The following is a 57,671-nucleotide window of genomic DNA, read 5'->3' as shown; positions in this document are numbered from 1 at the left end:
AAATGCCGAATAATCCTGACCCTCATCCACGAAGACATGGCGGATCTCCTTGTTCGTTCTGACGCCTTCGACCAGTTCTTTTACGAACAGATAAGGAGTCGCATCCTCATGGAATAATTCGTTCCGGCTCAGCTTATCTTTGGTCTGTCTGCAGATTTCCGGCCAGAGCGGAGGAATGACACCCGTATTGGTTTTGTCCCGATACGAGGTTTCGTCGTCGAATAGTTGAGCGTATATACCGATGAAATCGACAAACGAAAATTGCTTCACGCTTTTTCGAAGCGGCTTAAAACTCTCCTTCACGATGGCACGAAGAATCAGCTCTTCCTCCCGCTGGGCAAAATCAATGTCGCCTTCATCGCCCCGCCGCTGCTTGTTCATTAGCTCGTGGATTGTAGCGTAATGTTCCGAGAGATCGAATAAATCACGCTCTTTGTGCAGCTTGCCGAATACTTCTGCGTACTGTTCGTTATCGAGATAATTTAACTCATCCTGGACCCAGGATGCGTGACGCTCCTTGCGTTCGAGTGAAGCCAGTCGATCCAAGAGCCATTCCTGCAAAAGAGCGACGCGACTATATAATGGCAAGGAACTGTCGTACTCGTACATTTTCTCGCTCATACGCTCGGAGGTTATCAACACGCGATCACGAAACCGGATATCTGTGAACAACATCCCTTGTCGGCCCAGCCACTGTCCGTAGTTCTGCAGGGCTTTCAGATAAGCTTCAGAGGTTTTATAAGCGATCCCTTGAAGTCGAGCCGGATATCCCGGTACCCCTTGTTCAGTCAGCGTGTATTCAATCTGATCAAAGATATCCTCTGACCGCAGGGATCCACTGAGCCAATAGTCAATGTACTCCTGAAACGTGGCCTGTTGCATATTTTCTTCGCCGAGTTCTGGAAGCACGGAAGAAATATAACTGCCAAACATCGAATTGGGTGAGAACAACACGATCTGATCGGCCCGAATCGTTTGGCGGTGTTTGTACAGTAAATACGCCACCCTCTGTAGAGCCGCGGAAGTTTTCCCACTGCCCGCTGCACCTTGAACAATCAGCATCCTGCTGTTATCATTGCGAATGATGGTGTTCTGCTCCTTCTGGATGGTGGCTACGATACTCTTCATTTGCGAATCTGCGTCCTTACCGAGTACCTGCTGCAGCAATTCGTCGCCAATCGTTTCGCTCGCATCAAACATATTGCGAATGTGTCCATGTTGAATTTGAAACTGTCGTTTGAGTGTCATCACCCCTTCAATTCGACCTGCCGGTGTATCGTAAGAAGCTTCACCGGGTGGATAGTCGTAATAGAGGCTTGCGATCGGAGAACGCCAATCATAAATCAGAAAACTCAATCCGTCATCGTCAATGAATGAAGATACCCCGATGTAGACCTGCTCGCTTGCGCTCAAACCATGCTCGTGAAAGTCAACCCGTCCAAAATATGGCGACGGCAGCAGCCGCTTTAGGCCATTCCATTGATGTACCAACCGTCTGTGACTGCGCTCCCGTTCGGCCAGCATCACGGACTGCTGCTGCACAGAGTAAAAGCTGTCCTCGAAATCTTCGGTCGTGCTCGTGTTGATCGTCAATTCTTCCCAAAACCGCTTGCGAATATCCGCGGCCTGATCACGTAATCCTGCAACCTCCGGCTCCAGTTCGCTTACTCTGGCCTGCAATTTGTTCCTGACTTGCTCCAGCCGTTCCTGTTCCTTATGGAACCTCTTCTCTTTCATCTTCTAGAACGCACTCCTTTACCTTTTTATGGAAATTAAAAGTGCATTGACAAATCAAAGTTTCGGATGTAAAATTAAATTAGGAGTAATAATTAATACATCTTTTTTGAATTTGTCAGTAGCGCTAATGATTATATCATAGCGTTATTTTGCGTTCAATTGTTTTATTTTCTTCCATTAAGTATAATGTCATATTGCGACCAAGATGAACCCACGACTTGTGCATGGGTCATTTTTTATGGCTATTCCGCAGTCAGTCATAGATATGACGAAGACGCAGCCTAAATGGGCTGCGTCTTCCACCAACACAATATATCAAACATACGGGGGTCCCTGTCCTAAGTTGATGCCAACCGCATGAGTCTCCAGGTTACTTCACCCATTTATCCAGTAGCGGCCCTTCCTTCCCATACACCGGGTCCGTGGGCGGAACAGGCACGTTACGAATTTCAGCGATTGCCTGCGTTCGATCGGTCGGATTCCGCTCTCTCAGATTGGGTGTGCTGCCACCCGGATACGCCCCTACGACCGCAAAATCGGGGCTGGCGTCTATCTTCATATGCGCCGTTCCAGCAGGTAACACCATCACGTCGCCCACGCCGAGCGTGAGCCGTTCTCCGGCGTCACCGCCGATGAGGACGGTTGCGCTGCCAGACTTCACGCCGAGCACCTCATGGGTGTTGCTGTGGTAATGGTGGTAGTCGTATACGCCGCCCGTCCAGCTACCTGTCCATTGATGACGGTTGAAGGCTCCCTCTAGGCTGTCCGGGCGTTCGGCAAATATGCCTTCGTATACGATGACCGGCAAGTCCGGATTGTTAGGAACTTCGCCATCGTCCTTTACAAAGAATGATCTGACCTGTGCTTTCACATTCATCAGCTCCTTTGGGGAATGATTTCATACAGTACCAGTACCCGAAGCTTGAGTGATCCAATCATTCGAGATCATTTTGACGAATTAATTCAAGCGTACCCGTTGCATTAGAACAACAATCTAACAACAGCCATACATACGATGCCAACCAGAACCGTAATGGATAAGCTCTTGCTCCATAAGGCCGCCGCAATCGTAGGAACTATAGCGGCAAGCACTCTCCAATCGATTGCCAGCAAAGATTCATCTTCAACGATCAAGCTATCAACGATCAGTGCAGCAAAAATACAGACTGGAATATAAGATAGCCACTTAACCGCAACTTCAGGCAGCGCAATCTTTCTTATCACGATAAATGGAATAATTCTTGGAACAAAGGTTACGAATGCGCAGCCTAATATGATGAATAAAATCGATAAGTTAACATTCATTTGTCTTTGGCCACCCCAATCGTTGCCGTAATTACTGTGGATAGGATGATGGCGATATGAGAAGGAACAAACATACTGAGAACCAGCATCAATATGACAACATAAGCAATTAAGGTTAGATAAAATTTCAGTCTTTCATTGTCGATATTCTGTAGTTGCAACACAAGCAAAGCCACAAACATAGCCGTCAATGAAAAATCCAACCCGAATACTTCAGGATTTGAAATCCATTTGCCGAAAATAGCGCCCAGCGTACAAGACAAAATCCAGCATGTATAAGCTGTTACATTCAATCCGTTCATCCAAGCCGCATTGATCTTTTGCTTTTGGGCTATTTTGTTAACGGCAACACCAAACGATTCATCTGTTACGAGAGTTCCGATCCCGATATTTTTCATTAGTGAATATTTTGCGAAATGAGGAGCCAGTGTCATGCTCAATAAAAAGTGGCGTAAATTCACAATGAAAGTCGTAAATAGAATAACGGATATGGGACTTCCTGATACAATCAACGCGCAGATAATAAATTGCGCTGCGCCAGCATACACAAGCGCGGATAACAAAGCAATTTCTAGGATGCTAAGACCAGAGGAAGCTCCTACAATTCCAGCAGCAATTCCAATGCTGACATACCCAATGAGGGTTGGGATACAATCTTTTACCCCTTGATAAAAGGTGGCGGATTTTCTTTCGCTTTCGCTTGCCATTTTGTGAGACCATTCATTCATCATATTTCCATCCTATTGTCTGTTATAATGTTCATATGTATGCTATAATAAACAAACAATAAGAGTCAAGGAGTTTTTTATGGAATTCATTCAACTGGTTATAGCAAACAATCTTGCAAAAATGAGAAAAATGCGCGGTTTGAGTTTGGACGGTTTGGCGGAACTGACCGGAGTCAGTAAGGCCATGTTAGCTCAAATCGAAAACGGTAAATCCAATCCATCCGTAACTACACTGTGGAAAATTGCCAATGGGATGCAAGTATCATTTTCTGCTTTTTTGAAAGATACGGATCAGCCGCAAATCGAAAAAATCAATATCGATCAGTTGACCCCCTTGGTTGATGACGATGAGAATTATTTTGTCTATTCCGTATTCCCGTTTCATCCGGACAAGAAATTCGAGATATATACGGTAGACCTGAAACCTGGGTGCAGGCATGTCTCCGAAAAGCATTTAGGCGAGGAATATTTGCTGGTACAGCGCGGCAAGCTTACGCTCGATATACAAGGGCAAAACTTTGAATTGGGTACGAATGAAGCTTTGAAATTTAACGCCAACACGGAACACATGTATATTAATGCTACTGAGGAACTGACTAGGTTCTATTTAGTTATTGCTTATCCCGACTAATCGTCAAATTTTACAATGCCTGCTACGGCCTGTCCGGATCAATTATTACAGGGAATCTCAGCACCGTTTTCAACTTTGACGCTTCTGTCTTGCGAGGATCCGACAAATAAATTTCCCGATGGATTTTACTTGCACGATGATACCCCTGTTCTGTACAAAATGCTTCCATGCGTGCAAAGCTTTCCGGTTCATCGTCAAAACTTCCAATATGCATCATTTGGCAACTCAATCCATCTTCGACACAGGCAAACTGAATGTTCTCAAGGTACGGATTTAACTTCTTCCTTCTCAACTGTTCCAAAAATCGTACGAAAAGTTCTTCCGTCAAAAAATCGGGTTGGCGGATCATCATCGTGTATTTCAAATTGCTTTTGTCTGTCGCTGGCTTTGATCGATCAAGCAAGTCCCATTCGCCCTCTAGTGGAAATACCGTATATTCATAGTATCCAGCCGGCACGATCTCACGTTTGTGAGACATCCTCACCGCATAACTCATACTGTACAAAGCTTCTGTTACCATGGCGAATTCTTCGCCGTTAGGGTCCCCGGAACCGCTGATCATAAAAAATGGCATCCGCGGTACTTCCACAATCTCCGGCAACGTTTTTGGTATATAGAGTTGTTTATAGTCTTTCTTATAATCTACCTTCTTGCCCACAGCCCAACATCTCCTTTGGATTCTTAATCATGCCTTTATTACATGGATGGATCGGGATCTGCCACCTATTATATACCTTATATATGTCATCTTCTGTCGTATTAGATAATGAACTTTGTCTTTAAAACAAAAAAAGCCGCGGGTTTCGCGACTTCATATACGTGCATATGCACGCTCTATCATTATAGATCGCTTCGTACCGTAGATAACGACACGAGCACCGGTCCGGCAAAATCGGAAGCGGCCTCGCCCTTAGGATTATGAAGTCTGAAGAGAAAGGCGTCCCCGGTTTCCGACTGCCACACGATATAATCGCGGATTCCTTCGCCGCTCGAGGCCTGGAGGTAGAGCTCGGCGGAACCCAGCGGATGCTCGATTAACTCGCCGCTATGATTGGATACCTCGCCGAAGGCTTCCAGTTCTTCTTGGCCTTTCGTTTCAAGCTCTGTCAGATCGTAATCGGCAGGCAGCGGTTCAATGACGACCTCGTATTCCGGGTCGCTGCTGAGAAACAACCGTCCTTCGCCAGCATCGAATTCAAATTTCTCGAATACGTATAAGGAGAAACCCTCACCTTGATGCAAGGTCGCTGTGTGTGACTGGTTGCCCTCGGCGGTCATCAAATCAAACGTTTCGCTTTGTGGCCGCGCCGTTTCAGGCGTCGGTTCGCTCTCCGACTCAGGTGCAGGTACCTCTTCGTTCATCGGTGGTGACATTTCAGGGGGAGCGGAAGGTTCCGTTCCTCCCGCACATGCCGTAAGCGATAACGCCATGACGAATATCGCAATCTTCATTATAGCAGAACCTTTTGAATTCAAGATGAATCACGCCTTTCTGAGTTTAGTCCATGTTGATGTTTATGTGTTATTACCCACATAGGAGCATCAACACGCAAATCAACAAATCTATTTAAAATGAGGTACATATCATGAAAAAGATCAACTGGCCCGGACGAAGCAGGTTGGACAATTCATCTGGTTACGCCACGCTGGTTCTGGATGTTATCCTCTATATCCCTCGTTGGATCATGAGACTGTTGTAGAGGAGGAGGATAAACATATGCCGATACGTCCGCCGATCTTGCAGTTGGGCGATACCGTTGGAATTGTTACCTTGGGCAGCCCGCTCGCTGCAAACATAATAAATGCACGGGTCGAATATTTGAGGGCAATGGGGTTCAATACGGTATTGGGTCAATACGTATATGCGCAAAACGGGTTTCTTGCAGGCACAGATGAGCAGCGCGCATCCGATTTGATGATGATGTTTCAAGACGAGCAAGTCAAATGGATACTGCCGACAAGAGGCGGTACAGGAGTTGCCGGGATCCTTCCGTACCTAGATTATAATGTGATCCGAAATAATCCCAAAATCGTCTCAGGTTACAGTGATATCACGGTACTATTAAATGTGCTGCATCAATATGTGGAACTCATAACATTCCATAGCATGCTGCTGATTGACTTCAAACCCGAAACGCCCGCTTATAATTTCGAACAGTTTTTTGCCGCGACATCCGTATATTCATTAAACCAAACCATCTTGAATCCAACGGGGATGCCGTTGATAAGCCGTGTTCCAGGCAACGTGACGGGGCAGCTTGTGGGCGGTAATCTGACATCATTTGTCGATACGCTCGGAACGCCTTTCGAAATCGATACGCGGGGTAAAATTCTTTTTCTTGAAGAGACACATGAACCTACCAATACCGTCTACAGGTACTTGAATGATTTGAAGCTTGCCGGAAAATTTCGTGACTGCATCGGTATTATTATGGGTGAATGCACTGGCTGCCAGGCGGCTTATGGAAAATCCTACGAGGATATAATCAACGAATTTGTTGTACCTCTTGGTAAGCCGATCATAACGAATCTTGCCACAGGCCATGGTTTTTATAAAGCGGCTTTGCCGATTGGCGCAACAGTCAATCTCGATTCCGTCCGGAATTCAATAACAATCGTTGAACCAATTGTAAGTGTTTAACAATCGCTTCGACTCCTCCCCCTCCGCGAAGACGAGGCTATCATTCTCCTATCGATTAACCTTATATTAACATGGTATAATCGTTAAGCTATTCAAGGAGGGATAACACGCCATGCATTATGACGTAATTGTAGTTGGAGCAGGTTCGATGGGGATGGCGGCAGGTTATTTTTTAGCAAAGAGTGGAAAAAAGACGTTGTTGTTAGATTCCTTTAACCCACCCCATAACAAAGGGAGTCATCACGGAGACACGAGAATCATTCGGCATGCTTATGGTGAAGGCGAAGAATACGTTCCGCTCGCGCTCAAGGCTCAAGAATTATGGAACGAGTTAGAGCAGATGACGGGAAAACCATTATTTCTCCCAACCGGGGTTCTGAACGTGGGCGACGAGAACAAGAGTTTTATCCAGAATATCATCTCAAGTTCACAAACCTATTCATTGCCAATTGAAATTTTAAGTTCAAATGAAGTGAATGAACGTTGGCCTGGCATCACTTTACCGAGTAAGTATACGGGGTGCTTCGAACCAACATCAGGAGTGCTGAAATGTGAGGAGTGCCTCGAAGCATATCGGGACCTTGCAGAGCGGCACGGAGCCACCATCTTAACCAATAGCAAAGTGAAAGAATTATTGGTTCATGATCAAAGCGTTACCGTCAAAACGCAGGACCAAACTTTTAGCGCTCATGGGCTAGTGGTTTCAGCAGGAGCGTGGTCAGGAAGCCTACTTTCCATGTTGGATTTAGAGCTGCCATTAAATCCAGTAAGAAAAACAGTTGCTTGGTTTGACGTCAATGAAGATTTATATAATCATCGGGATTTTCCAGCCTTTTCGTTTGAGACAACTCAAGGACAATATTATGGTTTTCCAAGCATCCATGGTTCCGGACTCAAATTGGGCCGACATGATGGAGGAGAAACAATCAATCCCGATGAAGCCATCCTCGAATTTGGTGAACTAGAGAAAGACGCAACAGATTTAAATCAATTTTTACATCGCTTTATGCCTTCTACACGACAATTGAAATACGGAAAAACCTGCATGTATACACTGACTCCTGACGAAGATTTCATTATCGATTTGCATCCGGCTTATCCTAACGTTGCCATTGCATCAGGTTTCTCAGGACATGGCTTTAAATTCAGCAGTGTCGTTGGACAGATATTAAGCGAATTGATTACTTCAGGGAAGACCGAGCACAATATTTCTTCTTTTTCAATCAATCGATTTAGGTGAAATCGTTCAAAAACCAGCTAATCATGATATTAGCTGGTTTTTGGTAACCGATCATATTTAACTGGTTGGCCGGACCCCTTATAGACCTTCCATGTATCGTACGATATCATTGACCAACAGATTAGCGGCTTTTATTCCACCTGCCAAGTTCCATACAACCTCATCAACTTGGAAGGCCGTATCATTCTTGGCAATGTCTAGATTGGCATACAGTGGATCATTCATCCATTCCTGCTGATTGAGCGTTCCACCTTTCTCTTCATCGTAGTCGGCATTAAAGTAGAACATCACGTCGCCGTCCATATCCGCGATTCGCTCTTTATCGATCACTTCCATGAAATTATCGACATCCTGCGAGGCCGGGCGAGCGAAGCCCAGGTCCTGCAGAATCACGCCAGCAAACGTATCCTTCTGGTATATACGAACCGCTTGCGGCAAGAACCGGACAATGGATACTTCTTTGGTCAGTTGACTTTCCAGTTTACGCTTGGCATCTGCAATATGCGCATCGTAGCTGGCCATGACTGCTTCCCCATCCGCTACCTTGCCCAGCGCCTCGGAATAGAGCTTGAAGTTGTTCTTCCACTGCCCGGCCAGGTCCTCAGAGAACACAGTCGGTGCAATTTCCTTCAATTGATCGTAGATGAGCTCGTGGCGGATTTTGTTGCCGATGATCAGATCTGGCTGAAGCTCAAGAATAAGCTCAACATTGGGCTGCGATTCATCACCCAATTCTTTCACCCCTTGCATTTCATCCGCAATATGAGAAAACCAACTATCGCCAAGTCCTGAATTGACCGCACCAACCGGGATAATGCCCAATTCCAATACAGCCTCTGTTCCCTCTTGGGTCAGAACGACGACGCGCTCCGGCGTACCTGTCAGTACAGTTTCACCCATCGCATGTTGGACCGTGCGCGGCTCATCTATGGGTGCTTCAGGCGTTGCCTCTTTGTCCGTGTCCTCCGTTTTTACCCCAACTGCCGAGGTTGAAGTAGTTTCCTGCTCCGTCGTCTTATTATCTGCATTTCCGCAAGCAGACAGCAACAGTACGCACGCCATCATGATGGCGATCATGGTTAATAATCCCTTTTTCATTGCAAACATGGTTATTCTCCTCCATAGTAAATCCGGTCAGCGTTTGTGATCTCTGCCAGATTGTTCTCATAAATCAATTGCCGAACTGGCGTTTCGTGTATAACAGATAAAAGAAGAACGGTGCGCCAATGGCCGCGGTGAAGATACCCGCTGGCAGATCGTACGGCATGAACATGAGCCTCCCAGCCATATCTGAACCAACAAGTATAATGGCACCGACCAACGCCGAGACAGGAATGAGTATCCCGTGGCGGATACCGACCAACATACGGGCCATGTGTGGCGCCATTAGTCCGACAAAGCCAATGCCTCCGGCGATGCCGACTGCGCCTCCAGCAAGTGCAACGCTAATTAGAAGCAGTATCAAACGGGTGCGCTGCACCGAACTGCCCAAACCCGCAGCGGTCGCATCGCCGAGCGACAGCACGTCGAGATGCCGCGACATCATCCACCCAACCGGAAGAAACACAGCAACCCATGGAAGCAGGGCAAGCAAATGGGGCGTGGACAAGCCGTAAATCGTACCGCTTAGCCAATTCAACACCTGAGCAGCCTTGAATGCAGGACCGCTGATCAACAGAAACGTCGTTAGTGCGGACATCGCTGTAGCGATGCCTACACCGATCAGGACCAGCCGAATCGGCGATGCCCCTCGTTTCCAGCCGAGTAAATAGATGAGTACAGCAGCGATGAATGCGCCGGCGATTGCAGCTACAGGCAACCAATAAATGCTGAAGCGGCTGCCTGTCAACGTCAAGAATGCTACAGCAGCCACCGAAGCGCCTCCGTTGACGCCCATAATATCAGGCGAGGCCAGCGGATTGCGGAACACCCCCTGCATGATCGCTCCCGCTGCGCCCAGTGCCGATCCGACAAGCGCGGCAACGAGTACGCGCGGCAGACGCAGCTTATGAATGAGCATACTTGTCTGAGTGTCGCCCGCACCGAACAAAGCAGCAATGACTTCACGAAATGGCAAGCGGGATGCGCCAAAAGATATGCTAAGGATAATTAACAATCCCAGGATGAGCGCGAGCGTCACAATGACTGCAAGACGTACTCCATAACCTTGCATCCATTGCCTACCTTCCGGTGCACCGACACGGCGAGTGTTGCCGCGCCATGCACCGCCGCCGCTCATTCCATCCTCCTTCTGGCCAGATAGATCAAGAATGGGACGCCAAGCAGCGCCGTCGTAACCCCGACAGGAATCGTCTTGGGCATCAGCACAAATCGCGACACGATATCCGCTGCTACGAGCAGCAACGCTCCGCCAAACATACAGAACGGAATAAGCCAAAAGTGATTAGCTCCGAATAGGAAGCGCCCGATATGAGGCACCATCAATCCGATGAAAGCGATCGGTCCGGCCAGCGCTACCGAGCCTCCCGCAAGCAATACAATAGCCAGCAACGTCAACCCCCGAATGAGCCAAATCCGTTGACCGAGTCCCTTCGCAATGTCATCGTCCATAGCCATAACATTGAACGATCTACTCAGAACCAGCGCGATGAACCAACCAATCGCCAGGTAAGGAACAATCGCCGCCAATTGCTCTAACTTGCGGCCGGACACTGAGCCGACGGTCCAGAATAACAGCTCGTCCATTGATCGATCGTTCAGCAACATAATGCCAGACGTAATCGATGAAGCGAACGCCGCGAAGGCGGCGCCGGCTAACGTCAGCTTAACGGTACGGAATCCGCCCCTCCCTGATGAGCCTAATGAGATGACGCAGACCGCAGTAACCGCTGCGCCCGCAAACGCGATCCAAATCATCTGGCCGAATGAGAATTGAAATCCGGCCGCGGTTACGACGACCACGACCGCCAGCACGGCTCCGGCATTAATGCCTAGCACGGAAGGCGAAGCGAGCGGATTTTTTGTCAGCACCTGCATCAACGCTCCCGCCACGGCCAGACTCGCACCCACAGCTGCACCGATTAATGCAGCAGGGATGCGAACCGTTCGGATAAGCAAGTGCTCATTGGACCCGTCAAACCGATACCATGCTTCCCACAACTGCCGCAAGCTGAAACTGTGATAACCAAACAAAATACTTATGCTTACGCAAACAACCAGCAAGAGGGTTGTTGCTGCGAGTGCCCCCCATTTCATGCGACGGGTTGTAAACAAACTTCCCACGTTTCCCCTCTTTCCAAGATGCTATTTGATAATAATTCTCACTTATCAATAGTACTGAACTCTCTTCCCCATGAACATGGACGTCATTGTTCTTTTTCCATGGACCGTATTTACTAGAATCTTGCTGCGTGAAGGAACATCGGCATTGGTAATTGCTTTTGAGCGACAACTTCAACTATAATAATGATAATCATTCTCATTATTATGAGAATGAATTTATTTATGGCTAAAGGATGAACTATGATGAATGCTGGTGAGGAATTCACGCCTTATGCGCTGAACCGGATCCGCCGTTTGCGTCTCAAGAAAGGCGCAACACTCCGCTCGCTGGAATTAAACTCAGAAGCGCTATGTTATATTACCAGTGGTGAAGGACAACTGCTGATCAATGGAACCGCGCATCGAATGCAAGTCGGAAATTGCTGCCTTCTTCAGTCAGGCACACGGATTACCGTCCATGTTGGAACTAAGCAGGCTCTTGTTTGTTATATTGTGCAGTATGATAGTCGCAACACCATGACCGGATCCAACAGGTATTCATTCGAGAACCAGGTTGTGCCCGTTCCGAATCCTACAACCTGGGAAACTTTGCTTGAACAACTGCTCCAATTGAATAGATCTCCCCTTCTATCTTCTGTTCTTAGACGGCATGCCTTGTTCTATGAGCTTCTTCACACCGTTGTGCTGCAGGTTGAGCAACAGGCACGGCGTGGTGATGATACGATAAGCAAGACCGTAGATTATTTGAACAGCCACTATATGAACCCAATCGAAATCGGGGCGCTCCCGAGGCTTGCAGGATTGACGCCAAGCGCCTACTGCCGCTCTTTTAAAAAGTTGACGGGACTATCACCCAGCGGTTATCTTACTCGGCTGCGACTCAGCAAGGCGAAGGAGCTGCTTCTCACGTCAGACCGTCCGACTCTGAAAGAAATTGCATCGAGTATCGGCTACAGCGATGAATTGTATTTCAGTCGGGTATTTAAAAAGACGGAAGGCATATCGCCCACCGGCTACGCTTCCCGTAAGCATCATACCCGCGTTGCAGTGGTCAGTCACCTGTTCCTGCAGGACCATCTGCTTTCGCTTGGCATCCAGCCTGTTGCCGCCCCCGCTTATCCTAGCGTATATAATACGCCAAGCGGCTTTCCGGAATATCTTCAGCATCGTCTGGAAGGCACCGTCCCGCTCAATGCAGAACGTTATATCCCGCTTGAGGATGTGCAACATGCCTCCCCGGATCTGATTATTAAAATGGATTTCCGCGGTAATCCAAATGATGATTCATGGCAAGCGGCTGGGAATACGGTGCATTTTGACGGGTGCAACGACTGGGACGATTATTTGCGGGAGCTTTCACGTTTACTGGAGACCGAGTCGCTCGCCGAGCGAATTATCCGGCGCGTAGCGTTAACGGAAACAGCGCAGCGCGACAAGCTGCGGCATTTCAGTAAAGGGGGAGCATGGACCATCGTCCGGATCCTGCCAGGTGATCTACGCATTTACGGCGTGTCGGGACATGCCTTCAGCGATATGTTTTATCGTGGACTCGGTTTTCAGCCTAATGCACAGGTAGGGCATTCGTTCTACAAACAAATCAATCTCGAGGAGCTACTGCAACTGAATCCGGAACGTATGCTCCTTCTATGGAGTGACCATGCCGAAGTTGGACGCCTCAAGCACCACCCGCTCTGGAATGAGCTTCGAGCAGTGCAGCACGATCAGGTCTATCACCCGGACAGCAGCCAATGGGATCCGTGGGGTCCTGTCGGACGTTCATGGACATTGAAGGCTTGTACAGCCTATTTCGAGCAGTTTGATTAGAGCTAACCAGATAATAGACCATGAGCCCAAATCTAAGCAGAACAACAAAGGCAGCCGAGCTCATATGAGCGGCTGCCTTCTTCTTATTTATTGTCAGGATAACGTATTTCCCACTACCATGTTCAAGTATTTTCCAAAAGGTTCAATATACCGAACTGCGTCTATCAATCAATTGCTCCAAAAACTCCGCAAAAGACGGGGCATACTCCTCCACGATTCCGTTCATCAGATCGTAACGTATAACCGTAAACTCTCCCTGCTCATTCGACGAACTCGTGTCGAAATAATAAAGTTCATCCTCATCGGGGACGAACAGATCAAGCCGGTGCGGATACATCGCCCGCCATTCCTCATCTTCTTGATTCAGGCGGTGTATGTACAGAATATCCATATCGTCGATATCCCTCGTTTCCGAAGGACCCAACTTGAGAATTCCCGTGCCGCTTAACAGTGCGATGCCGTAATTCTTGAGCCACCAGCGATAAGAAGGTGGCAGGTTGAATCCAAGCTCTGCTTCCGCTTCCACGATCCATTCTTCTTTTGCACCCCGTCCGGGGAACCACTTTACGGCTGTCGTACTTTCCAGTTTTTTTGCCAAACTTTCGTACATCAATGTAACCTCCTCTTTCAACCTTATCCGGATTTGCCATACAATGAATAGTAGATATCGGACGAAATGTAATCTAATTTTGCAGAGCCTTCTCCACCTGCTCTTTGATCGGTGTCTCAAATCCAATCAGTCTATGTAAATCATCCGTATGTTTCTCCATTCCGCCCTCTGCAATGGTATTATAAATCCCAGCGGTCATAGCGGCATATGTTTCCGACATCCCAACTTGGACGAGTGCATTCTTCACTTCATGGAAGGTCACCGATTGATGAATAACAGGAGTTCCCGAAACCTCGGATATAACTTGAGCCAGATCATCAAAACTCCAAGGATTGTTTGAAACGAGGTTATAGCCCCTATTCTCGTGACCGCCTTCTGTGAGGACCGTTGCTGCAGCAAGCGCCAAATCATCACGGCCTAACCGAATTGACTTTCCCGTTGTTGCTGTTTGTCATGATTTTTCCGGACTTGACATTGGCCTGGAGCAAGGGATTAATGAAGAACTCTGAATAGCCGCCGTTCCGCAAAAAGGTGTAAGGGATTTTAGCCGCACGAATAGCATACTCCGCAGCCATATGAACAACGGCAAACGGATTGTTTTCCGCAAAGGCGAAGCTCGTATAGGCAATGTGTTCAATGCCTGCATCTCGGGCAGCTTTTATGACATTGGCATGCTGAACCACACGTAAAGCATCATCGGAGTCAGGACTTGAGATGAACAGAAGCTTGGTTGCATCCTGAAGAGCGTTACGTATGGTCTCGGGTTCATTATAATCTCCTTTACGAACATCAATCCCGTTCTTCATCAGATCAGTAGCCTTATCAAGATTACGAACGAACGCAATAATATGACTTGGAGGCATCCGTTTCAATAAATGCTGAATGACAAGGCTCCCGAGCTTCCCTGTTGCTCCTGTAACAACAATCTTCATGGTCTGATCTTCCCTTTCTGAATGAAATTCCGAGCCTTTCATTTGCCTGCTTCATTCCTTCTTTAGATAAGACGCGATATCCTTAAATTGGTTGCGTTCTAACCAGCACAAAAAATAGCCGTAATAATACGGCTATCAAGTGGTCGAATATGAAATCTTTGCCGCGCCGGCCATGTGCGCAGATCGTTGAGGCCCGGAGCATGCTCGCTAGGCATATCTGGAAACATCGGTACTGGATAGCCCATCGGAGGATCAACAATCTCGAGCTCTCCTCCAATAGGGCTAGGCGTGGTTCCCTTACATATTTTATATATCTTTCCGATTAAACAGAAATACCGTTAAATAATAAGAACCGATCAGCAGCACGACGAGAACGGCTGGGATTAGCAGCAATGTCAGACCTTCTACGTTGACTTGATTCATCAGGAAAGCCGCCGGCTGGGCCAGGACAATGAGTGCGATCATGAATACCACATTAATGATGCCAGCCCCTTTCTTGCTTAGCGCATAAAAAAGCGGCATATAAATCGAAATTAGAACAAACACGATGCCTATAGATAACAGAATAGCTGCAATGGGAACATCCGGCTTGTTGAACTCTGGGTACGCAAGTCTAAAGATCCAGTGAATTCCATAGGAAGCCAGGACTCCAAACAGCGTGTGCGCGATGACAGTCAAGTATTTGGCTTTCACGATATGCTTTCGGCTGATCGGCAGCGTGATCAGAAAATGGTGATGATTGCTCTTGATATCGATCATGGTGGATATAATAATGGCACCAAACGCCGTATAGATCCCTACGAAGTAAAACGACGTTTCGGTAGTGGGTATAAAGGCGATGCTGAACACCACTAAATAAACAAGGATCATCCATAGCGAGCTCTTGACTGCGATGAAATCTTTACGAAACAGATTAAGCATGAACTCGCCCTCCCTTGGCAGTAAAATACATAATGTCTTCCAAGGATGGCTTCTCCAACAGAGCATAACCGTCAAACAATCGCTCGGCCTCCTGTCTCTCGTCAACTAAACCCTCAAAGCCAACCCCGGTCTCACGGATTCCGATAAAATGATTGCGAATATCTTTATCCAGCAGCTGCCGGTCACCCTTCACGAGGACATATCTCTCCATGATATCATCTTTAGCCTCGTTAAAGACAAGTCTGCCGCGATCAATGAATGTAATATAGTCGGCAATACGATCCAAATCCGTCGTAATATGAGTCGAGAAGATAATCGTGTTTTTTTCGTCCTGCATCATATCCGCGAGCAGATCCAGTAGTTCCCTTCTGAAAATAGGGTCCAAGCCAGAGGTCGGTTCATCCATAATAAGCAGCTCTGCCTCATGCGATAAAGCAATAGCGAGCGCAAACTTGATCTTCATCCCCTTCGATAAGTCAACAATCTTCTTCTTGGGCGACAACTCGAACTGTTCCAGATAGTTGTTGAATTTCTTCTCATCCCACTTCTTATAGAAGGGTGCGATCATCTTCTTCGTGTCGGATATCGTGAGATGCTCATAATAGAAGCAGTCATCCGAGACTATGGCGATACGCTGCTTGATAGCGACTTCATCCCTAGGCATGTCGCAACCGAGTATCTTTACGCTGCCGGAATCCGGACGCACCATGCCGAGTATCATCTTGATTAAGGTGCTTTTACCCACGCCATTCGGACCGATGATACCGGTAATGTAGCCTTGTTTGACGTCAAGTGATACCTGATCGACGGTAAATAAAGGGTATTTCTTTGTTAGCTTGCGTACTTCGATTGCGTTCATAGCGTGTGGTCCTCCTCGAACAATAGTGTCAAATGATCGATGAGATCGTGTTGACTCATATTTAATTCCTTGCTTTCGCGAATGATCTCCATCATCTTCTCTTCCAGTCGCTTCATGCGCTGTTCCCTGATGAAATCTTTATTGGCCCCCGATACGAAACAACCTTTGCCTACAACGGAGTCGATGAGCTCCTCTTTCTCCAGCTCTTCATAGGCCCGCTTCGTTGTGATGACACTGACTTGCAGATCTTTAGCCAGCTGCCTGATCGAAGGGAGGCTGTCCCCTGCTCGCAATTCTCCGCTCAGAATGCTCCTTCGAATCTGATTGATAATCTGTATGTAAATCGGATCGCTGGATGCATTGGATAAAATGATGTTGATGTTCATTCAGTCACCTCTCAGCTGAGATTGAGTATATACCGTATATATATAATATACACACTATATACACGTGCGTCAACTCATGAGCATTTTGCATTCGCTTGGGCATGATGGCATCCATTCGAGAGAAAGCGAACAACACCAAAAAGAGCAGGATTACCCTGCTCTTTTTGGTGTTGTCCGATTCCTTGAGATCAATCAAACTGCGACGAACCTATGGTTTCAGTTACCCATATTACTTTACTCCATTATATACGAACGCCTTGATTATGGAACGTTGTGCGAAGAAGAACACGATCAAGATGGGCACGACAAGAATAAGATTCGCCGCCATCAGAATATTCCATGTCGCAACGCCTTCCGTTTCGCGGATTTTCGCGATCCCGAGCGGCAAGGTTCTTGCCGTTTCGTTTGTCGTCATGACCAGTGGCCAGAAATAATCGTTCCAATGGCTGATGAAGCTGAATAATGCAATCGTGATTAGTGCAGGACGTGCCATCGGAATCATCAACTTCCACATGATCTTCCACTCCTTGGCCTTATCCAGTCTTGCCGCTTCAATAAGCTCCTCGGGAACCTGCTTAAAGGATTGTCGGAGCAGGAAAATGCCGAAAGCGCTGGAGGCAAACGGCAGAATCAGCCCCAAGTGGGTGTTCAGCAAATGCCATGAGCTAAGCTGCAGATAGACCGGGAGAAAAATAAGCTGGGATGGAATCATCAAGGTTACCATGACGAATCCGAACAGAATGCCGGAACCCCGGAATTGAAATCTGGCAAAAGCATACGCTGCGGGAATCATCGTCAGCATTTGCAAGATGAGAATGCCGCCCGCGATCAGGACACTATTGAAGAAGTAATGAAGGAACGGTCCAGAGTTCCAGGCCCGGATAAAGTTTTGCCATTGCGGATCGTTTGGAATCCATTCCGGCGGAAAGATCATCGTTTCCGGCAGTGTTTTCAGCGATGTCGAGATCATCCATGCAAATGGCATCGCGAAGATCAGGACAAGGCCCAGCATCCCGATGATATTCAAGACTTTCAGTATGACGTTCATCGTCTTGAGTCCGCTCCAAGGCTCCGGCCTTACGTTTTTTTCAGAAGATTCTCTCACTTGAACGGCCTTCTCTATTGCACTCACTTGAAATCGTCCTCTCCTTCCGTTGCTCATATATGCCCTAACTTCGGCTTATCTGTAGTGAACGCGCTTGGACAACATACGGAAATATATGATCGTCAGCACACCAACGATGATGAGCAGCATCACACCTGCTGCCGAGGCATAACCGATCTTGAAGAAGCGGAAGCCGTATTCGTAGATGTAATACACAAGCGTATTGGTCGAATTAATCGGTCCGCCTTGAGTCATGATCGCAATCGTCTCGAACACCTGGAATGAGCCGATCATGCTCATGATCGCCAAGAAGAACAGCGTTGGCGACAACATCGGCAGCGTCAGTTTACGGAACGTCCGCCACCGTTTCGAACGGTCAAGTGCGGCTGCTTCGTATATGCTTGGCGGAATGCTCTGAAGTCCGGCAATAAACACCAACGTATTGAACCCGATTCCCTTCCACACGGCGACCAGTATCAACGACAGAAGCGAGGTGTCCGGATGAGACAGCCACTGCAGCGGCGATAAGCCGAACAAGCCGATTACCCAATTAAGCAATCCGTACTCGGGATCCATAAGCCAGCTCCACAACAAGGAGATGGACACCAGGGAGATAATGTGCGGACTAAAGATCGCTCCCTGCACGAATCCGTAAAACAAACCCGAGCGATTGAGCCAGAGGGCGATCACTAGCGAGATACTGAGCGTCAGCGACACCGTGGCAAAGGTGTATATGGTCGTATTCAGGAGCACCTGCACGAACTCATTGTCCGTCAGCAAGTCCTTGAAATTTTGCAAGCCTACATAATTCTTCGTCGGACTGACGAAGTTCCAATCGAAGAAGCTCAGATAGATCATGTAGAAGATCGGATAAATGAAGAAGATGCCGAATACAGCAAGCGAAGGAGTTATCATGCCATAAGGCTTCAGTCGTTCCCAGAAACGAGACTTCATGCTAGATCCCCCCGCCTGCCGATACCAATTCAGGAGTCTGCCCTATGCCGAGCTCCTCCCCTCGCCGGACCTCAAGCTGCCTCAACCTTTGCCCTTCGCTATTGAAATAGTACATCCGTTCATAAGGAACCGTCACCGTAACCAGGGTATCCGATGCGAGCGGTTCAAGAAACGTCTTGACCGAGAACAGGCCAAGCGGAGATTGAACTTGATAAATATTTTCTGCGCCCAGGCTTTCGCGGGTCAGAACCATCCCATTCAGCTGAAGTCCTTCGAGTGCACCCTGCGCATTGAAGAGCGCATGTTCTGGGCGAAACCCGAAGTTGGTTATGTCGTGTCTCTTCCCATGTGCCGAGGGGAGGATGAGCTCTTGATTCGGCAGAATGTTCATGGCCGGCGTTCCGATGAATTGGGCTGCAAACACATTGGCCGGATCGTTGTACAGGGTCATCGGAGAAGCAGCTTGCTGAATGTCGCCCTTGTTCATAATGACGATTTCATCTCCCATGGACATCGCTTCAACCTGATCATGAGTCACATAGACAAAGGTGGTGCCGAGCCGCTCATGCAACTGAATCAATTCAGTCCGCATTTGATGGCGCAGTTTAGCATCGAGGTTCGAAAGCGGTTCGTCCAGAATAAATACCTGCGGCTTCTTGACCATGGCGCGCGCAAGCGCCACCCGCTGTCTTTGTCCGCCGGACAGCATTTCCGGCTTTTTCTTCAAATAATCGCTAAGGCCTACGATTTCCGTGATATCCTTGATCAGCTTCTCCCGTTCCTTTTTGGGCACCTTGCGATTAATGAGTCCAAACTCGATGTTGTCGTAGACATTCATCGTCGGATATAGGGCGTAGTTCTGAAATACCATGGCTACGTCACGATCTCCCGGAGGCACTCCATTCACGCATTTGTCGTCGATCCAGATCTCACCCTTCGTCTGTTCGTCGAGTCCCGCAATCATGCGCAGCGTCGTCGATTTGCCGCAGCCTGATGGTCCGACGAGGACGGTGAAAGAGCCGTCCCGAATCGTCAGATCCAAATGGCGAATGACTTCCTCTTCTTTGAAAAACTTGCTGATTCCTTTAAGCTCGATTCTGCCCATCCCACAGACCTCCCGATTTATTTGCTGAGCAGCGAATTCGCCTTTGTATTCGCTTCGTCCATCACTTCCTGAGGCGTTACTTTCGGATTAAGCAGCGTCTTCTCAATCGCGCTCTTTACAAGTTTGGCCACTTCCGGATATGCCGTTTCCATCGGGCGTGGTCTAGCATATTCCAACTGATCCACGGCCACTTTGTATTGCGGATATTCCTTATACAAGGACTGCATTTCTTCAGTCTCCAAAGCGGACAGGCGAGTTGGCAAATAACCAACATGTTTGCTCTGATAAATCGTGCTTTCCGTTGTCGTCATAAATTTAATGAACTCCCAAGCCGCTGCCTGCTGCTCCTCGCTAAGCTTGGATGTCATAACAAGCTGGCACCCACCTGTAGGTACCCCGTAAGACTTGTTCGCCGGCATAAAGGCCGTATCGAATTCAAAATTATTTCCTTTCGAAATTTCGATCGCGCCTGCCACTCCGGCCGTTGAACCGAATTTGAAGGCCGAAGTCTGGTTAGCCCAATCCTTATCCGCCGTTGCGCCCGCTTCATCCCCGACCGGAATTTTAATCAATCCCTCTCCGGCTAGCTTCTTCCAGAACTCTACCGGCTCAACCGCTTCAGGCGTATTAAATAGACCGGATTTGCCGTCATCGGCCAGCACTTGACCGCCGGATTGAGCAACAAGTCCTTCGTAGAACCAGATATCAACCGGCATGGTCATGGTCGTGATCCCTTGTTCCTTCAGCACGCGGCCGTATTCCTCGAATTCGGCCCATGTCTTGGGTCCCGCCGGATCCAGGCCGGCCTTGTCAAGCAGTGATACGTTCATGTACATAATCGGTGTACTGCGCATGAATGGAAGTCCGTACAGCTTCTCGTCTACATAGCATTCCCCATCAACCTGGATTGAAATCATCGATCTGGAGCTGATCCTTATCCTGTTCGGCAAAAGGGGCCAATTCCTGCAACATGCCATATCTTGCAAACGTGCCAGTTGAGGCAATCTCAAGGTCCGTAACGGCCGGAGCATCACCCGCTGCAAATGCAGCCTGTACTTTAGCGTGAAGATCATCATAATTGCCCTGGTATTCTGCAACGACTTCGATTTGATCCTGGGATGCGTTAAATCGTTTGACCAGTTCCTGCTTGGCTTCCTCGATTTTGTCTCCAAATGCGTACCAATACTTAATCTGGATCTTCTCGCCGGATGGTTTGCTTGTGTTCGCCGATCCTGCACCCGCGTTCGTTGCTGCACCTCCGCCGGACTCGCCGCCGCATGCGGACACCATCATGCTAGGCCCAGCACGAGTGTTAGGAAACTGCGTCTTTGTCTTCTTGTCATTTGATTTCCTCCCTGGTTTTATTTCTTAAGCCGTTCTGGGCTTGCTGTCAGAACCTATGGGTATAAAAAAGAAACCTGAACCAACCATGTAAAAGTCTCAAACAAGAGGACTTTCTGGTCTGTTCAGGTTTCTCCTTCACTCCAACCCATCGGCTATTTACTTGTCTGGTTAGAAAAGCTGGTTTGTCTCTTCAACCTGCCTTCATCTTAACGTCCATATATTAACGGTATATGTGTTGAATGTTAAACTTGAGTTAAGTCGAAACTTTCCTTCCATAGCGCAGGGCTCGAGGAGGAAATGGCGGTTGCCCCGTTAGCAAGGCATTCCTCCGCCTGCTTACGCTGCGTCAGCAGGCCGCCGGATATGATGGGAAGCTTAATCATATCCCTTACTTTTCCCAACACCTCCGGAATTCGGGCAGGCATAATCTCGATAACGTCGGGCTGCACCTGTTCCAATGATTGCGTGATGTTGGCCAATCCCTCCGAATCGATCAGAAAGAATCGCTGAATCGTTGTCAGCCCGAGCTTCTGAGCTTTCCGCACCACTTGCGTCTTCGTCGTAATGATGCCGTCCGGTTTGATTGCGTTCGCGAAATATTCCAATCCGGGCTGATCGAAAGACAAGCCGCCGATCTTCTCGACGTGAACGAACACTGGAATACCATGTTGTTTGAACAAATCCACATAAGATTTAATAACGCCGATATTTCCGGTAAGAATGAACACACAGCTTAATGTATCACTGAATGTAAGTGCAGCTTCCAGTTGTCTCGCATCCCGGATGGAGGCTACGTTCCTGCGCAGTTCAAGTAGCTCCCGCAGACCAGCGGCCGAGGCTGAACTTGCAATCTTCCCCGGCTTTTTCGAATAATCACGATTGGCTTTTGGTTGTTCCTCGTTAAGCTTCATGGCTGCTACCCGTTGAGACCGCAGTTGTATGCGCAAGTTCCGCGTGCCCTTTCGTTAGCAAGATGCTGCATGCCCGCTCGAGCTCCGTCCCTCTCGCATTGGCAGTCGGGCTGAAATACTTCATATGGGGATGAATGTCGGAAAGAAGTCTCGAGAGCTCCACGTCATCGATGTCGACAGCATGGATATGGATATATTCGTCTTCTATTTCAACGATCCGATAAGCGTGTTGATCCAAACAAGCGGATAGCTGCACAAAGGTCCAGTTGTTCTGTTTCGTAATGGAATCGACATGGGTATGTCCGTTGAAATATAAGGCCGATCCCTGTTTCTTACTTAAAATCTGCCACATATCGATGGATGGATCGATAGAGCCTTTATCCCGGTCCGATCCTCTCGTGGTCAGGTGCACCGGATGATGGGCGAACACGAGCATCGGCTTCGTGCCGGAACTGACCATGATATGCTCAAGCCAATTCAGCTGATCTTCGTCGAGCCAACCTCCCCAGTTCGTTAAATCCATCTCTCTTGTCGTGTCCAGAAATACGAGGATAGCCTGTTCCATATCGAGCACCTGATAGCCGGCTTGGCCCGTTCGTTGAAGCAAGTCTTTCTTGGTTTGGGAATACGTATCATGATTCCCGAGCACATGGACAAAGTCACGATCATAACGCTCCATGATGCTATAGACTTCGTCGATTTCACTCACCGTACCGAAGTTCGTGAGATCACCGAGCGAAATGTGCATGTCCGCTTCGGCGCTCATGAAATGGTGCAGGATTGTTGTATAAAACGCATCTCTTGCCATCACCCACGCGCCATTCCGTTCGTCTGCTTCGTGATAATGCAAATCTCCAAGGATCGCCAGCTTCATCTTCACACTCTCCTTTTGCGTTTTGATCAGGTCTATTATAGTAGGAGAATGTTATCCGAATGCTCCATCCATTACATATTTTTGTAAAATCCAATCTATCTCCCTGGCCGTCCCTTGCTCGCCAATTCTTTTATATAAATGAAAAAGGAGGTGTCTCTAACAACCATAGCCTATTGGCCAGAGTTGTTAGAGACATCCCCTTGTTTATAGTCTTTGCTCTGGAGCAAACGATGGATATGCATAGGTGTAGACCTCAGAGCAGGAATCTGTAATTTACGGTACGAGGTACGCTTTCCAACTCGACCAATTTCCGAACTATTGCATGCTTTGTCTGTGTAACGTAAAAGGATGCATATGTGCAAGTATTTTCATCCGAATCTATCCCTTCAGCAGAAAAAGATGCATAAGTGCAGTTTTATACCACTCATCCGCCCGGGTTAGCCCTGATTAGAGTTAAAAGCCTGCACATTTGCAGGCTTTTTGAGAATATCGTCTCTTCGGTTCACTAATTCCTGCATATATGCAGGAATTTCTTTCTCCGGAACTTACTCGTGATGTTTACCCCGTAACCCGGTTCACGATTTTCAGAACGGCATCCCGTGTTAATTTACTGCCGCCTGTCGAAATGAGGTTGACCGTGGCATGGGCTAGTGCGAGTGGTATTTTGCAAAACTTCAAGGCCGGCCCTTTCTTCAAGTCCGCGATGTACGAGTCCGCGGTTTGCAGATTGCGGCGCGTATACTGCTCCATCTCTTGCAATCCCCAGCCGTCCGGGAAAAAGTCAACGCCCCGCTCCAGATCTTCCTCACGATTTCGAAGAATATTTACCGCTTGCAACCCTCTTCCGAACGCAATCGCTTTCGCTCGATCCGACTCCGTTCCGTCATGCCATAACCAAAGTTCGGATAACATTTCGCCGACCATCCCGGCCACGCTGTAAGTATACTCGTCCAAATCTTCTTCCGTGTGAATGTTCCATCCATACTGAACCCATCCCGCCATATGTAACGACATTTTTGCAATGTAATGATTGATGATCGGGGCTGCGGAAGCAGGACACAGCAATGCCCATTCCGTGATCTTCATCGAAACTGCCGGTAGTACTTCCCGGTAAGGTGATAGTATGTGTGTGGCTTCCACCATCTTCTCGGAAGAAAACGCCTCATGAATGCCATGAAGCAATTTCACTTTCAATTCGTCGGGGAGTTCAGGATGGTCCTCAATTTCGTCAATGGCCCGCATACATAGATAGGCGGATGCAACTGCCTCCTTTATGCCTGAATCCAAATAACTGATGGGTATATAAAAGGTACGACTCGTCTTCTTTAACATGATCATGGCTTCATTCAGGGCGACGTTATTAATGGGTATTCCCTCCAAGTATAGTTCAGCTTAAAGTTATTTATTGTTCTATTATGATACCATACTTTGTTATGTATAATCCAAATCTCATAAGCACTACCCATTACAGTCGGCCTACTGTTGGCCTCTTCACGACTTCCGAATGCTTCCTCCATGAATTAAGAGTATATATGATCGCTTCATCTTCCATATATAGGTCAACCGCCCCTTCCTTCTAGAATACAGGTCGAGGCGGTTTAATGTACTGTTATGACCTTTTCGTGAAAATCTGGAAGGTGACGCCGAATTTATCGGTTACCATCGTATAAGGGGCTGAAATGAATTGCTTGCAGTTCAAGATCCACTCGCCCTCCTTCTCTCAGCGAATCGTAATATCTTCGGGCTTGTTCCTGATCTGAGACGGTTATACAGATATTCACCTGCTTGCTATGCGGGAAGGAGACTCCCGGCTCGGAATCGGCGACGAACAGATCCGCGCCCCCGATCTTGAGCACGGAATGGGCCACACGATCTCGTCCCGACTCGGGCACTGCTTGACCGGCTTCACCGGGCGCCTCACCATACGTCTGCTGGAATACCACCTGCGCGTCCAATGCTTGTTCATAAAAAGCAATTGCCTCCTTCGCATGTCCATCCAGCATGATAAACGGGGTTAATTGTACTTCCATGGCTATACAACCCTTCTTTATTTGAATTTATGTCTCCCTGACAGCATAACTCTTAATAGTGACAACTTTTGTCGTAAATAAACAAAAGTCGCGATTACCGCGACTTTTATTCACAGAGCCTTAATATATGGTAGGTACCATTCCCCCATCCATGCGAATCGGAGATCCTCTAAATGCGGAAGCATAAGGACTGCATAGAAACGTCGTCAATCTACCGATCTCCAAAGGCTTGATAAATCGCCGTATTTCTGATTGCGGCAGATTTTTGGACATAAATGCCTTTTCTTTTTCCGCAAAGGTCATGCTCTCATCCGAATAGATTCCCTCAATGATGTGACGCACATGTTCGGAGAGCGTTGGGCCAGGCAGAATCGTATTGACCGTCACTTCCGTACCGGCTGTCAGTTTCGAAAGGCTCTTTGACAAAGAGAGCAGCATGGATTTGGTCATGGCATATACCGGCATCTTGCCCGAGGGCATTATGGCTTCTTCGCTTGCGATGAAGATCAAACGGCCAATATTGCGGTCTACCATGCTGGGCAAATAAAGTTTGGACAGACCGCTCGCTCCCAGCACGTTTGTGCGAAAATATCGTTCCCATGTTTCATCGTCTGTGTCTTCATATTGCATGATTTCATACATGCCCACATTATGGACGACAATGTCAACGTTGGGGAATTTCTCGAATAGCGTCTCTCTTTGGGCACGATCTGTGATGTCGGCTGCTGCATTTCGAGGGTGGGTATCCGGATAGTTGGTCTTTAATTCTTGTACCGTCTGTTCGACCTCATCGACATTCCGGCCATTGATGAGTACGTGAACGCCTTCCTTAGCCAGTTCTATGGCGATAGCTTTGCCGATGCCTCTTGTGGACCCCGTAACTAACGCCGTTTGTTGGTTTAATTTCATCTCCATTGTTGTATGCACCTCTCCTTTGCGTCTTGGACCATGTTCATATTACTGGTTTAGACGGGAGAGGTAACTAGCGCAACATGCCAAATGTCTTGCTAAATGCGCCAATCTGCAGGTAATAAACCTACATATGAGTGGGATGTTCTAGACGCCAATTGGCTGGAGTTTCCCCCTCCCATAAGCGGAAGGCGCGATAGAACGAGTTCGGGTCTTCATATCCCAGCAAAAAAGCCACTTCCTTGATATCTAGCAAGGGATCTGCCAAATACAATTTAGCCTGTTCATGCTTGGCTTGCGTCAATAGACGCTGGAAGCTTGTGTCTTCACCAGACAGCCGACGCTGCAAGGTCCGGTCGCTCATCCCCAGTTCTTTGGCGATGACCTGAATGTCCGGATTGCGGGTTAGGCTTCGTTTTATGATTCGTATGACTGTTTCAGTAACAGAACGGCTGTGTTGCTGTTCGTCAAGTGAATGATCCAAAGCAGGAGTCAGGATCTGCAACAATTCTTCATTATATGAGATAAACGGGCGATCCAAGTCTCGACGATGAAGCGTTAACTTATTAACCCCTGTACCGCTCCGGATGCGACAGCCGAAATAAGACTCCAGCATTTCCGTGTTCCCCATCGGCTGGGCGAACTCAACGCGCCGTGCCTTAAGGGGTTGCCCTGTGCCTCGGCGTCCGAGCTCCAATAGAAACGCGAGCGTAATGCCAACTAGCATGGGCGGTCCAGGTTGGGCGGGTTGCAGCCATTCGAGCTCGACAGAGCATTCCTCGCCTTGCTCACGGATTCGCATAATCTCCGGAGGGCATAATCGCTTATAACGTACCATCCGTTTCAATGCAGCACGATAGTCGGAAGCGTGATATGTCGCTAATACGGTCGGTGGGTACTGCGACGTCTGAAACGCGGTGGCAAGCTTGACGATGCCTTCGGCCGTGTCGCCCATGAGGTCGGAAAAAGCCGCCCAAATCGAAAAATAGCGGGCGGGACTGACCTCTGGTTCATTTATTATGGTACCTGGCATTCCTGCTGTTCGAGCCACGTCGAAGGGATCAATCCCTACCTGACGCAAGCCTTCCCAAAAACCCGGCGCAATTTTGATATGATCTGATAGTTGCGTGTTCATACGTTCGAGCCTCCATGCACAAAGATACAACTATATAGTACCTCTATGGAGCTATGCTGTAACTAGTAGAAAGTGACATTGACTGAAACGGGATATTACACTAAATCGCGATGTCCGTTTAGAACGAAAGCGCGGCAAATAAAATAGCCGCCAATGGCGGCTTAGATTCGTCGTTGCCTTGCAAGCAGCATAATGAAAAATGGTGCGCCGATAGCCGCTGTGAACACACCCGCAGGAACATCAAGCGGCTGAAACAGCGTACGTCCCGCCATATCGGCCAACAGCAGCAGCAAGGCACCAATAAGCGCCGATGCCGGTAGCAGCACGCCGTAGGAAGGTCCGACCAACCGCCGTGCGATATGTGGGCCAATCAGGCCGATAAATCCGACGGCACCGACCAGCGCTACCGAAGAACCGGCCAGACCTACGGAAATGAGCAGCAGCCATAGACGTTGCCGTTGCACGGCGGCGCCAATGCCGGTCGCAATCTGTTCGCCGAGCCCATGCACGTTAAGGTGTCTGGCATTCGTCCAGGCGATCCCCCCGCAGAGCACCGTCCACGGCAACAAGGTGAGTACTTGCTCCCAGGTGGCGCCGTATACGCTGCCGGTTAACCAAATATAAGCTTTACTAGCCGAAGTAATAGAGCTGAAGGCAAGAAGCAACATCGTCAGCGAGCTGGTGCCAGCGGACATGCCTACCCCGATCAGCACCAATCGTATCGGCGATACTCCCTTCTTCCAGGCCAGGACATAGACTAGTCCGGAGAACAGAAGTGCGCCCGTCATTGCCGCAACCGGCAGCCAGCCAATCCCGATCGCTCCACCTGTAAGCGCAATGAATGCAACCGCGGCAACGGAAGCGCCACCGGTCATTCCGAGCACATCCGGCGCGGCAAGCGGGTTGCGAATGAGGCCCTGCAGGATGGCGCCGGCCAGGCTGAGACCAGCACCGGCCAATCCCGCCAGCACTAAACGAGGCAATCGCAACATGCCGATGACGAATGCATAATCCCCGCCAGCACCGACTATAGTTCTAAGCACTCGCAGGGGTGATTCCCATGTATTGCCCAGGCAAGCTCCCAATATGAACGCGATCAGCAGCAAAGCCAATAGGGCCGATATTGTCAGCCATGGACGCTTGCCAGACAGTAAGGCATTGCCCTGCCTGGGGCTCTGGAACAGAGATAAACGATTCATCCGGCGGCCTCCTTCGTGTTAAGCCCGGCACGAGCGATGTATATGAAGAACGGCATGCCGATGAGGCCGGTTACGACGCCAAGCGGAAGCTCTCCTGGCTGTACCGGAAACCGGGCGGCGACATCGGCCAATAACAGAAGGATGGCCCCGAGCACAGCGCTATAAGGTATGACCCAACGGTAGTCCGTTCCGATCAAATAGCGTGCAATATGCGGCATGACCAAACCCACGAACCCGATCGCACCGGCGGCTGCGACCGCGCTTCCGGCCAGGAGAACAACGGAAGCGGCGGTTAGCGTTTTGACGATTCCCGTACGCTGACCAAGCCCCTTTGCCACGTCGTCCCCGGAAGCGAGAATGGTCAGTGGATAGGATAATGCCAATGCCACAATACCACCAACGACCATATAAGGTAGCACTTGCTGCAGCATCGGCATCTCTTTACCGGCGACTGAACCAGCGAGCCAGAACAGCACGTTTTGCAGTCCGGACTCGTCGAGAGCCAGGACGCCTTGAGTTAGAGCCCCGAAGAGTGCACTTAGCGCCGAACCAGCCAATACGAGTCGAATCGGTGTCATCCCGCCTCCGGCCAGTGATGCAAGCCAATATACCAGCAGTGCAGCCACCGCTGCGCCGGCAAAAGCCGCCCATACAAGCTGGGAAAGCGCCGTTAACGGCAGCAGCGTCAGAGCTAGCACAACCGCAAGCACAGCGCCCGCATTGATGCCGAACAAGCCCGGCGACGCCAACGGATTGCGGGTTAATGCCTGCATCAAGGCTCCGGCCACGGCCAGCGATGCGCCGACTGCGAGCGCATAAGCTGCCCGCGGCGCACGCGTAGTAAGGATGATGACATGCTCGTTGTCAGCGGGATCATAATGAAGTAATGCCTCAAGCGTAGTCGCCGGTTGGATCGGCGTCGTCCCGAACGCGATACTGGCCATGAAGGCTGCTGCTAATAGCAGCAGCGCAGCCGCCAGTCCCAGCAGCTTGCTGCCGTTTCGTTGAAAAAGTGACTTCAACCGGTACCCTCCCTCTTGTTGTCTGGTTATTCCAACTCGTAGATTTCTTTAAGATCAATCAGCATTTGTTCGGCTGCCAGCGGACCGGAGCCGTTATTCCAAACAGCGGTGTCCACCTCGTAAACCCGTTGGGTTTGGACTGCTCTCAGGTTCTTCCACAACGGATGCTCCGTCCACTCCTTACGCAGATCCAGTCGGCCATCGTCGCGTGAGGTGCTCGTCTGGTCAAACAGGATGTCCGCATCCATTTGCGGAATATTTTCCTTAGACACCAGCTTGACACCCCAGTCCTCCCCCTGCTGTTCCGTTGGCCGGGCAATACCAAGCTCGTCCAGCACCAAAGCCGAGAATCCCGTATGAACGATGCGCGCATGATCGGCACGGAAATCCAGGATACCAACTTCCAGGTTCAGTTTGTCTCCCATCTTCTCCTTGAATTCGGCAACTTCATGTTCCCAGCGCTGCAAAAACGCTGTTTCCTCATCTTGCTTATTCAAAGCCTGGGCTGTTAACGCTAAGGATTCCTTCCAGATATGAACTTCCTCGGTCATGACGGTCGGGGCGATGCCGCTGAGCTGGCTGTAGATCGCCTCGTGCCTCGTTTTGGAGCCGATAATGACGTCAGGCTTAAGCGCGGCAATCTCCTCCAAGTTGGGTTGATTCTCCGAGCCGAGATTAACGACCCCGTCCATTTGATCACGGATATAATGGTACCAAGGCTGTTCGATCCAAGCTTCGACAGCACCGATTGCTTAACGCCGAGCGCCAGCGACGCATCGGTCGCGCTTTGAAATAGCGTAACGACCTTCACTGGCGTTCCTGCAACGACCGTCTCGCCCATCGCGTGCTGAATTTTTCGCTCCGACTCAACCGTCCCTTCCTGGGACGCCTGTTCCCCCGTTGAAGCGGTCTGCGTGTTGGGGGACGATGAGACGCTCCCACCGCCGGTTTGACTGCACCCGCTCAGTATCGTGAGTGCAACCAACCAAGCAGACAGCATAATGATTCCGAAGCTTCTTCGAAACCTGATGTAAACATTGAACAACATGAACAAGACCCTCCTTATTTCTCTCAACAACTAATTGATATTGATTCTCATTATTACATGAAGAAGTTGGCATGAAAATGAACGTTTGCGTCAGGCGATCTGGACATTTACGACATCTTGATCGATTCGTTCCATTCCCTTCGTCACTCTGTGTACTGAACACCCGGCTCGACGGCAAGACCCAAATGATCACGCAGCGTCCTTCCGCTATACTCGGCGCGGTAAATGCCGCGATTTTGCAGTTCCGGTACGACCTTGCTCACGAAATCCTCGAGTCCGGCCGGCAGCAGCGGCGGCATCAGATTAAAACCGTCGGCGGCGCCCGCTTCCAGCCAGCGCTGCATGGCATCGGCGATCTGGATCGGCGTCCCGGTTATCGTGAAATGTCCGCGCCCGCCCGCCGTTCGGATTAAAAGCTGACGAATCGACAATTTCTCTTTGCGTGCCAACTCGGTGTACAAGCGAAAACGCGCCTGTTGGCCCTGGACTTGCTCTGGCGCAGGCAGGCGCTCGTAAGGTAACGGTCCGTCAAGCGAACAGTCGGACAAATCCGTTTGCAGCAGTGCTGACAAATTGTACAGTCCGTATTCGGATGCGCTTAGCGCATTCAGCTCATGCTCCTTCTCTTTCGCCTCCGCCTCGGAATCGCCGATGAAGGGGATGAGGCCGGGCAGGATCTTCATTTGATCCTGCTTGCGCCCCCATCGTTTTAGCCGGCTTTTCAAATCGGTGTAGAAGGCGGCCGCCTCTTCGATACCCGGCTGTGCCGTAAATACGACTTCCGCCCATCGTGCGGCGAATGACTTTCCATCCTCCGAGGAGCCAGCCTGTACAAGAACCGGCACCGTCTGGGGCGATCTCGGCAGATTGAGCGGGCCCGTCACGGATAAATGCTTGCCCTCGAAATTGGCGGCCGCAATCATATTCATATCGGCATAGATGCCGGCTGTTTGATCGAGCACCAGGGCATCTTCGGACCAACCGGTCCATAGCCTGAGCGCCGCCTCCACGAATTCATGTGCCCGCTCATACCGCTCAGCGTGGCCCAAGTGACGGTCTTTGCCGAAATTGCGGGCCGTTGCGTCTCCCGTCGAGGTCACGATGTTCCAGGCGGCACGGCCTCCGCTGATATGATCGAGCGAGGCGAACTTGCGGGCGAGATGGTAAGGATCGTAGTACGTCGTCGAGGCCGTACCCGTAAGACCGATCTTCTCCGTTACCGCCGCGAGCGCGGACAGCATCGTGAACGCCTCTAACTGCGGAATGACGCGATATTTCGTCATGGCGTTTAAACGGTATTTATCGGCGAGAAAGATCGAGTCCATTTTTGCGTCCTCAGCCATCTTCGCCAAGCGAGCATAATGATGAAAATCAGCGGCGAGCCCGGGGTTGGTCCCCGGGTGGCGCCAGCTGGCCTCATGATGGCCAGTACTAAGCATAAACAAATTCAAATGCAGCTTTTTACTCGGTGAATTGCTGGCCATGTTCCGCTCCCCCTTCCACGAGTACTCCGTACCCGAGTTTGATACGGCTCCGCTGTTCCCTTTGCTGCTTCTCCAATGCGGCAAGACCAAGCTCCTTGGCCCGCGCCGGATCGATGGCGAACAGGCCGTCCTCATCGCCGATGATGAGGTCGCCAGGTCTTATTGCAACGCCGCCGACACTGATGCAGGTGTTGACTTCCCCTTCCAATTCCAATGAGCGAGTCGTCAAAGCGCTGACGCCGAGTGAGAATACCGGAAAGCCGAGTTTTCGCAAAACAGAAACATCGGAAACGCACCCGTTCACTACCGCGCCAGCCACGCCCTTCGCGAGCGCCTTATAGGCTCGGAATTCGCCCCAGCAAGCACGCTCCTCGTCACCGGACATGTCAATGACGAGGACATCTCCAGGCTGGGCAAGCTCTAACGCTTCGCGCAGGGCAGCAGAATCTGTATGCGGAAGGCGCACGGTCAGCGCACTGCCAAGCAGTCGCAGCGGTTGAAATAACGGTCGCAGTCCGCGAATATATCCAAAATCGGTCAGATGGCCGATCGTCGATGGCTGAATATCGTGATAAAGTTCAAGTATTTCGGAGGAAATACGTTCAGCATGTGGTTCAATGCGAAGCATAGGACGCCTCCTTTCTCGGTGCAGCGGCAAGCAGAGGATTCGGCATCTCGCCTTTACCATACGGCATGCTGCCAGGCACCTTGGCTGATTGAGTTAACAGCGGCCGCACGATCTGCTTCCACGGCCAGCGTTCATGCTTGAATAAATGGGTGTGAACGACCTCTTTTTGCATCTGCGGCAAATCCGCTCGTTCAAGTGCTTGCAATAGTTCGACTTCTAATTCCATCCACATCCGTTCTTCGCTAATCCCGTAAGTGTTCGACAGACCGTCCATGATGCGAACAGATTGATCTGGATGCCAAGCATTTGGAAGAATGCGATCAGTTGCTGCGGCGTATCGTGATAGAGCGAGTTCGGCACACCGGGTCGAAGCAGATAGTTGGGGTCTTCAAGTCCCGCCTCACTAAGCCATGGTACATGCACGCGCAGGGCATCATGATCACGAAGAAGTAGACCGACAACGCAGCCGTCTTTCAGAACGAGTAGTGTATTCTGTCCATGGGCTTCCGGTACCAGGCCAAATCGAAGCAGCCGCAGCGACAGCTCACCGAACATTCCGACGATTTCGCGGAAGAGCTCCATTGCCCCTTGTTCTTCGTTCAGGATTCCGCGCTGCTCGAGCCACTCTCCGAATAGCGGGTTCTCGCCGTGCGTAGCCAACGCAGACATCGGCATGAGCCGATAATCGGTGTCCCCGACCAGCTCTTGTGGATACATGCGAACCATCGCCGACATTTGCCGTGGATCATCGGCGAACAGGTCATTATCGTGCGGGGCCAACGCCCACCAGCGGCCCTCCTCACATAGATGCAGCTTATCACTAAGCACTGGATCAAGCTGCTTTGCCTGCCGCAGGAGGGATTCAGCCAGATTACCATTCATCAGCTTGATCGCCGACAAGTACCGCAAGCCTCCAAGGGAGCGGATGCCAAGCGGCAGCTTGACATGCATCTGCGGCTTGTCCAGGCTCATCAGGGAACGCACGGAAGATGTAGGATAGTACGTGCCAACTGCCGTATTCATGGGCACGCATACGCCGCTGGCCAGCTCGGGATTCAGACGCTGCGGCAGTATCGACTCCATCTGCCAAGGATGAACGGGCACAGCAAGGTAATCCTCCTTCAGTCCGAGCCGTTGCAGTTCTCGATCCAACTCGTTCTGCTCATCGGCGGACAGTAGCAGAGATTTCGGCATCGCTTCCCCCGTGTCGTCCCCAGTCAATAGCCTGTCACGTCGAACAGCCATCCAGCGCAGCTGGAGCGGCCTTGCTGCATCGGCTGCATAAAGACTGCAATCGTCCCGCGTCCAGCCGAGCTTAACCTTGGCGACGGGATGGAATGGTCGGTCACGCAGAGCTCCGAGCCGCTCTAATTCAAGCAAACTGAACGCTTGCGGTATTCCAAGCAGCTTCTCTTCCGGTAACGACTGTTCCAGCGACCATGCCATTTGTTCAATGGTTTGTCCAAGCATGTCAATGAATGTCTCGCTGCCTTCCTTACGAGCTTCTCCCATCTCGATCAGATTGCTCGCCACCAGTTGCATCAATTCTGTCGGAGAACATAGCCGGGCCTCGTTGTGCGCGTCGTTAGCCGCTACGATCGCCAACGACTCGCAGCGAAGTTGCTGCACCTTCGAACGGCGCAATCTAAGCATTACGGCGGTACCACAGGATGCCCGCCATAAACCGCTCAACTTATCAGCAGCCCTATCGCTGCATACGTCCTCCAGCAGCGATCTGGCACCTGCGATGATCTGATCTGTTTTTGCAACAGCGTCAAGCTCCTCCATCGTCAACGTCTGAAGTCCGATCAGCAGATCTTCCGCCAACAACGCGTTGAGCAGGTCTTCCATCACGCGGCGTTCGGCTTCTTGTCTCGTCCTATCATTTTGCATAATGGCGCTCTCCTTTCGTCAAACAAAATGCATGCAGCGGGTTAGGAACCCATCTCGGTTCGACTTCCGCATCCGGCCACAGCCTTCGGCGGGCAAGCTGCTCGATGCGGATCGTATCCGAGAACAAATCGTAGAGCGCATATTGCGTCGCGAATTGCGGATGACGTTCCTGATAGCGCTGAATTACACCGGCAACCTTCGCCCAGAAGATCTTTTCTGCCAATCCGAACCGCTCGCTTAATGAAAGCGAAAGGTCCCCAAGGCCAACGAAAAAGAAGGCGCTGTGCAGAAAATCCCGGACCGCATCCGGATCTTCCGTCTGCATATAAGAGTGTCGGTTCTGCGCTAAATGTGATGCCGGTTCTGGGTGAAGGCTAGGACATCGTTCCGGCTGAGCCAATCGTTCGCGGCAGAAACGTACGCCGTCATGAAAGTCGCGCAGCGCGATGCGGATCGGGCGACCCTCATGATGCAGCAGCACAATATTCTGCGCATGCGACTCCAGGGCAATGCCATGGGCATACAGCATATGAATCAATGGCGTTACCGATGCTTCCAGCAATTCGTCCAGCCATTCGTTCAAGCCGTATCGTGAGATCCACTGCTGGACCAGTGCAGCCGGTTCCCCTTCGGCATACGACAACGCAGCAAACGGGAGTGCCTGCTCACCGCTGCGCAATATTCCTTCCACTCCTCGCCTCAGAATAGCGCCGAGGGCCCCGTAAGATCGTTCGTGTACGGACGGGGTTAGCCCGTTCGTATCAAAAGAGATGCCAGCGTACTCATCTAACAGCACGAAGTCGGGGCTATCCGACGTAAAATCCGTCTCGATCAAATCTTGCAGCCAATCCGAAACGAGGGCCGCATTTAACACGGTATGTTGTGCCAGCATGCGCGGGGTTGACGTATTGATGATGCCTAGCGACAACTTCAGCGTCGCCTTGCTGGAATTCGTGACGTTCTCCAAGCTGCGAATCGATTGCTGTGCGCGATAGAAGTCATCCCCACGTCCCAGTGGAATCAGGATCCCATCGGCGATTTCACGATGAAGCGCCGGTACAACGACATGTTCCCATTGCCACGGATGGACGGGCATGAATCGATAGTCATCCGGATCGCAGTCCTGACGATGCAGTTCGGAACGGAACCGCCGAATCACCCTTTCACCCAGTTCATTGCGCAGCCATTCCTCCTCGTCCATACCGCGCCGCAGTGCCAAGCGGGTATGCGAACGTGCTACGGCAATCCACAGCGGCTGCAGAAGCTCGCCGAATTCAGGACCGTAGAGTCGGTTGTCATCAGCGTCAAAACCGATGCGGGATTTAAAGCAAGGATGATATGGATGACCGTCAAGTTCGCCTTCATCGTGCAGCGCCGTGCGACGCGTCCCTTCTTGCATTCGCCATGCACGCGATTCAGCTTCATGCAGCAGCGTGCGTGCCAATTCTTCCTGCAAGCGGCGCAGCCGTTCACCTTGTTGCTGTTGTCCGAGCACTTCATCCACAAACTGGGCAAGTTGAGCTTTCGCCGTTTCGCCACCCGCCCCCACTCGCTGCAGCGAGCCGTGGTCTATCCGGATTCGGTCGAAGCTGAAGCTCCGCCGACCGTTGAATCGGTAAAGCACCGCCTCACCGGCAGCCGATCGTCCTGTTATCACTACCATTCTTGACGTGCCATCTGACGGCAACTCTTCCAATGTTGAGACGATTTCCTCATAAAGCACCGCTTCGATCAATTGACCCAGCACGCGCTGCTCTGCGCGTTCATACGCATCCGAGCGAATTGCCTCCGCTCGCTCCTCCATAACGTTCCATCGTTGCATACTCGCATCACCTCGCATGAGTTTAGTCATAATGTAATCGGAAATTGTCGTTCAGGAATACCGCTTAGAGCTCGCTGGTCCAACCATTCCTTACGGCTTGTCGTTCCGTCACCTTCATCCAGAACAGGCTTAGGGCCAAGAGAATGGCTGAGCAGGGAAAAATATAACGAATGCCGAATACCGCGGCGACCCACCCCATCCCGATGGAGCCGAGCAGTCCGCCTGCCATCTGGGCGCAATTGAGATAACTGTATGCACGGCTCTCCATACCAGGTGGTGCGTGCCGCCGGACAAGGACGTTCAGCGACGGGCCTAGCCCGCCGAGCCACACACCGCTGCAGAAGCGCAGCGCAATCAACTGCCATAGCTGTTGCACCAAGGATTGCGGAACGGTTAACAACATCGTTCCGAACAGTGAAGCTCTTAGTACTTGCCGCTGGCCGTAGCGGTCGCCAAACCTGCCAAGATGCGGTGCAGCCATCATATTAGCTACACCTACCGCCGCGGTGGCAATGCCGGCAAGGAGCGCCACGTTGTCGCTCCCAGGCGCAAGCGTCTGCACATAGAGTGGTATAAGCGGCAACGTGCCGACCGTTGCTGCCCGCTGCAGCAGCGCGGAAATAAACAACGGTGGCAATGGGCGGCGAGACAGGATTTCCTGCATGTCTCCGCGCAGCCCGTCCGTTTGAGCCTTCGGCTCATGCTTCTCCTTCTGCTCGTGCACACCAAAAAGCACGACCAACGACGCAGCAAAAATGCCGATTCCGATGTATAGGAACACATCGGCAAAGCCGAACCGATCCGCGATCACGCCGCCCAACAGCGGTCCGCAGATCGTGCCGCCGACGGAGCTTGCATGGAAGAGGCCAAGTGCGTAGCCGCTGCGCTCTTTTGGCGCACTTCTTGCCGTCAGTGCAACGGCTGCAGGACTGAAGCCTGACAGCATGCCGTTGATGAGGCGCAGTACCAACAGCTCAAGGGGACCTTGTACCACTGCCATGAGCGTAATCGTAATCGCCATACCGAATCCGGATCGCAGCAGCATCGGTTTGCGCCCATATCGATCAGCTAGTCTTCCCCAGATTGGAGCCATAACAAAGGCGCTGAGCAGATTTGCCGCATATATAGCGCCAGACCAGACCGTGGCCTCCGCATGGCCGCTGACGCCAAGCTCTTGCAAGTACAACGGCAGAAACGGGGTTACGCAGCTGACAGACGCCATCGCCAGAAATTGGACGATGCATAGAATATGCAAACTCCGCTTCCAACTCTCCATTGCTTCCAGTCTTCCTTTCGTTGTCGACCGGCGACTCCCGCATTACCGAGCATTCTTGGGACAGGCGTCGCAGTAATCGCTTTCTGCCGACACTCGATAATATAAACAGCAGGTCAATCTTGGCCGCGTTGTGCTAGGGACACGATGCAACGCTTCTTCGCGAGTCGCGTTACCGCCATAAAACCGCGCGAAAGGCTGCCGCCGTTGCCTGAAAGCCTCGGCAGGCAGCCCCTCAAGCAAAAACCGATAATCGTCCTCGATTTTGACAGCAGGCACTGCGCCGGATACCGGCAGTTTTTTCTCATAGAGCGAGTAAATTCTCACCGCCGTGTTCTCCCATAAAATCGCCGTCGGCAACCCTGAGCAGCTTGACAACGACTGCCACAGTGATGTCAAATGGTGGTGAATGAAATGCTCAGCGGCATACGACCGCCATGCCTCCCTCCATTCGGTGCGCCGAACGGCGCGAAGAGGTTTATCGATCGTAATGCCTTCCAACCAGTGATTGCCGCTGCGTAAATGTACGTCCTCAAGCGGCAGCACCAGTGATTTGTCATAGCAGGTTAGCGCATGGAAGAACGGCACAACCGCTAGCGCGGCGTATCGCTTAGCGAACATGGAGGCGGCAATTGGACGAGAATCCGTGCCGAGGCGAGCTGCCAATCCGTCAAGGTAGGCAGTGCAACTCTCCTGCTCTAACAATGCGGTCAAGCACACTTGATTACCGAAGGACGGTGTGCTTTCAATATCCACATTGGATGCGGCCGAGGCTTGTAGTCCGTATCTCTTTTGCAGCTCTCCAAGCTCCTTCGTGCTAAGTGGAACCGGATGATTCATGACGCTCCATCATATGGGATTATGAATTGAAATATACATGGGCGTATCTCCTTTATCTGCAAGGCAGCTTATAAAATTGGCTTTCGCCGGCAGCGTGGGTTCATTCAACAGCCCCTCCACATAAGGACGCAGACGTTCCCCAGCTCGACCCCGCAGATCTAACAGCATACGGCGAACGACTTTCCATCCTTCGCACTCTGGTCTTCCATACGAAAGCGCAAGGGCATGAATAAGCGAACCAAGGTGATTGACAAAAAAGTAATATTGGGTGCGATGCCAAGCGTCTGCCGCATCGTATAACAGTGGGCTGTCCTCTTGAAGAATGTCGCCAATCCAGCCGGATTCCCGCGCGAATTCACGATCGACACTCATTCCTTCCAGATCGCGGATATAAAAACGACTGGGCCATCCATCCTCCAACATCAGCAGCGAATTTTGCGCATGTGCCTCAAAACTGATGCCGAAGCGTTCCCATACTTGCAGCAAGGGCAGCATGGACAACTTCAAGTAGCATTCCAGCCACGTCTGCATATTCGGTAACCCCTGAGGATTGACTTTTGTAGCGCTTTCCGCGATGGCCTGTGCAAGTTTTGGTGAATGCTCACCCGGCCAGCTCTCCAATATAGAAGCAAGCACAAACGTGGCAGGTGCATGAAATGCCATCGGCCGAAACAATACAGTAGTCGATGGGACCAGCTTCATTTCTTCGGGGTCGACCATACTCACATAACCCGTTTCGGCAAGAAGGCCGGGCAGCACCTGCTTCAGCTCTTGTCCCAAATGCGAGATCATTTGCGCAGCATGCATCGTACGTGTCGTTTGTTCCTCCGAGTTGACACGCGTCAGATTGGTAATACGCACCTCCAGCGGCAACTTCCAACCACAGCCGCTTTGCGGGTCCCATACCGTGCGGACCGAGGATGTCGGATACACCAACGGTCCAAACGGACCGAGCGGCATGACATCGCCTTGTCCTATCGCGCGGATGACCCACGGTTGCAACATGAGACGCTCCGCCTGCCAGGGATGAAGCGGTAGCGGTTCGTACGCAGCTGCCGCTTCCGAACCGAGGCTTTCCGTCACCTTCTGCCGAAATGCCGCCAATAACGCGGACGGAAGTGAATGACTCTTTGCTGTTGGCAGCCATTCTCCCAGCAGCAACGATTCGCGAACAGCGAAATAGTGCAGTGCAAAGCCAGCTCCGCGTTCGGGGCTGAACCGATTCAGTTCCGTTTCGTCCATGCCCTCCACGCACTTCGGATACGGGTGAAACGGATGACCAGCGAACACGCTTTGCTCGGAAGCGACATAGTCAAGCTTGCGCACATCCCGTCCGCTCTTCCCATCGGCTGCCCGCCGTTCCAAATGCCCGCGAAGATGGCGCACGCCGCATCGAATTCGATACAACGTAGTGGATGCAGCCGCTGCCAATGACGGTGACAAATCCTGGACAAGCTCGCGGACCAGTAATTCAGACAGCATATCAAATGCCAGCGGGCTAAACGTTTCATCCTGTTCCAAAACCCAACCTTCCTCATACAGATGTTGGCCGGTGAGCGATGCGTAACGAATCATGCCGTGAATGGTGCTCCCACTGAGCTGTAATGACAGTGGCACGCTCCCTCCGCGCTGTGCAGCTTGGGCCAGCATCTCTGAATGCTTTATTACTGAATCGTTTTCCCGCAAGAAAGCGTTAAGCAATGACCTGGCAGTTATGCTATCTGCTAGCGTGTCCGTGCGCGACACCATCTCGATGGAGGTGATCAGCGACCGATTGCCCATCAGCATGATAATGCCTCACGTGCTGCCTGAACTGCTTCGCTAAAGCGATCAATGATCTCGTCAACCTGCTCTTCCGTTATGATCAGCGGCGGCAGAAAGCGTATAACCGATGAATGACGTCCGCCCACTTCCAGAATCAGGCCGCACTTCAGACATTCTTGCTGAATCTGCGCGGCCAGGCGCGGACTGGCAGGAATATGCCCAAGCCGGTCGGGCTGTTCTCTTCCGTCCACGATTTCAACACCGACCATCAGCCCGAGCCCACGCACGTCCCCAATGCAGTCTTGCCGATCCGCCAGTGCGTCCAGCCGATGTTGGAGCCGTTCGCCCAGAAGCCGGGCCCGTTCAGGAAGCTCCTGTTCTTTAATAAATCGCAGCGTGGCCAATCCGGCGGCCATCGCTAACTGGTTGCCGCGGAAGGTGCCGATATGCGCACCAGGTTTCCATACGTCGTAGCGTTCGTTGTATAGTACGACCGACAACGGCAGCTGCCGCCGATAGCCTTCGACAAGATGAGAGCATCTGGCACAATGTCAGCATGCTCGAAAGCGAACAGCTTACCCGTTCGTCCGAGGCCTGTCTGTACCTCGTCCAGTATGAGCGGAATATCCCGCTCTTTCGTAATACGGCGCAGCTCTCGCAGCCAGTTGGCAGACGCGGGAATAGAACCGCCTTCTCCCTGTACCGGCTCAACGATCACGGCGGCAGGAGGCACGATGCCGCTCTCCGGATCTCGAAGAACATTTTCAATGTAGTTCAAGCTTAACCGCTCCGTTTCCGCTCCGCCCGAGCCGAAAGGACAACGGAATGTGTACGGGTACGGGAGATAATGAACGTCAGGCATAAGTCCGTTCACCCGTTCTTTTTGACCGAGCGTACCGCTTAAGCTCATAGCAGCATGGGTTGATCCATGATAACCACCGTGAAATGCAAGCACGCTCCGCCTCCCCGTCGCCGTTTTCATCAGCTTGATCGATGCCTCGACGGCATCGCCCCCGGTCGGTCCGCAAAATTGTATGCGGGCACGGCTGGCAAACGACGGCGGAAGACTGGCAAAAAGCTCGTCGACGAAACTCTCTTTGAGCGGGGTCGTTAAGTCGAGCGTGTGCAAAGGTGCTTTTTGATCCAACAGTTCTCTTATCGCAGTGATGACGACAGGATGATTATGTCCTAGCGCCAGGGTCCCGGCACCGGATAGGCAATCGTAATAAACTTTTCCGTCCATGTCTCGGACGTAAATTCCCTCCGCTTCGGCAATGGCGATTGGAATTCGCCGAGGATAGGAGCGGGCAGAAGACTCGCGTTCCTGCTGGCTCCTTAAATAGCGGCTATTGGCAGAAACTTCAGCCGTCGCTGTCACATGATGCATAACGGGATACCCTCCTTAGTCTGAATAAGTTATCTAGTTGTTAATGATAATCATTATCAATTAGATAGCTAAATCATAACACGCCTTTGTCAGCTCGGATATCATCCCGTTGTATTATTTGAGTACTCCGATCGGATAATCTACCATAAACATTTTGCGGTTCAGCCCCTCCTCGCAAGCTTTTCTGACAGCAGATAAACGAAATCGCCTCCTGCTTGCTCCAGGTTAAGAGCTTTCTTAATGTTTTGCATATGTTTTTTGACCGTATTGACACTAATATACAGCTCACTGGCTATTCGTTTGATGCTGTAATGCTGACATAGCATTTCGGCAATTTCCAATTGCCTTCCGCTTAAGACGACCCCTTCACTGGCTTCCGCTGGCCAATGAGCGGGTGCTTCCTTATTCACAGGAAGATATTCCGGTTCTGCAGCCACATATTCCATTGTTACCTGAACGCAATCACTGATCTTCATATGCATAATCCGCTTCATGATCATATTGTGCAGTTCGGTCAGCTCTTCATGCACGCTCTCAGTATCCGCACTGGAGCCGACCGTTAGACGCATCTTAGTCACAGGCATAGGTCACTCACCATCCGGATAAGATTTTTAAGGACGATTCGGTCAAATAGGCAATAATGTCGCGGCGATCTGGTCTATGACTCTGTTCATTCCAAGCGGGCCGTAATAACCGATCCAAAGGGCTGTATGAAAATGGCGAACCAGACCGTTGCGCACGGCGCGGGTGCTATTCCATGCTTCGCTTTGCAAATACATTCGGGTCTGTTCCCGATTCGTGTCGTCTGTGAGCACAAACAACCGGTCCGCTTTTAACTGCGGAAGCGTATCCAGAGGGATCATCGAGCTTGTACCCTGATCTATTACCGGAAGGTCCGGTGCGGCAAGACCCAAGTCATCGTACAACAAGCGGGCCGTTCGATGACTTTCGTTATGCAGGCGGATATGACCGTCTCGCGGCCGAATGAGCGCGACCGTCTGCGCAACCCCAGCGGTCTTAAGGCGGCTGCGTATTGAATTCAGCTTGGCGTCATAAGCATCGAGCACACTCAACGCCCGGTATTGTTTTCCGATTAATGATCCGATCCGAAGCAGCGACTGTCGCCAATCTTCGTTGCGATCCAGCATGATCGTCGGGGCGATGGCGGACAGCTTCTCATAGCAATGCTCCTGAAAGCACGTGCAGAGAATCAGGTCCGGTTTGAGTGCCGAGAGTGTAAACAAATCCGGCGCTTCTTTTGTACCCAAGCGAGCCATGCGGCGCAGTGTTCTGGCAAGATCGAGTGGAAGTCCAATCGCTTCAACGCTGCTAACAACGCTGCCTACCGGCTGGACGCCGAGGGCCAATAATTGGTCGACGTATTGATAGTCGAGCACAGCGATACGCTCTGGTATCCGACCCAACTCAAGCATTCCGCGCATATGGGGAACTCGAATGGATCCGTCGATATGGGCGAGCCCTCCGGTACACATCAAGGTCAGCGCCACAAGTGAACGAAAATCTTGTAAAACGCCTCCCTTTTGATCATAACTACTCTCGCCCGTCGGGACAATGATCGTATGCGACGGCAAAGCTGGAGAAATCCGACAGCTCTTCTCTGCTATTGGATGAATGTTTTTGCGTGACACTCTATAGTCTCGCGGCGACATGCCGGTGTTTTTTTTGAATAACCTACTGAAGTAATAGCTGTCGGGATAGCCGACCCTTTCGGCAATATTGGCTATCGGAAGTTCGCTATCTTCCAGCAACTTCTTCGCCTTAGCGAGACGGATTCCGATCAGGTGCTCGAGCGGGCTATGGCCGAAGCGCGCATTGAAGCCTCGTTGCAGCCTGCGCGTGTTCGTACCTAGTCGTTGGGCCAGCGAAGCGAGCGTCCATGGTTCGGCATAACAGTCTTCCATATGCTGCAATGCCGCCTCGACCGTATCTTCTATAAACTCTCCTCCCGCCTCCTCTCTTCTCTGCATCTCGGCCAGAAGGAGATGTACGAATGCATAAAATTGCTGCTTCGCCTCCAAACGAGAAAGCAGGTGTTCCCGCTTCCACATGGCCTCCATCTCTATCACCATTCTGCGATACGGTGCTTTCGCCTCGATTTGGATCGGATAGCAGGAATAAAATTGCCGAAGCGCTCGCTCTGGCTGGTCAAGGCTGCTCGGAAGCGGGTCCGGCAACATTGCCTTGTATAAGATTAGGTAGTATTCATAATCTGCCGTCGCTTCGGCGATACATAGCTTCGCACCCTTGCATATATGAATAACTGGCGCTTCCTTCGAATTAAGGTTAACTCCCTCCGACTCAATGCGAGCCATTCCCGCGGTTGATATAACAAAAAGCTCCGCCGGCGCACAATAAACAAGCCGCTCCTCCGGCTGTAGACGTCTGCTTCGAATATCTGTAATTTGGAAGGAAGCGCATGTCCAAAGCATCATTTGATCCTTAATCCACATTCGGTTATCATCCTCCCGTATCCATGATTTGGTTTAGACCTAATTATAAGATCAATGAGAATGATTATCAATAATCTGCAGTTGGATATTGTATGCTAACCATATGGTCTATTCGCGGGTGGTTTTTGACGTTATTCAGGAAATAAAAAAAACATCTACAACACTAGTAAAATAATAGTGCGTAGATGCTTTAGCAAAATAGGAGGATTGGTGTGCAATTTCATTGCAACAAATGATATAACATACGGTCAAGCATACCGTGTCCAAGATTTTAACATTTGCGCCACATCGACGCCTCCGAGGATCATCCGGCGGATGTCCTCATTGATCAACTGCCGTGAGGAGTTCCACTTCTCACTGATATAAAAGCCACTGGTATGTACATGATCCAGCTCTTGTACATAGCGTGACCAAATGCGATGCTTGCTCATACCGCTTTGCTCCGCAATTGATCTGCTAATCGGCAACGTCCAAGCTGAATGGAATGCATACGGTCGCTGTAGAATGTAATGATGAAGAAACTCCCAAGCTAACCGGGGGTTTTTCGATTTTGAAGTTATGCCGGCCGCCCCCATGTATATCATATTGGACGACTCGCCGCCTGGCATATTCGGTAGGCCAACGACTCCGAATTTACTATCGAGCTGGTGTTGAATCAGGTTGCCTGCATACCAAGTGAAGCCGAACGACATCGCAAACCCTTCATGCAGATCCCCTGCTTCGGAAGGCTCTCCCGGGTTGGGAATGACGCGATGAACCCGGTAAGCATCGATCAGCTTGCTGAACGCCTCACTTACCGCTGGCTGATCAACGTAACCCCTCGCCGTTGATCCATCTGCCGATAGATAGCGTCCACCATTGCGCATAACGAACGGTTCGATTTCTTCGATATCGACGCCGAATCCAAAACCGAACTGACTTGCTACCCCCTGCTCATTGCGGATCGTCAATCGCTTCGCAAGTTCTATCATCTCGTCCCAAGTCCAGTCTTCGGTAGGGAATGCAAGTCCTGCTTGATCGAACATTTCTTTGTTATAGATGATCAGAGGCAGCGCTACATCTACCGGCAGTCCAGGCAAATTCCCATCCTTGCATGCGACCCGCATAATGCCGGGGTATAGATCTTCCTTTAGTCCCGGAACTTCGTTCACATAAGACAACAAATCGACAAACATTCCAGGATGATTAAACAGCGACCAGCCGCCCGACTCGATGATATCAGGCGCTTCGCTGGATTTGTAAGCCTGGTGTGATTCATAATGGTCGGTGGACTGTTCAATCACGATGTGAACCCCAGGGTTATCCCGTTCGAAGGATGTCTTCGCGTCCATTACGTTATGCAAATGCTGAAATTCTGTGAGAAATCTGATTTCCGTCATCTTGTTCATTTCTCCTTTAGATTCATTATGGCTTGCTCCAAATAACCGATTGCAGCAGCTTCAAATTCCTTTGCTGCCTCTAGTTGCACTGCACTTGCAGCACATAATGCCGGCGGCAGCATCGCCAGTGATCGTTCAAAAGGAACGATGACGCTCAATCGGCCAGTGCCTCGGCCGCTTGCTCATACGCTTCTGCAGCTAGCAGCGTCAGCCGCATCGCTTCCCCTTCGAGTGGAACAGACCGCAGATAAGAAGCTGCATATCGTCTCGTTTCTTCATATACATAAGCCAACTGCCCCATTCCATAGCGATTCGGAGGAATTTCGGGACCAAAGCGCAAATACTGAATCCAACGGTCATAAGCCGCCAGACCCGACGAATAAGATAAATAGCTGGTCATCGGACGATATTCGCTGCCGGTTCTGGCGAATGTGACGGCATCATGAATCGATTTCAAGGCTTGTCGTCTTAAGCGCTCTTTCTGGTGATGTACTGCTGAGCTCGCGATATGGTCTTGATCCAGCTTGCCGTCCATTGCTGCCAAGAATCGTACGGGATTCTCCGTGATGTCCTCATAAGACAGCGTTTTGCCTTCTGGGCGCATCATATCGGTCAGATAAACGATTCTCTGCTCATCATCATAACCATAGATCAGGGACCATTCATGGACATACGGTCGTAATGCCATCGTATCGAAATAAAGCAAAGGTCTGCCTAGATCGATATATTTGCGAATAAAGGGAATCACCGCCTCCTCGATCGGCAGCACCACAGGAAACCGTTCGACCACGCCTAGCAGCGGCACTGGTGATCCTGACAGTTGTCCGCATAAGAGGGATGTTTCATATCCCAATTCTCGCATGAATGACTGAAACGTCTCCCGCCAATCAAAAATGTATATTCCGTCGGCGTAAGTTGTTTTATTGGATATATGCATCCGAAAAGCAAAACCGGATACGCCCATCAGCTCTCCCGTTGGGCGGCGATCATCCATCGCTGCGAGCATGTGACCGATACGATCAATGAAACTAAGTCGTGCCTGAGCATGAGATGGCCATTCCGGTAAATCCAATACCTTGCTCTTGATCAAGGAGCTTCTCTCCTTCTCTGTTGGTAGGCCTAGAGAGACCCGGATATGCTCCTGGCGAAGCTTCTGACGGGAACGGTAGATATAGGTATGGATCGAGCCGGTCGTCATCCGGTACATGTCGGCGATTTCCTCAGGATTCAGCTGCCGGAAAAAGTAAGCTTCGAATATGCCACGTTCCTTGCGCGTCAAGCAGTGCAGAATCGCATGAACGGTTTCGAATAGTTCCTTGCGCAGCAAATGTTCCGCAGGGTCTTGATCGTTCGCGGCTGCATCCGCTGCCGAGCGACTGAGGTGGTAAAGAACGCTGTCCAGATCGTCCCAATCGACCGTTGTCGAATCTTCACCCGACAATTGATAGGTGGCAAACGGCTGCTCCCGTTTATACGGACCACCTCTCCGCAGACGCATGTTCGCCTGGTTACGTATGATACGGTGCAGCCACGGGAGAAAGCGACTTGTATCGGTGAGAGTGCCCACGTGGAGAAAGGCTCGAATGAGCGCATCCTGTACTACATCGTCAGCCATATGCGGATCGCCGGTTATCCGCTTGGCCCACTTTCTTGCTCTCTCGCGGTGCTGTTCGATCAACTCTCCGAATGCCTCCGTGTCTCCTTGCTGAGCCCGTTCGACAAGGGAACGATCACGTTCTTCAGCTTCCCCTCTATGTACACTTCTCCTGTCTTCTGATCCTGGTATCCCCATACCCGCCTCCAATGTCTTCATCTGCCTTCATAAGGATTGATGCCACAGCCTGATTGATTCTGAACAATGATTTGATTAATTTCTATATTTTTTTTAGAAATCCTTGTTAAGGCCAGGATTGACAACCGATGAGAGCCATGCTACATTCTAATCAAAGTAAACTAGTGTGTTTAATTGTAATTAAGCCCATACTTCGGGGAGACGAGGTGTCCTGGTGAAAGAAATACCACTTCCACTCATAAAAGCGAATCAAATCGGCATCGTGCTATTCGTTCTGCTGTCATTCATATTCCAACAGCCTTTGTTCATTTATCTATTATTCTTAATTCAATTCATTCCTTTGTTGGTTGGGACCAAAGCAAATGTGTTCGTTCTATTGGCAAAGCCTCTCATCGGCAAAGCAAGGTTGGCTAAATCAGATGGTCAAGCTGCAGAGCTGGCCCGTTTCAACCAATCAATTGCAGTCATCTTGCTTGGCATATCTTCTATAGCCTATTTACTCGGTTGGCATGTGTGGGCTTACGCTGCCTCCGCTATGGTGGCCGCCGCGGCTATTGCAGCCGTACTGGGCTACTGCGTTGGCTGTACGATCTATTATCAGTACAAGCGCTGGAAACTGCTGCGCGAGCGCAGCTCTCAATAATATTAAAATGCATTCAGAAAAGGGTGACTTCGATTGAAGTCACCCTTTGTCCATTCTATGCCGGCCAGAGACGAGTCTGGCCACTCCGCTTAGTTCGATGCTCCTCTACAATCCAAAAAAAGCATCCTTTTTGATATTTTTTTTGGAAATGTTATGGTTTTGCAGTAAAGTCGTTATAGACTCGACCATGGATTTCGGACCCGCAATAAAGTACTTGCCTTGGTCTTTATGTTGCGTGATGAACTTAACCATCTCCTGCTCAAGTTCTTCGCGCGAACTTAGAAAATCTATTTGGATGGAAGCAGGCCTAGCTATAGCATTCAGCTCATCTTGAAAGAGATATGATGGTTTGCTGTCCAGATAGAGTAAGCGAGTGGGATTTCCTGCTTGTTTTCCTGATGCCGCCAGTTCTTTCAAGATCGAACGGAAAGGCGTAATGCCGATACCTGCGGCTACAAGGAGCGAAGGAGTTCCTTCCTCTAATTGGAAAGTCCCTACCGGACCGCCCATCTTGATCTTCATTCCGGGCTGCAATTCCAGCATGGCTTGCTTGAACTCACTGGGGTTATCGCTAATGCGCGTCGTTATTTTGACAACATCCTCCGTTGGAGCAGAGGCTATGCTGAAGGGCTTTGTCGGATTTTTAATTTTCTTATGCGTAATGGTGAACAGACCATATTGTCCCGCCGTCCACGTTAGATCCTTATCCTTTGTAAATACGAAAGTATGAACGTCTTCAGCCTCACGACTGCTTTCGATCAAGGTCAATTCACGCTTTCGGAACACGGAGATCATATCTTTAAAGAAACTCATATCCTTTTCTCCTTTAGCTTAAGTATCTGCCCGTAATCGACTGCTCTGCATCGCTGATTTGCGAAGGAGTTCCTTCGTACACCACCTGTCCACCCTTGCTGCCTCCATCCGGCCCCATATCGATGATCCAATCGGCTTGACTGATTACATCCAGATTGTGCTCAATGACGATGACCGTATTGCCGGCATCCACGAGGCGGTTCATGATCTCCAGAAGATGACCAATGTCTGACATATGCAGCCCGGTCGTTGGCTCGTCCATGACGTAGATACTGCCCTTCTTATGCAGCTCGCTTGCGAGCTTAATGCGTTGGCATTCCCCGCCCGACAACGTGCTAAGCGGCTGACCAAGTGTAATATAGTTCAGTCCTACATCACTCATCGCCTGGAGCTTGCGCACCACCTCTTTGAGCTCAAAGAATTCCAAGGCCTGCTCAACTGTCATCTCCAGCACTTCAGCGATCGACTTCCCGTTCAGCTTGTACTCCAGCACCTCTTCCTTGAACCGCTTCCCGCCGCATACATCGCACGGAAGCTTTACGCTGTCAAGAAAAGATAGGTCCGTATACACAACTCCCAGGCCTTGGCAGTTCTCACATGCTCCCTTGGAGTTGAAGCTGAATAAGCCTGGACTTACTTTGTTTGCGGATGCGAACGCTTTGCGTACATCATCCATAATGCCTGTATACGTCGCGGGATTCGAGCGTGTCGAAACGCCTACGGCCGATTGGTCGATCACGATTGCATCCGTATGCTGGCTGAGAAATATTTCATTGATCAGCGTGCTTTTACCTGAACCGGCGACACCCGTAACGACTGTGAGCACGCCGGTCGGAATATCGACGCTCACGTTCTGCAAGTTGTGCAATGAAGCATTCTGAATGGAGAGTTGGCCGGAAGATGGCCTCACGTTCTCCTTCATGCTGAGCGGTCGCTTCATGTGAGTACCTGTTAGAGTGCCCGATTCCAGCAGCCCAGAATAGCTCCCGTCATACACGATAGTGCCGCCGCGACTGCCCGCATGAGGTCCGACGTCAACGATATAGTCCGCGATCTTGATCACGTCCGGATCATGCTCGACGACAATCACGGTATTGCCTTTGTCCCGCAGCTTCACGAGTAATTCGTTCAACCGGTGCACATCGCGCGGATGCAAACCCACGCTGGGCTCATCAAAGATGTAAGTAACATCAACCAGACTGCCGCTTAAGTGTTTCACCATCTTGACGCGCTGCGACTCGCCGCCGGATAATGTATCCGTCTCACGGTCCAGAGTCAAATAGTCAAGTCCGATATCTACCAGGTGCTGCAACCGCTCACTCAACGATTTAACCACCGGTGCGGCGACCTCGTCGTCCATCTCTCGTATGACGCGAATCAGTTGTCCGACCTCCATGGAGGATAATTCTGCAATGTTATAACCATTGATCCTGCAGCTTAGAGCAGCCGAATTGAGTCTTGCACCGCGACAACTGGAGCATGGACCCTCGGTGATATAAGGCATAACCGCCTTTTGTGTCCGCTCGGATTTCGCCTTCAAATCCTGCTTAATGTATTTGTTGGAGAACTTCTCGAGGACTCCCTCCACCGTAATATTCGTTGCCTTACCGGCGAAATCCATCTTCACCTTCCTGGCCTTGGCATACAAGAGTTCATCTAGTTCTTCATCCGAAAAATCGCTTAGTTTCTTAGTAAGATCGAAGTCGCCAGATTGTACAATCATGTTCCATTCCCAACCGTTAACGCCATAGTCCGGCAGCAAGATGGCCCCTTCATTCAGCGATTTGGACATATCAAGCGCCTTGCTCATATCCACGCCTAATTTGCGACCGATTCCGTTACATTCGGGACACATGCCTTGGGGATCGTTGAAGGAGAACATGTTTACTCCCCCAACATAGGGTTGACCTACTCGGGAGAAGAGCAGCCGGAGAATGGGGGATATATCGGTAATCGTACCCATAGTGGAATGTGAACCGCCACCCAGTCGCTTCTGATCCACAATAACTGCCATGCTCAAGTTCTCGATCGCATCCGTGTCCGGCTGTGGAACACGGGGCAGGAATGTGCGTACAAACATGCTGAAATTCTCATTCAGCAAACGCGTCGATTCTGCCGCGATTGTATCGAAGACGATCGAGGACTTGCCGGAACCGGATACCCCGGTAAAAATCGTGATTTTCCGCTTGGGAATGCGCAGGGATACGTTTTTCAGATTATTTTCTCTGGCTCCTGAGAGTACGATGTACTCCTGATTGAATTCGCTCATGCCGATCTCCTTTTGCTATCGATATAGTGGTCATGCAGCCATTATTGCTCAAGTTCATTCTTCAAATCTTCGATCCATGCGCTCCAGCCATATCTGGCTCCCTCGAGCCCATGAACGTTCGAGAATCCACTCTGATCCAGATGTAGGTTGACCTGACCATTGCCGAGATCTTTTAGCGTTAACGTCACGATATGCCGCTCATCGCCGGTAGACCAGGTATACGAGACTTGGTTAGGTTCATCTACGAGAACGACTTCACCTTCAACAATGCCGTCCCAATACTCGGAAGGCTCATGGCGAAACTGAAAGCGATGACCTACAACAGGCTTGAAATCATTGTCCGCGATCCACTTGGCGAGCTTGCTCGAATCCGTTACCGAAACCCAAAGCTTCTCGATGGTTGTGGCGAACTGAAAATCCATAGTTAATACTTCATTCATTCTTCTTCCTCCTCCAATAGTTGGCTTAAACGCATCATATTCATGTTCCAGTACTTGCTGTAGAATGACACCCAATCTTGTATCTCCCTGAGCGGTACAGCGTTCAATTTGAATCTGGTTTCTCGGCCAACTTTGCGGTCATGCACCAGATCCGCCTCTTTCAAGATCGTCAGATGCTTGGATACCGCGGTCCGGCCCATATCGAACTGCGAGGTCAATTCATGAAGTGGCAGTTCCTCTGCTTCGGATAACAGGTAAATCAGCTGGCGTCTTGTTGGATCAGCGATGGCGTCAAAGACGTCGCGGGCTGGACTGTTCTCTCTCACAACACCCTCTCCTATTGATTAATATTCCGGGATAGTTATCACCATCAGACGGTATCTTCGAACATTTAATCAAACACATAACACAAGTAATCCGACACCATTTAGTGACGAATTGATTATATGACACCATTTAGTGTCGTGTCAACTAACGATTATGCCCTCGTTGTGGGGAACTTTCAGCAATTGGGGTAGGAACAAGCAATCCAATCAGTCCCAATCCTGCGAACAAACCAAAACTAAAAGGGTATGTTGTCAGCTCTATCGTTTTTCCAGCAAATAAAGAGCCTAACGACTGACCGATTCCCAAAGCCAAAAACGACAAGCTGACACCGAGAGCGGGTAAATCACTAAATATTCTTGTAGACCAGACTATAAATAAACCCGTAAGGAAGATATACATACTACCAAATAACCCAGCGGAAATATAGACCGTCATAGTAGCTGGAACCGTCAAGAGAACAATGGAGATTAGCATGAAGAACAGAAGCACTCGATATGACCATGCTAAACCGACTTTTTGAATGAATCCTCCTGCTACCCCACCTGCAACACCTGCTACCCCCATTATAATCCAGAATACAACACTCTGATCTGTAGTCATGTTATGCACCGAGGTAATATAACTCCTTGAGAATGTCCAATAAATCGATGAACAAATTCCAATGACCAAAGATGCTGTTAGTAAGAACTTCGCTTTATATAAAACGGATAACCAATTCGACTCTGAATTCTCAACTAGTTTCTGTACATGGATAGATGGCACGGACAAATAATTCCAAATCAATACGATAATAGCTATAATGCAAAAAGGATATATGATAGCCGCCAATGTTCTGTGAATAGTAACACAATGGGACCTGTTAAAATGACCCCAAAACTTGTGCCACTATTTATCCATGTATTTCCTTGATCAAGCTCTTTTTTAGACAAGGTATGTTGCGCCATTTGGCTTAAAGCTGGGGAGACTAAACCACTACCTAAGCCTGCCACAAACATGCTAAGTAATAGGTGCCAAAAGGAATGTGCAGCGGCGATGCCTACTAATCCGACAACTGCTGTTAATCCAGCAATCATAATAACTTTATGATACCCTAACTTCTTAATTAAAGACGACGAAATAAGCAAAGCTATTGAGTATGAAACGTAGGCAGCAGACCCTACAAACCCGCCATCGCTCTCGCTTAATCCTAACGAAATTGAAATATCGGGAAGAAATAACCCGAAACTTAGACGAGCTAGCGCATAGGTTACCGCAACCATCGCCAAACCCGGAACAACGAATTTCCACACCTCGATCACCCCATATATAATATAAGTTCATAATTAGATAGAACGTTCACTACATTTTATTTCAAAAAAAAAGAAGGGTTCCCCTTCCTAAGAAAATAATTTCTTGACCGAGTAAGCTAGTTCTTCAGCTACTGTCTCCACTTCAAATACTTCAGCCAACGCGGTAGCTCCTTCGAATAGAAGCACGAGTCGAAGGGCTTCTTTTTTATTTAATCCTTTCTCATGGAAGGTTTTCATTAAACGGTTTTTATGTTGTTCTGCGAAACCAACAATCTCCATGTTAGCAGACTCATTTATAGAATATTCTTCTTTAGCTCTTAGAAACATACAACCATTTGAACCATTTGAACGTATCCAATCCATATGAGCATCTGATAATGCTAGCGCAGAAAGATTATTTCTGTCTATCGAACAGTCTAATGAATGGAAGTACCTTGCTTCCCTCCTTTTTAATACTTCTAAGATCAAGCTCTCTTTAGAATCAAAATGGTTGTATAGCGTCATAAGAGCGATACCTGATTCTTCGATGATTTGCTTCAGTCCTACCGTGTGAAATCCATGTTTATCAAATAGGCTCTCTGATTTTTCAAGTAGCAACTCTCGCTTTTTACTCACTTATACTCACATCCTTTAGATATAACGATCATTATATTAAGGTTAATATATATTGGGTCTAAAATCAACTTTCCATAAGTGATTCATCAAAAAAGACAGCCGATTAACTTCATCGACTGCCTCTAATATTTGCTGGTGCTCAGCTAACCATTAATGAAATTGCGCAGCATGCAGTCTGGCGAAGATGCCATCCTGATTGATTAATTCTTGATGATTGCCTTCTTCTGCGATGCCTTCGTTCGTTACGACATAGATCCGATCAGCTTTCTTAATCGTGGATAAACGATGGGCAATCACAATCGTTGTCCGATTAACTGCCAGTTTAGACAACGCCTCTTGAATGATCATCTCCGTCTCGGTATCCAGTGCAGAAGTCGCTTCGTCCAGAATCAAGATCGTTGGATTCTTCAAGAAGGTTCGGGCGATCGATATTCTCTGCTTCTGCCCGCCTGACAATTTCAGACCTCTCTCCCCGATCTGGGTATCTAGCCCCTCCGGAAGTTGCTTAATCAGCTCGGTTAAGTTCGCTTTATGCGCAGCCTCCAGAATCTCTTCTTCCGTTGCCGTTAGCTTGCCATATGCAATATTCTCCCTTAGCGTACCGGTAAACAAGAAGACGTCCTGCTGTACGATGCCAATCTGTGAACGCAGTGATTCTTTAGTCATCTCACGCACATCGATCCCATCGATGGTCAGGCTTCCGCCGGTCACGTCATAGAATCTCGGAATCAGCTGTGAGATCGTGGTTTTTCCTGCGCCGGATGGTCCGACGAAGGCTACGGTTTCACCTGCTTTTATGTCAAAAGATATCGAATTCAGCACGTTCTGTTTATCAGTGTAACCGAAACTGACGTCATGGAAACGGATGTCACCCTTCAGGTTCGAAACAGCCTTCGCATTTTTCACGTTCTGTACATCCGGATCAAGGTCCATCATTTCCGTAAAGCGTTTGAAGCCGGCCATTCCTTTTGGATACATCTCCATCAGCGCCGCAATTTTATCGACCGGCTTGAAGAGAAGATTGACGTACAGGATGAAAGCGACCAATTCTCCATTCGTAAGAACACCTTGGTATACCATCCACGCGCCATAGATCAGTACCAGTAACGTTATCAAGCGTGTAAGGATGTAAATGCCGGAGAGGCTGAATGACATAACCTTATATCCTTGAAGCTTGGCCGATCTGAACTTGAGATTGTTTTTGGTGAACAGTGAAACCTCGTGCTTTTCATTCGTAAAAGATTGAACCACGCGAACGCCGGATACGCTATCTTCCACGCGCGCGTTGACTTCCGCCACTTCGGCATACATCCTCTTCCACGCTTTATTCATCCTTACGTTCGTGAACAGGATCAATAATAACAAGAACGGGAAGATGAAGATCGAGATCAGGGCTAATTGAACATTGATCTGCAGCATGATGAAGAAAGAACCGAAGAACGTCATGATGGCAATGAATAAATCCTCCGGACCATGATGCGCCAATTCCCCGATATCCATCAGATCGTTCGTAATCCGGCTCATGAGATGCCCTGTTTTGCGATCGTTATAGAACTTGAAGGATTGACGCTGGTACTGCTGAAATAACTCTTGTCTCATATCGGTCTCAATATTAATCCCCAACTTATGCCCCCAGTAATTGACGACATATTGCATAAACGAGCTTATTATGTAAAAGAGCAGCAGACTGATACTGACCGTGATGATCATCGACCAGTTCCCGGTTGGCAAGAGCTTATCTATAAAGGATTGTACTGCCACCGGGAACGCCAATTCCAGGATTGCGACGAAGACGGCGCAAGTAAAATCAATAATAAATAATCTTCGATGCGGTCGATAATACGAGAAAAACCTTCTAAGCATTCTTTTTCTCTCTCCTAAACGTTCATTTTCCTAGCGATGATGAATTGACGCCGTGTTGTTACGCTCCTTCCTAAAGGCATCTATATTGTATTGAATCATAGACACAATAAATTACAATACTATTTTCATTCTAAATGATAATGATTGTCATTATCAAGATAGAATTATGAAATTGTCTTCCTGATTCGTTATAATATTAACGTTTTCTTATTATAAAAGATACATACAATTCGATAAAACGACAATCCATACATGATCAAACCGCCTCCCTTAAGTTAGGAGGCGGTTCGATTATTGTAACACTACGATCCTACATATCGAGAAATAATCTGGACTAACTTCGCAGGCAGTTCATTCAGATTGGTTATATCTAAGAATCTCTCGGATCCATAAATCTGACTAATGACATCCTTGTCTTGACCGATGGCTGCTGCCAAGAATCTCACTTCTTTTCGCTCGTATTGCGCTATGGTCTGTCGCATGTCTTGAATTGCGTACGGTCCGGTGTAATCGTCCATTGCCTTGGGCTGCCCGTCACTTAAGCTAATCAACAGCTTTGTCTGCTGCGGTGAAGCTGCTAACCGTTCCGCCATTATTCGCAAGGCCATGCCATCTCGATTGTTGCTTCTGGCACGAATCCCCATCAACCGGAACCGATCGCGAATATCCGGTTTGTCATAGTCCGCATACGCAAATACAGACATTTGTTCCAATCGGGAAGCATCCGCGGTATCACCGTAGATCAGAATTGGAATATTGCAAATTTGGCAAAATTCATATACCGCAATGACCGCGCGCTTGGCCGCATCCAATCTTCCGAAAGCCGCCATTGATGCGGACTCATCCACTCGTAAGCCAACCACCAGAGCGGGCGATTCCGTCGGGGGGCGTTTCTTGGCAAAATACCTAAAGTCACGATAAGCAACGCCGTCGGCTTGAAATTTAGACCCATAATATTGGTTCCTTGCAAACTCAGCAACGTCCTCATGTTCCAACAACGGCAGCGTTTTTCTGGCGATTTCCCTTACAACGGGCATGAGCCCCTGGCACAAACGGAAATATTCCTCCTGGTTGTTCGAATCATAGTCAGGACGGTGAACAATCAGTTTAACTCCCTGATGAATAGAATCGGATACCAATTCCCTTGATGTCCGATTCAGCTTTTTGCGAAAGTCACGTTCCCTCTGTCGCTCCTCCTCTGACATGGGTTCAGGATTAGACGTATGATATCTTGGCGATCCGTCCTCGCCTGAATCCGTACTCTCCATATGCGTTGACTCATCAGAATAATCGGTTGAACTGCCTTCGCTTTCAGCGGATTTTTTTAACAAGATGCCTTCTTCCTCATGCTGCTCATCTTGTTTCAAATCTATGTCTTGGTTGGTTTCCCAAGTTTGAATCTCCAGCGCCTCTACGTTTCGTTTTTTTTTAACTTCATTTGCAATTCATCTAAACGCCCCAAGAAACCCTGCTCATCCAGGGCAGCTTCGAGGATCTTGATTTCTTCCGAGTCGGTTGTGATCTTGTAGATAACCTTGTGGTATAGCGATTCTCGCGGCGAAGTGCCGCTTGCAACGGCATCTACCCAATAGAAATAAGAGCGCATGCCGGCCACGCCTTTAATAGCATTGGCTCGAGCTGTTTTGTCCAAGATCATGATCATATTGGCCAGAGCATCCAGCAATTCATAATCCTGGTACCCGGTTTTTGCCGCTGCCCGCTCGATCATAACCTCTTTGGTCGGCAGATCCATTTTTTCCGAATGTTGAATCCTGTCACGGAGCGCCTCATTCAGCGGCCTAGAACCTGCATAACTGCGGTTTGCCGTAATAATCACAATGAAATCCGGATGCCTGTGCACGATTTCTGTTGGCAGATTCAGGCTACCCTCCAGTTCTAATGCAGAATTCAGCGCCATCAATACGGCAGCATCACGAATGACGTTCGGTTCTTGTATTTCGAGCAGATAACCATTACGAAAGGCTC

57 protein-coding genes and 1 pseudogene (2 of these 58 cut by a window edge) are annotated in these 57,671 nt (G+C 49.7%); 5 read left to right on the top strand and 53 right to left on the bottom strand.

Going from position 1 to position 57,671, the window contains the following annotated elements:
• From helD to JCM10914_RS11315, 4 genes are all read right to left on the bottom strand, one after another.
• Positions 1–1,737 carry the 5' portion of an RNA polymerase recycling motor HelD gene (helD, locus tag JCM10914_RS11330; RefSeq protein WP_023960871.1) on the bottom strand. Its footprint begins 681 nt before the window's first position, so only the first 1,737 of its 2,418 coding nucleotides appear in the window; the start codon lies at positions 1,735–1,737; the stop codon falls past the left edge of the window.
• A gap of 370 nt (positions 1,738–2,107) precedes the next feature.
• Complete coding sequence (locus tag JCM10914_RS11325; protein ID WP_023960869.1) at positions 2,108–2,608, bottom strand: cupin domain-containing protein; 501 nt, start codon at positions 2,606–2,608, stop codon at positions 2,108–2,110.
• A 110-nt stretch (positions 2,609–2,718) separates the two neighbouring features.
• Positions 2,719–3,042 carry an AzlD domain-containing protein gene (locus JCM10914_RS11320; protein WP_023960867.1) on the bottom strand — a complete coding sequence of 108 codons (324 nt, stop codon included), beginning with the start codon at positions 3,040–3,042 and terminating at the stop codon, positions 2,719–2,721.
• Positions 3,039–3,770, bottom strand: a complete 732-nt coding sequence (locus JCM10914_RS11315) for an AzlC family ABC transporter permease (RefSeq protein ID WP_036717791.1) — start codon at positions 3,768–3,770, stop codon at positions 3,039–3,041. The genes JCM10914_RS11320 and JCM10914_RS11315 overlap by 4 nt, the downstream gene beginning before the upstream one ends.
• A 79-nt stretch (positions 3,771–3,849) precedes the next feature.
• Between JCM10914_RS11315 and JCM10914_RS11310 the strand changes: the two genes are divergently transcribed.
• A complete protein-coding gene (locus JCM10914_RS11310; protein WP_023960863.1) occupies positions 3,850–4,401 on the top strand; it encodes a helix-turn-helix domain-containing protein in 552 nt (183 codons plus the stop codon).
• A gap of 22 nt (positions 4,402–4,423) precedes the next feature.
• Here JCM10914_RS11310 and JCM10914_RS11305 read toward each other — a convergent pair whose 3' ends face one another.
• Positions 4,424–5,059 (bottom strand): GyrI-like domain-containing protein, encoded by a 636-nt coding sequence (locus tag JCM10914_RS11305; RefSeq protein ID WP_023960861.1) that lies wholly within the window; start codon positions 5,057–5,059, stop codon positions 4,424–4,426.
• Positions 5,060–5,241: 182 nt separating this feature from the next.
• On the bottom strand, positions 5,242–5,877 hold the full coding sequence (locus tag JCM10914_RS11300) for a hypothetical protein (RefSeq protein WP_231638617.1): 636 nt from the start codon (positions 5,875–5,877) through the stop codon (positions 5,242–5,244).
• Positions 5,878–6,118: 241 nt separating this feature from the next.
• On the opposite strand from JCM10914_RS11300, the gene JCM10914_RS11295 reads away from it, so the two are divergent.
• Together JCM10914_RS11295 and solA are read left to right on the top strand one after the other, a co-directional pair.
• Positions 6,119–7,042, top strand: coding sequence for an LD-carboxypeptidase (locus JCM10914_RS11295; protein WP_023960857.1), 924 nt, complete (start codon positions 6,119–6,121; stop codon positions 7,040–7,042).
• A gap of 112 nt (positions 7,043–7,154) precedes the next feature.
• Positions 7,155–8,282, top strand: a complete 1,128-nt coding sequence (solA, locus tag JCM10914_RS11290) for an N-methyl-L-tryptophan oxidase (protein ID WP_023960855.1) — start codon at positions 7,155–7,157, stop codon at positions 8,280–8,282.
• Between the two features lie 78 nt (positions 8,283–8,360).
• Here solA and JCM10914_RS11285 read toward each other — a convergent pair whose 3' ends face one another.
• The 3 genes from JCM10914_RS11285 to JCM10914_RS11275 all read right to left on the bottom strand — a co-directional run bounded on the left by JCM10914_RS11285 (position 8,361) and on the right by JCM10914_RS11275 (position 11,525).
• Positions 8,361–9,389, bottom strand: coding sequence for an ABC transporter substrate-binding protein (locus tag JCM10914_RS11285; protein WP_023960853.1), 1,029 nt, complete (start codon positions 9,387–9,389; stop codon positions 8,361–8,363).
• A 64-nt stretch (positions 9,390–9,453) separates the two neighbouring features.
• Complete coding sequence (locus JCM10914_RS11280; protein WP_023960852.1) at positions 9,454–10,521, bottom strand: iron ABC transporter permease; 1,068 nt, start codon at positions 10,519–10,521, stop codon at positions 9,454–9,456.
• Entirely contained in the window at positions 10,518–11,525 is a 1,008-nt protein-coding gene (locus JCM10914_RS11275) for an iron ABC transporter permease (RefSeq protein ID WP_023960851.1), read from the bottom strand. The genes JCM10914_RS11280 and JCM10914_RS11275 overlap by 4 nt, the downstream gene beginning before the upstream one ends.
• Positions 11,526–11,765: 240 nt before the next feature.
• On the opposite strand from JCM10914_RS11275, the gene JCM10914_RS11270 reads away from it, so the two are divergent.
• Positions 11,766–13,349, top strand: coding sequence for a helix-turn-helix domain-containing protein (locus JCM10914_RS11270; RefSeq protein ID WP_023960850.1), 1,584 nt, complete (start codon positions 11,766–11,768; stop codon positions 13,347–13,349).
• Between the two features lie 142 nt (positions 13,350–13,491).
• On the opposite strand, the gene JCM10914_RS11265 is transcribed toward JCM10914_RS11270, so the two are convergent.
• From JCM10914_RS11265 to JCM10914_RS11115, 34 genes and pseudogenes are all read right to left on the bottom strand, one after another.
• Positions 13,492–13,959, bottom strand: a complete 468-nt coding sequence (locus tag JCM10914_RS11265; RefSeq protein WP_023960848.1) for an SMI1/KNR4 family protein — start codon at positions 13,957–13,959, stop codon at positions 13,492–13,494.
• A gap of 73 nt (positions 13,960–14,032) precedes the next feature.
• Positions 14,033–14,365, bottom strand: a complete 333-nt coding sequence (locus JCM10914_RS31770) for a triphenylmethane reductase (RefSeq protein ID WP_023960846.1) — start codon at positions 14,363–14,365, stop codon at positions 14,033–14,035.
• Positions 14,366–14,369: 4 nt separating this feature from the next.
• A complete protein-coding gene (locus JCM10914_RS31765; RefSeq protein ID WP_370570234.1) occupies positions 14,370–14,891 on the bottom strand; it encodes an NmrA family NAD(P)-binding protein in 522 nt (173 codons plus the stop codon).
• Positions 14,892–15,197: 306 nt separating this feature from the next.
• Positions 15,198–15,812 carry an ABC-2 transporter permease gene (locus JCM10914_RS11255; RefSeq protein ID WP_023960842.1) on the bottom strand — a complete coding sequence of 205 codons (615 nt, stop codon included), beginning with the start codon at positions 15,810–15,812 and terminating at the stop codon, positions 15,198–15,200.
• A complete protein-coding gene (locus JCM10914_RS11250; protein ID WP_023960840.1) occupies positions 15,805–16,671 on the bottom strand; it encodes an ABC transporter ATP-binding protein in 867 nt (288 codons plus the stop codon). Before JCM10914_RS11250 ends, JCM10914_RS11255 begins: the two co-directional genes overlap by 8 nt.
• A complete protein-coding gene (locus JCM10914_RS11245) occupies positions 16,668–17,051 on the bottom strand; it encodes a GntR family transcriptional regulator (RefSeq protein ID WP_036717839.1) in 384 nt (127 codons plus the stop codon). The genes JCM10914_RS11250 and JCM10914_RS11245 overlap by 4 nt, the downstream gene beginning before the upstream one ends.
• Positions 17,052–17,286: 235 nt before the next feature.
• Positions 17,287–18,105 (bottom strand): carbohydrate ABC transporter permease, encoded by an 819-nt coding sequence (locus JCM10914_RS11240; RefSeq protein ID WP_036717836.1) that lies wholly within the window; start codon positions 18,103–18,105, stop codon positions 17,287–17,289.
• Between the two features lie 132 nt (positions 18,106–18,237).
• Positions 18,238–19,116, bottom strand: a complete 879-nt coding sequence (locus JCM10914_RS11235; protein WP_023960833.1) for a carbohydrate ABC transporter permease — start codon at positions 19,114–19,116, stop codon at positions 18,238–18,240.
• 1 nt (position 19,117) lies between these two features.
• Positions 19,118–20,221 (bottom strand): ABC transporter ATP-binding protein, encoded by a 1,104-nt coding sequence (locus JCM10914_RS11230; RefSeq protein ID WP_023960831.1) that lies wholly within the window; start codon positions 20,219–20,221, stop codon positions 19,118–19,120.
• Positions 20,222–20,238: 17 nt separating this feature from the next.
• Complete coding sequence (locus tag JCM10914_RS11225) at positions 20,239–21,138, bottom strand: ABC transporter substrate-binding protein (RefSeq protein ID WP_023960829.1); 900 nt, start codon at positions 21,136–21,138, stop codon at positions 20,239–20,241.
• Positions 21,119–21,514 carry an extracellular solute-binding protein gene (locus tag JCM10914_RS31350; protein ID WP_023960827.1) on the bottom strand — a complete coding sequence of 132 codons (396 nt, stop codon included), beginning with the start codon at positions 21,512–21,514 and terminating at the stop codon, positions 21,119–21,121. The genes JCM10914_RS11225 and JCM10914_RS31350 overlap by 20 nt, the downstream gene beginning before the upstream one ends.
• A gap of 293 nt (positions 21,515–21,807) precedes the next feature.
• Positions 21,808–22,476, bottom strand: coding sequence for a glycerol-3-phosphate responsive antiterminator (locus tag JCM10914_RS11220; RefSeq protein WP_023960825.1), 669 nt, complete (start codon positions 22,474–22,476; stop codon positions 21,808–21,810).
• Entirely contained in the window at positions 22,466–23,350 is an 885-nt protein-coding gene (locus tag JCM10914_RS11215) for a metallophosphoesterase (protein ID WP_023960823.1), read from the bottom strand. The genes JCM10914_RS11220 and JCM10914_RS11215 overlap by 11 nt, the downstream gene beginning before the upstream one ends.
• Before the next feature lie 558 nt (positions 23,351–23,908).
• Positions 23,909–24,688, bottom strand: coding sequence for a squalene/phytoene synthase family protein (locus JCM10914_RS11210; RefSeq protein WP_052019738.1), 780 nt, complete (start codon positions 24,686–24,688; stop codon positions 23,909–23,911).
• Between the two features lie 311 nt (positions 24,689–24,999).
• Complete coding sequence (locus JCM10914_RS11205; RefSeq protein WP_023960819.1) at positions 25,000–25,380, bottom strand: VOC family protein; 381 nt, start codon at positions 25,378–25,380, stop codon at positions 25,000–25,002.
• A 120-nt stretch (positions 25,381–25,500) separates the two neighbouring features.
• Positions 25,501–26,295, bottom strand: a complete 795-nt coding sequence (locus JCM10914_RS11200; protein WP_023960817.1) for an SDR family NAD(P)-dependent oxidoreductase — start codon at positions 26,293–26,295, stop codon at positions 25,501–25,503.
• 121 nt (positions 26,296–26,416) lie between these two features.
• On the bottom strand, positions 26,417–27,424 hold the full coding sequence (locus JCM10914_RS11195) for an AraC family transcriptional regulator (protein WP_023960815.1): 1,008 nt from the start codon (positions 27,422–27,424) through the stop codon (positions 26,417–26,419).
• Between the two features lie 161 nt (positions 27,425–27,585).
• Positions 27,586–28,623 (bottom strand): iron ABC transporter permease, encoded by a 1,038-nt coding sequence (locus JCM10914_RS11190; RefSeq protein ID WP_023960813.1) that lies wholly within the window; start codon positions 28,621–28,623, stop codon positions 27,586–27,588.
• A complete protein-coding gene (locus tag JCM10914_RS11185; RefSeq protein ID WP_023960812.1) occupies positions 28,620–29,645 on the bottom strand; it encodes an iron ABC transporter permease in 1,026 nt (341 codons plus the stop codon). Before JCM10914_RS11185 ends, JCM10914_RS11190 begins: the two co-directional genes overlap by 4 nt.
• A 26-nt stretch (positions 29,646–29,671) precedes the next feature.
• Positions 29,672–30,337, bottom strand: a complete 666-nt coding sequence (locus tag JCM10914_RS30120) for an ABC transporter substrate-binding protein (RefSeq protein ID WP_023960810.1) — start codon at positions 30,335–30,337, stop codon at positions 29,672–29,674.
• Between the two features lie 499 nt (positions 30,338–30,836).
• The gene (locus tag JCM10914_RS11175) at positions 30,837–32,177 is read right to left on the bottom strand and encodes an LLM class flavin-dependent oxidoreductase (RefSeq protein WP_023960808.1); all 1,341 of its coding nucleotides are present in this window, start codon (positions 32,175–32,177) and stop codon (positions 30,837–30,839) included.
• On the bottom strand, positions 32,155–32,805 hold the full coding sequence (locus JCM10914_RS11170) for an RraA family protein (RefSeq protein WP_023960806.1): 651 nt from the start codon (positions 32,803–32,805) through the stop codon (positions 32,155–32,157). Before JCM10914_RS11170 ends, JCM10914_RS11175 begins: the two co-directional genes overlap by 23 nt.
• Entirely contained in the window at positions 32,792–33,031 is a 240-nt protein-coding gene (locus tag JCM10914_RS11165) for a hypothetical protein (RefSeq protein ID WP_023960804.1), read from the bottom strand. Before JCM10914_RS11165 ends, JCM10914_RS11170 begins: the two co-directional genes overlap by 14 nt.
• Positions 33,022–34,698, bottom strand: a complete 1,677-nt coding sequence (locus JCM10914_RS11160; RefSeq protein ID WP_023960802.1) for an IucA/IucC family protein — start codon at positions 34,696–34,698, stop codon at positions 33,022–33,024. The genes JCM10914_RS11165 and JCM10914_RS11160 overlap by 10 nt, the downstream gene beginning before the upstream one ends.
• The gene (locus JCM10914_RS11155) at positions 34,688–36,520 is read right to left on the bottom strand and encodes an IucA/IucC family siderophore biosynthesis protein (protein WP_023960800.1); all 1,833 of its coding nucleotides are present in this window, start codon (positions 36,518–36,520) and stop codon (positions 34,688–34,690) included. The genes JCM10914_RS11160 and JCM10914_RS11155 overlap by 11 nt, the downstream gene beginning before the upstream one ends.
• 64 nt (positions 36,521–36,584) lie before the next feature.
• Positions 36,585–37,796 (bottom strand): MFS transporter, encoded by a 1,212-nt coding sequence (locus JCM10914_RS11150; RefSeq protein WP_023960795.1) that lies wholly within the window; start codon positions 37,794–37,796, stop codon positions 36,585–36,587.
• Between the two features lie 42 nt (positions 37,797–37,838).
• Complete coding sequence (locus JCM10914_RS11145) at positions 37,839–38,633, bottom strand: IucA/IucC family C-terminal-domain containing protein (RefSeq protein WP_023960793.1); 795 nt, start codon at positions 38,631–38,633, stop codon at positions 37,839–37,841.
• 9 nt (positions 38,634–38,642) lie between these two features.
• Entirely contained in the window at positions 38,643–40,421 is a 1,779-nt protein-coding gene (locus JCM10914_RS11140; RefSeq protein ID WP_023960791.1) for an IucA/IucC family siderophore biosynthesis protein, read from the bottom strand.
• Positions 40,415–41,784 (bottom strand): annotated as a pseudogene (locus tag JCM10914_RS11135) (diaminobutyrate--2-oxoglutarate transaminase). Before JCM10914_RS11135 ends, JCM10914_RS11140 begins: the two are co-directional and overlap by 7 nt.
• A gap of 161 nt (positions 41,785–41,945) precedes the next feature.
• On the bottom strand, positions 41,946–42,368 hold the full coding sequence (locus tag JCM10914_RS11130; RefSeq protein ID WP_023960785.1) for a response regulator transcription factor: 423 nt from the start codon (positions 42,366–42,368) through the stop codon (positions 41,946–41,948).
• A 42-nt stretch (positions 42,369–42,410) separates the two neighbouring features.
• Positions 42,411–44,255: an AraC family transcriptional regulator gene (locus JCM10914_RS11125; protein WP_023960783.1), complete on the bottom strand. Its 1,845-nt coding sequence runs from the start codon at positions 44,253–44,255 to the stop codon at positions 42,411–42,413.
• Between the two features lie 248 nt (positions 44,256–44,503).
• On the bottom strand, positions 44,504–45,634 hold the full coding sequence (locus JCM10914_RS11120) for an extracellular solute-binding protein (protein WP_023960781.1): 1,131 nt from the start codon (positions 45,632–45,634) through the stop codon (positions 44,504–44,506).
• Positions 45,635–45,639: 5 nt separating this feature from the next.
• Positions 45,640–45,792, bottom strand: coding sequence for a hypothetical protein (locus tag JCM10914_RS28850; protein ID WP_156332315.1), 153 nt, complete (start codon positions 45,790–45,792; stop codon positions 45,640–45,642).
• The gene (locus JCM10914_RS11115) at positions 45,789–47,426 is read right to left on the bottom strand and encodes an RNA polymerase sigma factor (protein WP_036717781.1); all 1,638 of its coding nucleotides are present in this window, start codon (positions 47,424–47,426) and stop codon (positions 45,789–45,791) included. The genes JCM10914_RS28850 and JCM10914_RS11115 overlap by 4 nt, the downstream gene beginning before the upstream one ends.
• Positions 47,427–47,640: 214 nt before the next feature.
• Here JCM10914_RS11115 and JCM10914_RS11110 point away from each other — a divergent pair, with 214 nt between their 5' ends.
• Positions 47,641–48,069 (top strand): DUF4395 domain-containing protein, encoded by a 429-nt coding sequence (locus JCM10914_RS11110; RefSeq protein ID WP_023960777.1) that lies wholly within the window; start codon positions 47,641–47,643, stop codon positions 48,067–48,069.
• Between the two features lie 105 nt (positions 48,070–48,174).
• On the opposite strand, the gene JCM10914_RS11105 is transcribed toward JCM10914_RS11110, so the two are convergent.
• The 10 genes from JCM10914_RS11105 to JCM10914_RS11065 form a co-directional block, all read right to left on the bottom strand.
• Positions 48,175–48,882 carry an FAD-dependent oxidoreductase gene (locus JCM10914_RS11105; RefSeq protein ID WP_023960775.1) on the bottom strand — a complete coding sequence of 236 codons (708 nt, stop codon included), beginning with the start codon at positions 48,880–48,882 and terminating at the stop codon, positions 48,175–48,177.
• A gap of 13 nt (positions 48,883–48,895) precedes the next feature.
• A complete protein-coding gene (locus tag JCM10914_RS11100; RefSeq protein WP_023960773.1) occupies positions 48,896–51,151 on the bottom strand; it encodes an excinuclease ABC subunit UvrA in 2,256 nt (751 codons plus the stop codon).
• Positions 51,152–51,192: 41 nt separating this feature from the next.
• Positions 51,193–51,591, bottom strand: coding sequence for an SRPBCC domain-containing protein (locus JCM10914_RS11095; protein ID WP_023960771.1), 399 nt, complete (start codon positions 51,589–51,591; stop codon positions 51,193–51,195).
• Positions 51,588–51,917, bottom strand: a complete 330-nt coding sequence (locus JCM10914_RS11090; protein WP_023960769.1) for a helix-turn-helix transcriptional regulator — start codon at positions 51,915–51,917, stop codon at positions 51,588–51,590. The genes JCM10914_RS11095 and JCM10914_RS11090 overlap by 4 nt, the downstream gene beginning before the upstream one ends.
• Positions 51,918–52,062: 145 nt before the next feature.
• Positions 52,063–52,518 (bottom strand): hypothetical protein, encoded by a 456-nt coding sequence (locus JCM10914_RS30110; protein WP_231638614.1) that lies wholly within the window; start codon positions 52,516–52,518, stop codon positions 52,063–52,065.
• 194 nt (positions 52,519–52,712) lie between these two features.
• Positions 52,713–53,207, bottom strand: coding sequence for an MFS transporter (locus JCM10914_RS30105; protein ID WP_231638613.1), 495 nt, complete (start codon positions 53,205–53,207; stop codon positions 52,713–52,715).
• An 87-nt stretch (positions 53,208–53,294) separates the two neighbouring features.
• Complete coding sequence (locus tag JCM10914_RS11080) at positions 53,295–53,822, bottom strand: TetR/AcrR family transcriptional regulator (RefSeq protein ID WP_023960765.1); 528 nt, start codon at positions 53,820–53,822, stop codon at positions 53,295–53,297.
• A 150-nt stretch (positions 53,823–53,972) separates the two neighbouring features.
• A complete protein-coding gene (locus tag JCM10914_RS11075) occupies positions 53,973–55,685 on the bottom strand; it encodes an ABC transporter ATP-binding protein (RefSeq protein ID WP_023960763.1) in 1,713 nt (570 codons plus the stop codon).
• Between the two features lie 302 nt (positions 55,686–55,987).
• Positions 55,988–57,016 carry a nitric oxide reductase activation protein NorD gene (locus tag JCM10914_RS11070; protein WP_036717828.1) on the bottom strand — a complete coding sequence of 343 codons (1,029 nt, stop codon included), beginning with the start codon at positions 57,014–57,016 and terminating at the stop codon, positions 55,988–55,990.
• Positions 57,017–57,096: 80 nt separating this feature from the next.
• Positions 57,097–57,671 carry the 3' portion of an AAA family ATPase gene (locus tag JCM10914_RS11065; RefSeq protein ID WP_023960759.1) on the bottom strand. It continues 541 nt past the right edge of the window, so the window shows 575 of its 1,116 coding nt (coding positions 542–1,116); the start codon falls outside the window, past its right edge; it ends in the stop codon at positions 57,097–57,099.

The sequence above is a fragment of the Paenibacillus sp. JCM 10914 genome, assembly GCF_001315105.1.
Classification (GTDB): Bacteria; Bacillota; Bacilli; order Paenibacillales; family Paenibacillaceae; genus Paenibacillus_AQ.
This window is presented reverse-complemented; position numbering and strand designations above follow the sequence as displayed.

What these genes read in the sequence shown, in the direction of transcription:
- JCM10914_RS11320 (WP_023960867.1), bottom strand. Translation starts at nt 3,042, where the DNA reads ATGAATGTTAACTTATCGATTTTATTCATCATATTAGGCTGCGCATTC.
- JCM10914_RS11315 (WP_036717791.1), bottom strand. Translation starts at nt 3,770, where the DNA reads ATGAATGAATGGTCTCACAAAATGGCAAGCGAAAGCGAAAGAAAATCC.
- JCM10914_RS11310 (WP_023960863.1), top strand. Translation starts at nt 3,850, where the DNA reads ATGGAATTCATTCAACTGGTTATAGCAAACAATCTTGCAAAAATGAGA.
- JCM10914_RS11295 (WP_023960857.1), top strand. Translation starts at nt 6,119, where the DNA reads ATGCCGATACGTCCGCCGATCTTGCAGTTGGGCGATACCGTTGGAATT.
- solA (WP_023960855.1), top strand. Translation starts at nt 7,155, where the DNA reads ATGCATTATGACGTAATTGTAGTTGGAGCAGGTTCGATGGGGATGGCG.
- JCM10914_RS11285 (WP_023960853.1), bottom strand. Translation starts at nt 9,389, where the DNA reads ATGTTTGCAATGAAAAAGGGATTATTAACCATGATCGCCATCATGATG.
- JCM10914_RS11280 (WP_023960852.1), bottom strand. Translation starts at nt 10,521, where the DNA reads ATGAGCGGCGGCGGTGCATGGCGCGGCAACACTCGCCGTGTCGGTGCA.
- JCM10914_RS11270 (WP_023960850.1), top strand. Translation starts at nt 11,766, where the DNA reads ATGATGAATGCTGGTGAGGAATTCACGCCTTATGCGCTGAACCGGATC.
- JCM10914_RS11265 (WP_023960848.1), bottom strand. Translation starts at nt 13,959, where the DNA reads ATGTACGAAAGTTTGGCAAAAAAACTGGAAAGTACGACAGCCGTAAAG.
- JCM10914_RS31765 (WP_370570234.1), bottom strand. Translation starts at nt 14,891, where the DNA reads ATGAAGATTGTTGTTACAGGAGCAACAGGGAAGCTCGGGAGCCTTGTC.
- JCM10914_RS11255 (WP_023960842.1), bottom strand. Translation starts at nt 15,812, where the DNA reads ATGCTTAATCTGTTTCGTAAAGATTTCATCGCAGTCAAGAGCTCGCTA.
- JCM10914_RS11250 (WP_023960840.1), bottom strand. Translation starts at nt 16,671, where the DNA reads ATGAACGCAATCGAAGTACGCAAGCTAACAAAGAAATACCCTTTATTT.
- JCM10914_RS11240 (WP_036717836.1), bottom strand. Translation starts at nt 18,105, where the DNA reads ATGAACGTCATACTGAAAGTCTTGAATATCATCGGGATGCTGGGCCTT.
- JCM10914_RS11235 (WP_023960833.1), bottom strand. Translation starts at nt 19,116, where the DNA reads ATGAAGTCTCGTTTCTGGGAACGACTGAAGCCTTATGGCATGATAACT.
- JCM10914_RS11230 (WP_023960831.1), bottom strand. Translation starts at nt 20,221, where the DNA reads ATGGGCAGAATCGAGCTTAAAGGAATCAGCAAGTTTTTCAAAGAAGAG.
- JCM10914_RS11225 (WP_023960829.1), bottom strand. Translation starts at nt 21,138, where the DNA reads ATGATTTCAATCCAGGTTGATGGGGAATGCTATGTAGACGAGAAGCTG.
- JCM10914_RS31350 (WP_023960827.1), bottom strand. Translation starts at nt 21,514, where the DNA reads ATGATGGTGTCCGCATGCGGCGGCGAGTCCGGCGGAGGTGCAGCAACG.
- JCM10914_RS11220 (WP_023960825.1), bottom strand. Translation starts at nt 22,476, where the DNA reads ATGAAGCTTAACGAGGAACAACCAAAAGCCAATCGTGATTATTCGAAA.
- JCM10914_RS11215 (WP_023960823.1), bottom strand. Translation starts at nt 23,350, where the DNA reads ATGAAGCTGGCGATCCTTGGAGATTTGCATTATCACGAAGCAGACGAA.
- JCM10914_RS11210 (WP_052019738.1), bottom strand. Translation starts at nt 24,688, where the DNA reads ATGATCATGTTAAAGAAGACGAGTCGTACCTTTTATATACCCATCAGT.
- JCM10914_RS11205 (WP_023960819.1), bottom strand. Translation starts at nt 25,380, where the DNA reads ATGGAAGTACAATTAACCCCGTTTATCATGCTGGATGGACATGCGAAG.
- JCM10914_RS11200 (WP_023960817.1), bottom strand. Translation starts at nt 26,295, where the DNA reads ATGGAGATGAAATTAAACCAACAAACGGCGTTAGTTACGGGGTCCACA.
- JCM10914_RS11195 (WP_023960815.1), bottom strand. Translation starts at nt 27,424, where the DNA reads ATGAACACGCAACTATCAGATCATATCAAAATTGCGCCGGGTTTTTGG.
- JCM10914_RS11190 (WP_023960813.1), bottom strand. Translation starts at nt 28,623, where the DNA reads ATGAATCGTTTATCTCTGTTCCAGAGCCCCAGGCAGGGCAATGCCTTA.
- JCM10914_RS30120 (WP_023960810.1), bottom strand. Translation starts at nt 30,337, where the DNA reads ATGGACGGGGTCGTTAATCTCGGCTCGGAGAATCAACCCAACTTGGAG.
- JCM10914_RS11175 (WP_023960808.1), bottom strand. Translation starts at nt 32,177, where the DNA reads ATGGCCAGCAATTCACCGAGTAAAAAGCTGCATTTGAATTTGTTTATG.
- JCM10914_RS11170 (WP_023960806.1), bottom strand. Translation starts at nt 32,805, where the DNA reads ATGCTTCGCATTGAACCACATGCTGAACGTATTTCCTCCGAAATACTT.
- JCM10914_RS11165 (WP_023960804.1), bottom strand. Translation starts at nt 33,031, where the DNA reads ATGGAATTAGAAGTCGAACTATTGCAAGCACTTGAACGAGCGGATTTG.
- JCM10914_RS11160 (WP_023960802.1), bottom strand. Translation starts at nt 34,698, where the DNA reads ATGCAAAATGATAGGACGAGACAAGAAGCCGAACGCCGCGTGATGGAA.
- JCM10914_RS11155 (WP_023960800.1), bottom strand. Translation starts at nt 36,520, where the DNA reads ATGCAACGATGGAACGTTATGGAGGAGCGAGCGGAGGCAATTCGCTCG.
- JCM10914_RS11150 (WP_023960795.1), bottom strand. Translation starts at nt 37,796, where the DNA reads ATGGAGAGTTGGAAGCGGAGTTTGCATATTCTATGCATCGTCCAATTT.
- JCM10914_RS11145 (WP_023960793.1), bottom strand. Translation starts at nt 38,633, where the DNA reads ATGAATCATCCGGTTCCACTTAGCACGAAGGAGCTTGGAGAGCTGCAA.
- JCM10914_RS11140 (WP_023960791.1), bottom strand. Translation starts at nt 40,421, where the DNA reads ATGCTGATGGGCAATCGGTCGCTGATCACCTCCATCGAGATGGTGTCG.
- JCM10914_RS11130 (WP_023960785.1), bottom strand. Translation starts at nt 42,368, where the DNA reads ATGCCTGTGACTAAGATGCGTCTAACGGTCGGCTCCAGTGCGGATACT.
- JCM10914_RS11125 (WP_023960783.1), bottom strand. Translation starts at nt 44,255, where the DNA reads ATGTGGATTAAGGATCAAATGATGCTTTGGACATGCGCTTCCTTCCAA.
- JCM10914_RS11120 (WP_023960781.1), bottom strand. Translation starts at nt 45,634, where the DNA reads ATGACGGAAATCAGATTTCTCACAGAATTTCAGCATTTGCATAACGTA.
- JCM10914_RS11115 (WP_036717781.1), bottom strand. Translation starts at nt 47,426, where the DNA reads ATGGGGATACCAGGATCAGAAGACAGGAGAAGTGTACATAGAGGGGAA.
- JCM10914_RS11105 (WP_023960775.1), bottom strand. Translation starts at nt 48,882, where the DNA reads ATGAGTTTCTTTAAAGATATGATCTCCGTGTTCCGAAAGCGTGAATTG.
- JCM10914_RS11100 (WP_023960773.1), bottom strand. Translation starts at nt 51,151, where the DNA reads ATGAGCGAATTCAATCAGGAGTACATCGTACTCTCAGGAGCCAGAGAA.
- JCM10914_RS11095 (WP_023960771.1), bottom strand. Translation starts at nt 51,591, where the DNA reads ATGAATGAAGTATTAACTATGGATTTTCAGTTCGCCACAACCATCGAG.
- JCM10914_RS30110 (WP_231638614.1), bottom strand. Translation starts at nt 52,518, where the DNA reads ATGACTACAGATCAGAGTGTTGTATTCTGGATTATAATGGGGGTAGCA.
- JCM10914_RS11075 (WP_023960763.1), bottom strand. Translation starts at nt 55,685, where the DNA reads ATGCTTAGAAGGTTTTTCTCGTATTATCGACCGCATCGAAGATTATTT.